Origin of the sequence: Arthrobacter sp. NPDC092385 (assembly GCF_044755105.1) — a bacterium.
Classification (GTDB): Bacteria; Actinomycetota; Actinomycetes; order Actinomycetales; family Micrococcaceae; genus Arthrobacter_D.
Genome location: NZ_JBIVQL010000019.1, coordinates 1 through 50743, shown reverse-complemented (window position 1 = coordinate 50743; position 50743 = coordinate 1). Strand labels below are relative to the sequence as shown.

Below are 50743 nucleotides of genomic sequence, written 5' to 3'. Positions count from 1 at the left end.
TACCAGCGCTAACCCAGCCGACACCCCGAACCTAGGCTCACAACACTCTGAACCCGGTGGTACTCGCAGGCCTCAAATACACCGGCTCACCAGCAGCGGTCCGGAGAGGGGCTGATCCCTCCTCTTCGTACTCGCTGACGCGACCCGTTCGAACGCTGCCGCCAACCGACAGGACGCGTTGCTCTTCGGCGGCCGGGTTCTCCTACGTGTAGGTGGAGACGACGGATGAATCCATGGCGCAGTATTGAGCGAGATGCTAGCGAAAATCGTCGGGTAGTGCAGGTTCCGCAGCGAGAAGCCGGTCAGGCCGGGGAACGTACTTCGGAGATCGGATGCCAGCCGGACGATGAGCCTGCTCCCCCAATATCCTGCTCCTGGCGCCAGCATGTCGCGGAGGGATTCGATGACCTGAACTTCCCTGCCATGCCGCTGATCATCGTCCTGATGGCTCGTGACCGGGCCAGGGCTACTGCTTCGCCGGCACGGCGCCAGCCCGGAGATGTCGCTGTCATCCACCGAATCCTCCTACGCGGCCTTCCGCAGAGGCGGGCTGATAAGGACATGACGTCGCCTGGCGCGGCGACTCTTCGGCGTTCCGCAGCGTCCACCCCGGCAGACAGGGCATTCCGCCCGCGATTCCGTGAAGAAGGTCGAGAACGGACAGCTGCCGCCTCACCGGACGACGACGACGTTGCCTCGGGCGTGGTGCAGGACGGCATGGACAGTGGACCCGAGTCGTACCCCCAGGGTGTTCTTCCCCTTGGCGCCCATGACGACGACGGCGGCGTTCTGGGCCCGCTCGACGATGAGTCCCGGGATGGATGGGGCGACGACGAGGTCGTGGGTCACGGCAAGGCCGGGGTACTCGGACAGAAGTGCGGAGGCCCGTTGCAGGATCTCCTCCCCATCCTCGGCCACCGGGCCGGCAGGTGCGTGCGTGCTGTGCGGCCGGACGTGCAGGAGCCGCAGTGACTTCCGCAGCGTTGTCGCGAGGTCAGCCGCCACCCCTACGGCTCGATCGCTCTCCGGAGATCCATCGACGGCGACCAGGACGGTGTCGTGGACGGGGCGGGCATCACGAACGACGATGATGGGGCACGAAGCGCTGGAGGCGAGGTGGAAGCTCACCGACCCGATCAGCAAGCCCGCGAAGCCGCCGAGTCCCCGGGTCCCGGTGACCAGGAGGGAAGCTTCTTCGGACAGCGCGGTGAGGCTACCGGAGGGCAGGCCGACGACGAGTCGATCGCGTACGTCGAGGCCCTCTTCGGATCGGACGGCGATCTCGTGTCCCTCTGCCAGGATCTTCTGGGCTTGCCGGCGCAGTCCACTGTCCTCGATTCCCGTGACGCGGCCCAGCTTCTCCGTGAAGTAGGGCCATATCCAGCAGTGGACGACGACGAGCGGCAGTTCGGCTGCCGCGGCATAGCGGGCAGCCCATAGAACCGCCCGCTTCGAGTCGTCCGAGCCGTCGTATCCGACGAACACGGGTTTGCGCTGGACGGGGTTCGTAGTGCGCCCGGTGCCGGTGGTCATGCCGGAACGGTGAGGGGCTGCGTGGCGGAGGGCTCGCCCTCGGGCAGCTGGAGCGTGCCGTGCGCGATGAGCACCGGGCAGGCGGAGCGCTCAGCGACGGCGGAACTGACCGAACCGAGCAGCAGTCCGACGAAACCGCCGTGCCCCCGGGAACCGACCACGACCATCGACGCCTTCCTGCTCTCGTCGATGAGGACCTGGGCTGCCGTACCCTTCAGGACCAGGCGCTCGACCGGGCACGGCGGTTCGTCCTTGAACGCGGCGGACAACGCCCGGTCAAGGGCGGCCTCGGCCAACTCGTCGGGATTCCACTCAGTGGGTATGTAGGCACCGAAGCCGACGGAGTACTGCCACACGGTGACCGCCTCGATGACGTCACCGGCAAGGGGAACAAGGTGGGCCGCGAGCTTGAGTGCGGCGATGGATCGGTCCGAGCCGTCGACGCCGACGACGATGACGCGCGGCTTGCGGGGTGAAGGGGTCGTGTCCATGCTCGCGTCCTGCTCCTCGGGTCTCCGGTGAAATCGTGTCCATGCATCGTCCCGGGTACCTGCGTCTGCCGATAGGGCCGAAAGGCCCCGTCATGGGGTGGCCAGAACGCGAACTGTCCTAGCTGGCGCCGTAGCCCGGGGTCCGCCCGGCCAGAGACGGGCCCGGCCCGCCTTGGTCCGCCGGTCCTGGGCCGATCGCCCGCCAGGCTTTGAGGAAGCCGTCGACGACGTCCCAGGCGGCGATGAGAACGAGGGGCGCGATGACGCCCACCATCCAGCCCTCTCCCCCGGCAACATCCGAGCCCAGACCGACCGCCTCGAAGAATGCCCCGTTCAGCAGTCTTCCCTCGGACAACAGGAGTACTGCCGGCGCGGTGAAGGCGATGTTCAGGCAGAGGTTGACGATAGCGGCCGCCCACGACCACCCTCTCGCATAGAGCCACCCTGCGAAGACGCATTCCGCGATGATCAACCCGAGGAACCAGGGAATCCAGAACGACCACAGGGCAGGCTCCAGGAGAGGGATGGGATTCCCGCCCGCATCCCGGACGACCGACGACACCTGCTGCCAGATGATCACTCCCGCGAAGAGCGCGAGGAACACGAGGGACGCCACGAATTCGGCGAGCCGAGCGTGCCGGGACCTGCCGGGCACCTGTGGCAGGTGCTCCGGAGACCACGATGGCCATGTACCGGCAGCAGAGCTTCGCTCGAGGACGACGAACAGGAGCGTGATCCAGAAGGCGATCTGCAGTGCCACCTGGATCGCCGTCGAAAGTGCGCTGCCGATGGCACCTCCGACATCGCCCGTGGCCAGGAGCCCTGTGACGAGGACCACCGCTGCGACGACGGGAACCGCGATCGCGGTGACGGTCTTGAGCAACCGCAGCCAGTCCAGGTAGTACCGCGGACCGATCAGCGTGAGTTGCCGGCCCGTGTAGGCTGCCGCAATCCGCTCCGGGTCACCCAGTTCCATCAGGGCTGCCGATTCCGCGCTAGCCTCCTGGTCGCCGGAGTCCACACGGGCACGAATGTCTTGCTCGATCCGATGGCGGACCTCGCGATCGACGTCGCAGCGCTGGGACTCCGGAACGGTCCGTAGCGCTGCCCACACGTAGCGGTCGGTCAGCGTTGTCATGGCTTATACCCTTCAAGCAGGCAATGGGGCGAGGCGGTAGTACTCCTTGGGCGTGATGCTTCATCGTCGCCCGGGCCGAGTGCCGTGGGGAGGGTCGTTCGGCACTAAATGGTGGGAATTGCTGCGGCCGCACCAGGATCCAAGCCATCTCCACCGCCAGGAACGTGTTGAATAATCAGGTCGTGGACCGGTCATGGAAGCAGGATGTCCTCGGTGAGGGATTCGAACAGCTCGAACTACCCCTGCCCGACAACGCGGTGGCAACCCTCGTCCGGTACACCGCAGCGACGCAACCCGACCCAGACCCCGTGGCCCTGGATGCGGATGTGCTCTATGTCCACGGCTGGTCCGACTACTTCTTCCAGCAGAAACTAGCGCGCTTCTGGCACCGTAACGGCGCGCGGTTCTACGCTCTGGACCTGCACAACTACGGCCGAAGCCTTCGTCCCGGGAACACCCCCGGCTTCGTCACCGACCTTCGGCACTACGACGCGGACCTCGCCGCTGCCCTGACTGCCATGGAACGCGGCCCGGAACGGCCCCTGATCCTGCTGGGACACTCCACCGGCGGCCTGATCCTGAGCTGGTGGGTACACCGCCATCCCGGCGTGGCGAGCGTGCTGATCCTGAACAGCCCCTGGCTCGAATTCCAGGGCGCCGAGCTGGGTCGACGCGCCATTTCACCGCTGGTTCAACTCCGGGCCCGACGCCACCCGCTGGCTCCCCTGCCACTTCAGGATCCGGGCATCTACTCGCGGTCGTTGTCCTCGGAGTTCGGCGGGCAGTGGACCTACAACAAGAGTTGGCGCCCGTACCGCGGGTTCCCTGTCACCAGTGCCTTCCTGAACGCCGTCTTTCAGGCACAGGACGCGGTCGATGCCGGTTTCAGCATCGACGTCCCGGTGCTGACCATGCTCTCGACCCGGGACTATCTCCAGCCCCGCTGGACAGAGACAGCCACCGAAGCGGATGTGGCCCTGAACGTGGACGTCGTGGCGCACCGTGCACTTTCCCTCGGACAGAACGTCACAGTCCTGCGGATATCCAAGGCCGTTCACGACATCTTCCTCTCCCCCGCGCCGGTGAGGAAAAGCGCTTACCGCCAGATGGAACGCTGGCTCGGCGGGTACCTCAGCCACCGGGACTAGCCCGGCAGCCACACCGCGGCCGGGAGGTCGGCCTCGAGACGTTCGACGTCGTCACGGTGGCACAGTTCGGTGGCGGGCGTCATCACGGCCGCGCTTCCGGCGGCGACGGCGGTGCGGAAGGCCGCCTCGGCAGGACGCCCCTGCGCGAGTCGGAGCACGAATCCAGCGAGGAAGCTGTCGCCGGCCCCGACGGTGCTGAGCACCTGCACCGGCGGTACCGGCAATCGGATCACGCCTGACTTCGAGGCAAGCACGGCTCCTGCTCCACCGAGGGTCAGTGCGACGTATTCCGCGGCCCCGGTTGCGACCAGCGCAGAAGCCGCATCCACCTGGCTCTGCGTGCTGTCGAGTACCGTGTCGAAATGCTCCCCCAGTTCCCGCCTGCTGGGTTTGACCAGGAAGACCCCCTCAGCCAGGGCCTGGGTCAGTGCCACTCCGGATGTGTCCACGATGCAGTGGGCGCCTCCCTCATGCACCATGCGGGCGACCCGCGCATAGAAGTCCTCCGGCACCCCCGGTGGGAGGCTACCGCTGGCCACCACGAATCCCCCTGGTGGGACCGACGAGGCAAGAGCGGACAGGCAGGCGCGCCACTCCGCCTCACTGAGCCGTGGACCCTCGAGCACGAAACGGAACTGCTTCCGGGTCGTCGCCTCATCGACGGTGAAGTTCTGGCGGGTACTGCCCTCGATCGGCACAACCAGGCTGGGAACGCGTTCGGCTACGATGAGCCGCCGATAGGCCTCCCCCGTGGCACCGCCTGCAGTGTGCACCGCAAGGGTCTGTCCCCCGAGACGCCGGACGACCCTGGACACATTCACGCCGCCACCTCCCGGGTCGAGGCGACTTGCGCTACAACGCAGCTTATGGACGCTGACGACCTGCTCCGTCGAGGTGCTGACGTCCAACGCCGGGTTCACGGTGAGAGTGAGAATCGGTTTCGAGCGGATCGGCTGAGAGGCTCCCATACGCCCCAGCATAGGAGCGGCGTTCGCTTCACCATCAGGGGCTTCCGGCCCACCCTGGTTGTCTCCGGGATCGCGGCGTTCCCGCGTTCAATGCCTGAAGTGCAAGTACCCGTTCGGTGCTCGGCACTTCTCCCGAGGACACCCGTACGGGATGAGAAGTTGAACCGTTCGCTCGAACCATTGCGGGATGGACCAGTATCTGCTTCACTATTCTGCACGGAGGGGAGTATCCCCTATCCAGCCCATCGTCACTACGGCAGCCCCAGTGCTACCCGGTGGGCAGGCTCCGAGGCGGGCCGGGAGAGACCTCCAGTTGGTTGAGCAACTGACTGGAAGCAGGTACTCCATGAACGTCCCCCTCTGGGTCTGGTTCGCTGTCATCGGGTTCATCGTTCTCATGTTGATCGTGGATCTTGTCGCGCATCGCACAGCCCACGTGATCAGCGTCCGCGAGGCAGCTGCGTGGTCGGCTGTGTGGGTCTTCTTCGGGGTCCTCTTCGGTGTGATCGTGTGGCGGTTCTGGGGTGCCGAGTTCGGGCAGCAGTACTTCGCCGGCTATCTCATCGAGAAGTCCCTCGCCGTGGACAACGTCTTCGTGTGGGCCATCATCTTCACCTTCTTCGCAGTACCCCGCGAGTACCAGCACCGTGTGCTGTTCTTCGGGGTCCTCGGAGCGCTCGTGTTTCGGGGGATCTTCATCGCGGCCGGTGCCGCGATCATCGCCAGCGCCGGCTGGGTCCTCTACCTCTTCGCGGCCTTCCTCCTGTTCACCGGAATCCGGATGCTGCTGCAGCGCGACGAGCACATCGACCCGGCGAAGTCCCGTGCCCTGAAGCTCTTTCGTCGGTACGTACCCATGACGGACGCATTCCACGGCCAGCGGTTCCTCATCCGGAAGAACGGGGTCCTGCTCGCCACTCCCCTGCTCGCCGTCGTCGTCCTGGTGGAAGTCACCGACATCGTCTTCGCCGTCGACTCCATCCCGGCGATCTTCGCCGTCACCGACGAGGTGTTCCTCGTCTTCACCGCCAACGCCTTCGCCATCCTCGGCCTGCGAGCCATGTACTTCCTCCTGGCCGACCTCATCCACCGGTTCGTGTACCTGAAGCTCGGGCTGGCGATCGTCCTGATCTGGGTAGGTATCAAGATGGCCCTGAAGATCGACGTCTACTACATCCCGACCACGGTCTCCCTCGCCATCATCACCACCATCCTCACCGTGTCCGTCGTCGCGAGCCTGAGGGCGACCCGCGGTCAGCAACGCCAGGCGCCGTCCCCGGCAGTGCCGCCCTTCCGCATCGCGGACACGGAGGAGATGGAAGCGCTCGAGCCGGTATGGGGCCGGAAGCGCGTCAGCGCCCGCGGCCGTCCGGATCGCCCGGATCGCCCGGATCGCCCGGGCGACCGGTAGCGGGAGAGCCATGCAACGCGTCGATCCGCCCCGACGAACGGGAGCCTCGAGCAATTTCGAGCTGGCGGCCTGGCTGTTCATGCGGTGGTCCGGGGCACTGCTCCTGGTCCTGATCCTCATCCACCTGTTCGTGAACCTCGTGCTGGGGGACGGTATCCAGGGCATCGACTTCGCCTTTGTCGCAGGCAAGTGGGCGAATCCCTTCTGGCAGTGGTTCGACCTGATCATGCTGTGGTTGGCGATGCTCCACGGAACCAACGGGCTGCGGGTCATCATCAACGACTATGCCGGGACCGCCTCGGCGCGGTTGTGGCTTAAGAGCATCCTGGTGACCTGTTCCGCGGTGATCGTCATGCTGGGCTCGCTCGTGATCTTCACGTTCGACCCCTGCCCCGCAACCACGGGCACGGAGTCGCTCCCGCAGTTCTGTGCGGAACGATGACCAGGAATCCGGATCAGAAGGGCCCGGGTCTCCGCCCGTCTCAGCCGCGGGTGATCGGAAGCTTCTTCGGCGCCTCGGGCTTCGCTGTGCCATCCGGCAGGGGTGTCCGGACCTCCAGCACTCCATCGGTGTACGTCGCCTTGATCTCTTCCTCCTTCACTCCCTCGGGGAGCTGGATGTCGCGCTGGAAGGATCCATAGCGGAACTCGGACCGGAATCGGCCCTTGTCCTTGCGCTCTTCCTTCTCCTGGCGTTCGGCGCGGATCCGCAGGAATGCATTTTCGATGCTCACCTCGATGTCCTTGTCAGGATCGACGCCGGGCATCTCTGCACGAACCACCAACTCCTTCCCATCCACGAATTCCTCGACGCGGATGGCAGCCGGCCCGGGCGAGGAATCGAAGAGGCGCTCCACAGAATCCAGCAGGTCCAGCGGGGACCTCATGGTGGTGTTGAATGGCGAGTTCCTCCGGCTCGACGCGAACGGGGACCATCGCAGCACATCGGACATGACAGGTTCTCCAATCAATAGGTGGCGAAGACCCAGCGCGGGCCGGTGTCCTTCGAGTAGATACCCGTGAAATCAGGACGAACAGGGACGAAAGACCCTGATCCTGCCATGCGGGTTGTTGCCGGCCGCACGAGTAACCGACGCTGTCCGCATCAGGAAAAGCAGGCCTTAAGTCCCTAAACGAGGCCGGCGGCGAGGACTACCCTCGGGTGGACAACACGATCAGGGGCTTGGAATCGGCAAGGCGTCCTGCCGCTCGGGCAGGACTCGGGAACTCGACAACGACACATATCTTCGATCGGCAGTGGAGCTGAAATGGGCAGTGTGGGTTTGCTCTACGTAGGTGCGGTGCTCTTCATCAACGGGCTGATGCTCGTGGGAATCATCCCCGGGAAGTCTGCCGCGATCCTGAACTTCTTCGTGGGAGTCATGCAGGTGGTGTTCCCCACGCTCATCATCCTGCAGGCCGATGGCGACGCTTCGGTCATCTTCGCAGCGGCCGGACTGTACCTCTTCGGTTTCACCTACCTCTACGTCGGCATCCTGCAGGTGACGGGTATCAGCGGTGAGGGACTCGGCTGGTTCTCCCTCTTCGTCGCCGCCTGCGCGGTAGTGATCGGAGTGCTGCAGTTCACCCTCGTGGGCGACCCGGTCTTCGGCGTCATCTGGTTCGTGTGGGCTGTGCTCTGGTTCCTGTTCTTCCTCCTGCTGGGCCTCAACCGGACGTCACTGACGACCATGACGGGATGGTTCACGGTCTTCATCAGCCACCTGACGGGCACCATCCCTGCGTTCCTCCTCCTCCTGGGCCGATTCGAGACCAACACGGCCAACGCGGCCCTTGTCGCAGCCCTGGCAGCCGTCGCACTGGCCGCCGCGTTCTTCCTCGGCCGGAAGGCGATGCGCAGCAGTGCCCAACCCGGGACGGCCGCGCACGTCTCCCCGGCCACCTGACCTCGCCGTCCTGACCAGAGAGCGAACATCCCATGGCCATATACGAGTACAGGTGCCCCGATGATCCCCCGTTCGAGGCAGCCCACCCCATCGGGGAGGCACCGGATACGTCGCCCTGCCCTGCCTGCGGAAGATCTTCCCGCAGGATCATCAGTGCGCCGCATCTGTCCATCGCGAACACCGCGGCCTTCCGACTGATCGATTCCACTCGCCGCAGTGCGTCCGAACCCGACGTCGTGGATACACGCATCCCGGGCTCTCCGCGCCGGGTCCCGCCACATTCGTCAAACCCGTTACATCGGAAACTGCCGCGACCCTGACCACGTGGAAGCGGCACCCTTCTAAGGAGAGAACATGCCCGCAAAGATATTCGCCCTGGACTCCAGCAAGAAGTTCGAGGATCAGGAGAAGATCGGCCACAACCGCTGGCACCCTGACATTCCGCCGGTCGCAACCGTGAAACCCGGCGATTCCTTTCGGGTGGACTGCCGCGAATGGTTCGACGGTGCAATCGTCAACGACGATTCCGCCGAGGACATCCTCAACGCACCACTGCTGACCGTCCACAAGCTCAGCGGACCCTTCGCGGTCGAAGGAGCGAAGCCCGGCGACCTGCTGATCGTCGACATCCTGGACGTCGGACCGATCCCGCAGGAGGACTCGGGCCCCCTGGCCGGGCAGGGCTGGGGCTACACCGGCATCTTCGCACGCAACAACGGCGGTGGCTTCCTCACCGACCAGTTCCCGGATGCCTACAAAGCGATCTGGGACTTCACCGGCCAGGTCGCAACCTCCCGGCACGTCCCCGGCGTCTCCTTCACGGGCCTGATCCATCCCGGCCTGATGGGAACAGCCCCATCCGCCCAGCTGCTGGCGAAGTGGAACAAGCGCGAAGGCGACCTGATAGCCACCAACCCCGACCGGGTTCCCCCTCTTGCGCTTCCGCCGGAGGCGGGACACGCGGTTCTCGGACACCTTCCGCAGTCGGAGTTCGACCGGGTAGCCGGAGAGGCGGCCCGGACTGCGCCACCGCGGGAGAACGGCGGAAATCAGGACATCAAGAACCTGTCCAAGGGCACCCGAATCTTCTACCCCGTGTTCGTGGATGGAGCCAACCTCTCCCTGGGTGACCTGCACTTCTCACAGGGGGACGGAGAGATCACGTTCTGCGGCGCCATCGAGATGGGCGGCTTCATAGACCTGAGGGTAGAGCTGATCAAGGGCGGCATGGACACCTACGGCGTGAGCGAGAATGCCATCTTCATGCCCGGTACCGTAGATCCGCAGTTCAGCCAGTGGCTTGCATTCTCCGGCACCTCCGTGACGCTGGACGGTGAACAGCGCTACCTCGACTCTCACCTGTCCTACCAGCGTGCCTGCCTGCACGCCATCGACTACCTGACCAAATTCGGCTACAGCCCCGAGCAGGCATACGTCATTCTCGGAGCCGTTCCCATCGAAGGCCGTCTCTCCGGCGTGGTGGACATCCCGAACTCCTGTTCCACGGTCTACCTCCCCACGGCTGTCTTCGATGTCGATGTGCGACCGTCCGCTGCCGGGCCACAGAAGGTCGACGCCGGGATCGGGGTGCCGCGCGCCAGCAACCGATAAGACATCTCCGGATCCTCCGGATCAGGAAGCAGCCCCACTGTCCGCGGACGCTTGCTGGTGAACAGTCGCAGACCGCGCTCCAGGAGACCCCCTTCACAACGATGTCGGACGCAGTCGCCCGGTCGCTGTCGGCGAAGTATCTCCATGGAGCCGGCCTCGGCAACGGCCGACCCGCGCCCTGATACGACGCCGAACCGGGTTGCGATTCCTCGTCACCGGTTCCTCGTCAGGGTCGCCGGTTCCTCGTCAGGGAAGGACGAAAGGCCCTACCGTGGAGCGCCGCTGGGAGTCAGCCTTCAGGGAGCAAGACCGTCATCCTGGTCCCGCACAGCACAAAGGAGAAACCTCATGAGCGCCCCCTCCACGTCACGGATTGTTGTAGGAGTCGACGGCTCCGGCCAATCCGTCGAGGCACTGCTGTACGCCCGGAAGCTGGCGCCCGTGTTCGACGCGACAATTCTCGCGGTTGCAGCATGGGACTATCCAGCCGACTATCCCGACTACGTGCCTCTTGGCACGAGCGAATTCGCCGATGCCGCGAGGATCCATCTCGACAAGGCCCTCGCTGCTGCATATGGAGACGACACTCCGGCAGCCCTCGAGAGCACAGTGGTTTTCGCCCACCCCGCCAAAGCCCTCGTCAAGGCGTCGCAGGATTCAGTCCTGCTCATCGTCGGGAGGCGAGGGCACGGGACCTTTCGCGGACTGCTCCTGGGTTCTGTCAGCGCCGGCTGCGTCGCCCACGCTCACTGCCCGGTCCTTGTCGTCCCTCAGGCCGCGGAGGACACAGGCGACTGATCCTCGTGCGATCCGCCCGCCACCCGGTGTCAGCTCCAGACCGCGTCCCTCGGGCATCCAGGGCAGTCTCGTTGCTGCGGTGCCGCAGTTGCGGCGCAGTGGTGACAAAAGACCCTGGAAGGACGGCTGCGTCGGGAAGGACTCCGAGGTGGCACATCTCGAGGAAGGACCGCTGATCGAGCGGTGGATAGCGCACTCGAAGCCGGCCTGCAATCACCCAGCACCTCGGAAATGATCGGAGACAGTCCAGTGAACACAGAGCGACCAGAAACGACACAAGAGCCCGGTGTTCCCCCGAGCAGCATCAGCTCCTCGGCGTCGAAGGAACACCAGCAGCACACTGCTCTCCGGCCGACCGCGGCCGAGCTCAGGCGGCAAGGCGAGCGTCGGCGGGAGGCAGAGCGCAAGCTCGCCCTTCACATCCAGGAGTACCGCAAGACGCATCCCCTCACTTCTACAGGAGATCCCGGGTAGTGCCACCCACAGGAATCCCCGTACGACGGCCGTACCTCTTCGTCGCGGGCATCGTGGCCCTGATCGCCGCGGTCACCCTCCTCTCCGCGGGTTCTGCGGTGGCCCTGCCACAGCTTCCACCGAGAGTGCCGGAGTTCCTCGCAGAACTGATTCTGGCCCTTTCGGCGATCACCCTCCTGGCTGCCCTGCGAGCGTGGAGGAACGTCGGGTTTCGCGCACTGCCCAGGGTGATCGACCTGCGACTGTACTGGATTCCCCTCCTTCCCGTGCTGCCGGGTGTCGCGGCCGCGGTCGTCAGCCTGTCCAGCTCGCGCTTCCAGGATCTGGTCGTCTTTTCGGTTCTAGCCCTCTTCATCGGCTTCGTCGAGGAAGTCTTCTTCCGTGGCCTGATATTGCAGGCTCTCGTTCCTCAAGGGCTCTGGAGGGCAGCCATCGTTTCGTCAGTCCTGTTCGGATTGATGCATTCACTGAACCTGCTGTTCGATGCGGACCCTGCGGCAACCCTGCTCCAGGTCGTCTATGCGACGGCGATGGGTTTCGGGTTCGCTGCCGTAACGCTGCGGACGGGCGTCCTGTGGCCCCTGATCGTGGTCCACACGGTGATCGACTTCACGGGCTTCGCCACCTCCGAGCGGACGGTCAGGACAGACGTGACCCCGACGGACATCGTCATCGGCGTCCTTTACACCGTTGTCTTCGTGGCCTACGGGATCCTCATGATGCGCTCCGTCACCCGTCGGCGGGCGGTCCTGCGAACGCACCCCGTCGAAGCTGATCTTCGGTCGTGAGCGAGCTGATTTCCCCTGCCGATCCGGCCTGGCGCATCTTCCGTCCTTCCTGGCCGGGTCCTTCGAATCGGGACGAAAGGCCCTAGGAGCGAAGCGCCGGTGAGATGCACTGTTCAGGGAGCAAGGTCCCCGTTTCGTGCAACCTCAGAAGGAGAAACGCCGTGAGCACAGCACCCTCGTCGACGATCGTCGTCGGAGTCGATGGATCCGAGCAGTCCGTCGAAGCACTGCGGTACGCCCAGAAGCTCGCTCCCACCTTCGACGCGACGATCTTCGCCGTCACGGCGTGGGACTATCCCGCGGCGGACCCGGGGTTCATGCCGCTCGGCAGCAGCGAGTTCTCGGAAGCCGCCCGCGACCACCTGGACAAGGCTCTCGCTGCCGCGTACGGGGAGGACAGACCTGCCGGCCTCAAGGACACCGTGGTGTTCAACCATCCGGCAAAAGCTCTCGTCAAGGCTTCTGAGGATGCCACCCTGCTCATCGTCGGCCGGCGAGGCCGCGGGACCTTCCGCGGGCTTCTCCTCGGTTCCGTCAGCAGCGCCTGCGTATCCCACGCGCACTGCCCCGTCCTCGTGGTTCGCGAGGCCGCCCACCAGGAGCACAGGGACGCCTGACCTCTCCGACAAGCCCGGACCCGTAACGCCCCGACGGCAGGCGTTCCCATTGTGCTCGACGAAACCGATGAGGCATCGACTGTGGAAAAGCGTAGCGACCAGTGATTCAACCAGTGGTGGAGTTCGACGTCATTATCGCAGGGGGCGGCCTTGCCGGGCGGAGCCTGGCGTATTTCCTGAGCAGAGAGGCCGCTTCGGCCGGACTGAGGATCCTGATCGTGGATGACGCTGCCAGGTATCAGCATCGGTCGATCATCTACTGGCATACCGGTGAGCTGCCGTTGTCCCTGACGCCGGCAGCCACCTACAGGAAACTCGCGGTCGATACAGAAGCGGGTCAGCGCGTCCTGCCGCTCGAACGCCACACCTTGTGCCTCACCTCGTCCCGGCGGATCTTCGCGACCCTCGACGAGGTTCTTGACGCCAATCCTCGTATCACCCGCCTTGACGCCCATATCGCGCTCATCCGGACAGAAGAGGACAAGGTGGTGGTGACGCTTTCCGACGGCCGGCGATTCGACGCAGCGTACTGTTTCGACAGCACCTCCCCACCACCTGGCGTGCATGCGCCACTGCTCATGTCAGGCGAGATACGACGGGTGCGCACTTCACACGAGACCTTCGACCCCTCGGTTGCCACCTTCATCGACTTCCGGAACGGCGACCACGAGCCGGTCCACTTCCACTGCGTCCTTCCCCTCTCGACGCGGGAAGCCTTCGTCGAGGTCACCCGGATCACGCAGGGCCAGGATCCGACGTCGGACTGGTCCTTCGAAGAAGCAACACAGGAGTATCTCCGCAGCATCTGGGAGGTGGCGGATTTTTCCACCGTGGCTGTTCAGAGGGGCACCATCCCCCTGGGCCTGCCGCGCCAGGCCTCCCGCGGCCGCCACCTCTACATCGGCACTGCATCAGGGGCGGTCAAGGCCACCACCGGGTATGGTTTCACCCGCATCCTCCAGCAGTCCGAGCGTATTGCTTCGTCACTGGCCACGGCCGGGGTGCCGACAGTCCCCCGCCCGCCGCTCCGATTCGGCTGGTACGACAAGCCTGTGCTCAACATGTGGAAGCATCACCCGGAATCGGCCGTGCAGTTCATGCAGGCCGCCTTCAGGTCACACGACGCGGACCTCATTCTTGATTTCCTCGACGAAGGCACCACACCCCTCCAGGAGCGGGGACTGCTCGGCTCCATGCCGGTCCGGATGCTCCTCGATCCCCGTCTCTGGCTGTAACGATCGACGCGGGCAGGTGGCCTGCGGCCAGGAGGACTCCCGCCCGTGCCGACCACGTCTCCGCCCCTCGGCGGTGCCGATGATCGCTGGAGGAGGGCCTTTCAGCCCTAGTCCAACTGCTGCCGCAAGGACAGGGTGGGGATACAACGACCGCCAGTCCTTCCACCGGGACTCCGGTGCCGCCTCCAGCGGCGCGTCTGCTTTCACCGTTTCCCCCTCGCGCTAGTCAACAGAAGGACGGCATGTCATGAGCTCGCGTTCTACCAGTACCTCGCTCGCACAGGGAACTGCCCGCATGCCGGCCAGTGCGCTCATCATGGTTCTCATCGGTGCCCTACTCGTTACGATAGCCGTCGGTGTGGGAATCGGCGGTGCCGCCGTGGCCGCCCTGGCCGGCCTGCAGCGTGATGGCAACTTCCTCAGCACCTCCACCGAGCGTTTCGAGTACGACACGTACGCGCTGACCTCTGCCCGGCTCGAAGACCTGCGCAGCGCGGAAGGACCCGTGGCTCTTCCTGCAGGGATCGCGACACTGCAGTTACGGGCGACGGGTGTCCCGGCAGGGCAGGCCGTCTTCATCGGTATCGCCCGTCAAGCTGACGTGGACACCTACCTGTCGTCCGTGGCTCATACGGAACTGATCGAAGTCCGAATCGACCCGTTCCGCGCAGGCTACCGCGAGGTGATGGGATCTGCTGCTCCAGCCCCGCCGGCCGAGCAGACCATCTGGACGGCGTCGGCCTCCGGAACGGGGACGCAGGAGATCACCGCGGACCTGCGCGCCGGAAGTTGGGCGGTGGTGGTGATGAACGCCGATGGGAGCCCGGGCGGGACCGTGGACCTGCAGGCCGGCTTCCGCTCGAGCCTGTTCGCCCCGATCGGAATGACTCTGCTCCTGGCGGGGGCACTCTTCCTGGTGGTCGGGGTTCCCCTCGTGCTCGCCGGGGCGGTCGGGCTCGGCAGAGGGTTGGACCCGTCCAGGTCCAGCATGCGGGACCCGGATCGGATGCTCGAGGGTCAACGGCACCGCACCGATTCCGGTGACCCTGCCCGGGATGTGCTGCCCTATCCCGCTCGACTGACGGGCTACCTGCAACCAGGACTGTCACGCTGGCTCTGGCTGGTGAAGTGGTTCCTTGCGATTCCCCACGCCGTGGTTCTAGGCCTGCTCTGGGTGGCCTGCTGGGTGTGCACGGTGGCCGCGGGATTCGTCATCCTGTTCACCGGCCGCTACCCGGCGCCTCTCTTCACTTTCGCAGTGGGCGTTTTTCGCTGGACCTGGCGGGTCCAGTTCTACACCTCGGCACTGGGGACGGACCGTTACCCTCCCTTCACCCTGGCTCCCGTCGGCGATTATCCGGCCGACTTCCACGTTCCGTACCGTCCGCGCCTGCACCGCGGCCTGGTCCTCGTCAAGTGGTGGCTGCTGGCCCTACCTCACCTGCTCATTCTTGCGGGCCTGACCGGCGCCTGGTCCTGGACCATAGCCACCGGGACCGGCGCCGGGCCAGGTGAGACCATTCGAGCATCCGGGCCATCGCTGCTGAGCCTGCTGGTCCTCGTCGCAGGGTTCGCGCTGCTGTTCGCGGCGCGGTATCCCATCCCACTGTTCGGGCTCGTGATGGGCGTCTACCGCTGGACCTATCGGGTGCTGACCTACGTGTTCCTGCTGCGCGACGAGTACCCGCCGTTCCGGCTGGACCAGGGACCGGACGAGCCAGAGCCCTGGACGCCGCAAGCGGAAGAAGAAGGGACAACGGACGCCAGGCCGCCGGCACCGACAGGTCACAGTTACTAGCGACCCCTGATCGGCCCCATCGGCTGACGCGGACGCGTCTTCCGACTCCAGCGGTGCCCGCTGGGCCGGGTGAGTCGGACCAGCAGATCGTATGCCCGCCCTGAGCGAGGAAGAAGGACCAGAATGCGCTGGATGAGTGTGGGAACGGGGAACACGATGCCGGTAGTGCCACGAGAATGGCGAGCGTTTGTGGCAGGAGACCGTCGATGAAGCACCAGAACTGGCACGCGGAACATCTCCAGAACCTGACGATCGGGCAGCGGGCCGCGGACATCATGCGCAACGGCATGGGTAGCTGGCCATTCATCGCCATCTTCATCTCGCTGATGGTGCTGTGGGCGCTGATCAACACGATCGTCCTGCACGACGACTCGTGGGACCCGTACCCCTACATCCTGCTCAACCTGGTCCTGTCCATGCTCGCGGGGCTTCAAGGAGCAATCCTGCTCATCGCCGCGAAACGGCAGGACGCGATCAGCGCAGCCATGGCACGACACGACTTTGAGACCGACACCGCCGCGAAACAGGAGATCGACCTGCTGATCCAGCTCAGCCAGCAGCACCTCACCATCATCCTCGACGTGCAGGCACTCCTACAGGACGTCCGCCACACCCCAGAAACACCGGCGCGCGGACAGGCAGGCCCTGACGAGTCCGATCCCGCGAGCGCACAGGACACCTCGACAGGAACCAGCAAGGGTACCTCGAGTAGCCGCGGATTGAGGAACCCGGAGGTTCTCAGCTCCCCGTCGGTCGCCCGCGATCAGCCCAGCTCGTGACTTAAGACCCATGTCCTGCAGACCCGTAGCTGGGAAGGTTGCTCCATGATCTCTTTGGTCCATCACGCGGGCGACGTCAGATCGACGACCCACGAGTTGCCCGTCCTGGCGCGGGACATCGGCGGGGCAATGATCGACAGCGCCGTGCTGTACAAGGTCGGCCTCGGCATTTTCGTGGTCACCGCGATCAGGAGAATCATCCGAATGATCAGCCGATCATCGTCGCACCCTCATTGACGCAGGAAGGCCCTCCCATGTCACTTATCGACTCGCACCACCTCTTGGATGTTTCTCTCCTGCTGCGTGGCACGGAGGGTACCGCAACCCTGGGCCACAGCACTCCCGTGAGCGTCGAGATCCGTGCGGCCCGCCGGGTGCGGGTGACAGCTGTGCAGTTCACGCTCGTACACTCATTGAGCCTCACCCAGACCCACGGGAACGTGTACGGCGGCACCTTCCGTGCCGCCGAGCGCACATCGCGGGACATCGGGAGCGCCCAGGTCGGAACTGATACCACCTTGCGCGAAGGTGAATCCTGCCACGAGACGAGCCAACTGATCGTGCCCGCTGACGCGATACCGACGATTCACGGGAAGCTCATCGTCTCCACCTGGTCCGTGCGTGTCCGGGTATCCACCGAGGGCAATGAGGACGTGGTACGCCACCACCCGCTGACCGTCCATCGCGGTGGTGCTGCCGGTGGCCTCGCAGGCGGTGTCGGGTCGAAGGCCGACACAGACCGAGGTGAGCACTTCGAGCCGTCCCTGCGACTGGCGCAGCTGTCGACGCACTCCGTGTATCCAGGGGTGGAACTCTCCGGCATCGCAGCGGTGAGCGAAGCCAAGGCGCGCGCCCTGACCCTGAGCATCGTCATGCAGGAGGAAGTGATGTTCTGGGCCGGTCAACGCCCGCAGCAGGAGCGCTACGCCGGAGAATTCCTCGTCGAGGACACGGTGGTGAGTGAGGTTCGCATACCCCTGACCGCATCCAGTGATCCGGACATACCCTTCACTCTCGCTGTACCCGCTGTTCCTGCCCCCACGGTGAAATCGCCCCTCCTGGAGGTTCGCTGGTTCCTCCGGGCCGCACTCGATGTGCCGTTCCGGCGCGACCCGGAAGCGGTCGTGCCCCTGGTTGCGAACACACTGGCTACCTTACGGGCATGACTGCCCAGGCCCGGCCGTCCGTACCCGATCGAGCTGCGGCAGCGATCAAAGTCCTGTCCCCGCCGACCTGTCGGGCGGAGAACGAACGGAGCACCACATCCGTGACGCCGGCCCCCGACTGCGCATTCACACCGAGACCGGCCGTGCACTGAGAGCGGTCGCGACCTCGGAACCCGCCTGGTTCTACGCCGTGGTGTGGCTCGCCTCCGTCCTTGTACTCGCCGTGGGTGGATACGGCGTGCCGGTAGCCGGCATCTCGGTCGGCGTCGTCCTGCTCCTGATCGGCTTGCTGGTCGTGGGAACCACGAGACCGGCACGAGCGGTGATCCTCGCTCCCGGCCCTGCACGCCGTCGTGCGTGGGTGCAACTCGGGCTGGTGTCTGTCTTCGTCGCCCTTACTGGGTGGAGCAACCTTGCCTTTCACGGTGTCATCGAGGGCCATTCGGGCATCCCGGGGTGGACGCCCCTGGTCGAGCGGCTGCGGGACCTGGGGGAACGATGGTTCGGCGAAGGTCTTGGCACGTTCGTGGTCAACCCCGTCACCTATGTGCTCATTCCTCTGATCGTGCTGTTACTGGCCGGCGCACGCCTGCCGGATCTGGGCTTCACCAGGGGTCACCGCGTGGGGCGGACGCTGGTCATCAGCTGCGCGCTGCCGGTGGTCCGGTTCGCGTTCACCGTGATCAGTGGGCAACAGTCGATCGTCAGGCTGTTCGGTGCCTTTGCATCCAATTCCATGCAGAACGGTTTCCTCGAGGAGTTCCTGTTCCGGGGCCTCCTGCAGACCCGGCTGCGACTGCTCGCCGGTCCGGGGTGGGCACTGGTCCTGCAGGCACTGGTGTTCGGCCTCTGGCACCTCGGGGCCGGCTACACCAATACCGGCCATGCGGGACTGTTGCCGGCCATTGCCGTCACCATCGTCCAGCAATCACTCCTGGGACTCGGGCTCGGGATCCTGTTCGAACGCACGCGCAACCTGCTCGCCCCCTCGGTCGTGCACATCGCCCTCAACAGCCTGTGACGGGGGCCGCGAAGGGACGCACCCTGTCCCGTGTCGCCCGCTCTCAGGCGATGCCCGTGGTGCCCAGGAGAGTTCCCACCAGGAAGGTGAAAGCCATCGCGAGCGCCCCGCCGATCACGAGGCGCGCCGTCGCCCGTCGTCGTGAACTGCCACCGACGTGGGCACTGATGGTTCCGGTGACGGCCAACGCGATGAGGACCGCCACGAAAGTGATAGGGATACGGATGCTTGCCGGCAGCAGGAGGATCGCCAGTAGGGGCAGGACGGCCCCGGCCGCGAAGGACGCCGCCGATGCGAACGCCGCGTGCCACGGATTCACCACCTCGAGTTCGTCGATGTTCAGTTCCGCCGACAGGTGCGCGGCAAGGGCGTCGTGTCCTGTCAGTTCGGCCGCGACCTGGCGGGCCGTCTCCGGAGCGAGGCCTTTCTGCTCGTACAGCCCGGCGAGCTCGATCAGTTCCCCCTCGGGGTCATCGCGCAGCTCCTGGCGCTCCTTCTCGATCAGTGCCTCCTGGCTGTCCTTCTGGCTGCTGACCGACACGTACTCACCGAGCGCCATGGACACCGAACCACCGACCACGGCGGCCGTGCCCGCGACCAGGATGGGCGCCAGTGCGTTCGTCACCCCGGCGACACCCACCACCGTGGCAGCGGTCGAGACGATGCCATCGTTCGCGCCGAGAACGGCAGCACGCAGCCAGTTCAATCGTGCCGCGACGCTGCCGTCATGCGGCTCACTGCCGTGACCTGGGATATCCGTCATGAGAGCAGTAAAGCATCCCCTTCTCGGGCAGCGGGCGAGCCGTGCCCAGGTCTCGCCCGAGCGCCGCTGGTCCGCCGTCTCACCGGACGACGACGACGTTGCCTCGGGCGTGGTGGAGCACGGCGTGGACGGTGGACCCCAGCCGAGCACCCAGGGTGTTGCTGCCCTTGGCCCCGAGGACGCCGCAGGCAGCGTTCTGCGCACGCTGCACGATCATGCCAGGAACAGAGGGGGCGATGACGAGGTCCTGGCTCACCTCGATGCCGGCGCGCTCCCCGAGCAGGGCGGAAGCCCGCTCCAGGACCGGTTCCCCCTCCCCGAGGAGGGGGTCGGGCAGCGGATGCCTGCGATAGGCGCGAACATGCAGGAGTTGGAGGGACGTGTGCAGGGTGCGGGCGAGATCGGCCGCCACGACTACCGCCCTCTCACTCTCTGGTGAACCGTCGACCGCGACCACCACGGAGTCGTGGTCCGGGTGCTCTTCACGAACGACCATGATCGGGCAGGAAGCACTGGACGCGAGGTGGAGGCTCACCGATCCGACCAGCAGCCCCGCGAACCCTCCGAGCCCGCGTGTTCCCGTGACCAGCAGGGAGGCTTCCGCTGAGAGCCTGGTGAGCACCTCAGCAGGGAATCCCGCGACCAGGCGCTTACTCACGTCCAGGTCGGGCTCCGCCTGTACGGCCAGGTCCTGGCCTTCAGCGGCGACCCTCTGAGCTTCCCGGCGGAGGCCGCTGTCCTGGATGCCCGCGACGGGCCCGAGGTCCTGGGTGAAGAACGGCCACACCCAGCAGTGCACGACGACGAGCGGCAGCTGTGCCGCTCCGGCATAGCCGGCAGCCCACAGAACCGCCCGCTTCGAGGCGTCCGAGCCGTCGTATCCGACGAACACCGGCTTGCGCTGGACGGGACCCGCAGGGGCTGCCGAGCCCTCGGCGCCGGAGGTCATGCCGAAGCGGTGATCGGCTCGGGCGCGGAGGGCTCGCCCTCGGGCAGCTGGAGCGTGCCGTGCGCGATGAGCACCGGGCATGCGGAGCGTTCGGCGACGGCGGAACTGACGGAGCCGAGCAGGAGACCCACGAAGCCGCCGTGCCCTCGGGAGCCGACCACGACCATCGACGCGTCCCGGCTCTCTTCAATGAGCACCTGGGCCGCCGGACCCTGCAGCACCCTACGCTCGACCGGGCAGGGCGGCGCGTCCTGGAAGGCCGCCGACAGGGCGGAATCCAGGCCGGACCCGGCGAGCTCGTCCGGGTTCCAGTCGAGGGGTGCGAAGGTGCCGAACCCGACCGGGTACTGCCATACGGCGACCGCCCGGATGACGTCGCCGGCAAGGGGAACGAGACGGCCGGCCAGTTCGAGCGCGGCGATCGACGGCTCCGAGCCGTCGACACCGACCACGATGACGCGGGGCTTGCGGGGTGAGGGGGTCATGTCCATGATCGTGTCCTGCTCCTGGGTCCGGTGAACTCGTACGTTTTCATCGTCGCCCGGGCCCTGAAGCACGGGTAGGGCCGAAAGGCCCGCGCGGACTTCGGGCCGTTCGGCCCTGACGGAGCAGCCCGTCGGCAGGTGATGATGGTGCTGATACAGGATGTGTTCGGCCGGTTCGAGTCCGGCCTTTCGGAGGAGTCGGAGATGGACAACGCCCAGAGCGACATGCAGGCCCAGATGATCACGGTGTTTCTCCTGGACGATCATGAGCTGGTCCGGCGCGGGTTGCGGGAGCTCCTCGAGGGAGAGGGTTTTTCCGTGATCGGAGAATCGGGATCTGCCGAGGAGGCTACCCGCAGGATCCCGGCCCTGTCGCCGGACGTCGCGATCCTCGACGCCAGGCTGCCCGACGGCACGGGGATCGAGGTGTGTCGGGATGTGCGCTCGATCGATCCTTCACTGTCCTGCGTGATCCTGACCAGCTATGACGATGATCAGGCGCTGCGAGGTGCCGTGTTGGCTGGGGCGTCCGGGTACATCCTGAAGGAGATCCTCGGGTCGGACCTGATCGATAAGGTTCGCCGCGCAGCGTCGGGAGAATCCCTGTTCGACGCCGGGGTCAAGGAACGGATCATCACCGGGCTTCGTGACGCTCCCGCCGAGGATCCACGATTGGCAGGGCTGACGAGCCAGGAGAAGAAGGTCCTGGCACTCATCGGTGCCGGACTGACCAACCGGGAGATCGGCACGGAGCTGTTCCTGGCGGAGAAGACGGTGAAGAACTATGTGTCGTCGCTGCTGTCGAAGCTGGGCTTCCAGCGCCGCACCCAGGCCGCGGTCTTCATCTCGAGACCGGTGGGCTCGTCCCCTCGTTAGCAGCCAGGGGAATCTCGAGGCGGACGTCGGTCCCTCCGCCCGACGTGCTGGTGATGGACAGTGAACCGTCGCACAGTTCCGCGCGGCGCTTCATGTTGGCCAGTCCGCTGCTGCGGCTGGGGTTCTCGAAGCCGCGGCCGTCGTCGGTGATCCTCAGTTCCAGGTGCTCCCCCCGTGCACGCAGTGTCACGGTGATGGCGTGCGCCTCGGCATGGCGCAGCGCGTTCGACAGCCCCTCGAGCAGCACGGCCCGCACGTGGTCGGCCCGCTCGTCATCGACTGCAGCATCCAGGGGGCCGGAGAGCTGGAGGACAGGGTCGAGGTCGTGTCCGTCGAAGGCATCAGCCACGAGGGAGAAGACCGTCGAGGTGAAGGTCGGGGTGACCTGCGGAACCGAACGCAGCGAGTAGATGGTGTCGCGCAGTTCCCTGATGGTCGCGTCCAGTTCCGTCGTCACCGCAGAGATCCGGTTCAAGGCCTCCACATCCGGGGTGTACTTGCGCAGGCTCTGGATGCTGAGTCCGGCGGCGAAGAGCCGCTGGATGACCAGGTCGTGCAGGTCCCGTGCAATCCGGTCGCGGTCGCCGAAGACTGCTTCCTGTTCCCGCTGGCGGTGGACCCGCAGCAGTTCAAGGGCCAGGGACACATGGGAGGCGAAGGAGCGCATCATCTCGTGGTCGACATCGATGAACGGGGCAGCGCCCGGTGCGCGGCCGATGATGAGGAAGCGCCTGTCGCCCTCGCCGGGAAGCCTGCAGCACAGCGCTGTCCCGATCGTGCCTGCCGGGGCGCCGGGAAGCACCTCCGCGATCTCGTCGGCGCTCAGCAGGACCGGTGACAGGCTGGTCGGCAGCTTGTTCACCAGCCCCATGTCATGGCTTCGTCGCCCGAGGAAGGCTTCGATCTCCACACCGTCCACCGCTTCACACATCAATTCCCCCTTGTTGCCGAATTCCCTGAGGACGGCGGCCAGGATACTGTGCGAGGCGTTCAGGGCATGGGTGGTGAGGATCTCCGGATCATTGCGGGCTCCATCGTGCTCGCCCAGCAGTTCCCTCACCGCGTTGAGCCCGCCTTCCAGCCAGCGTGTCCGCCGGCTCGCTTCATCGAAGAGGCGCGAGTTCTCGATCGCGACGCCCGCCGCGGAGGCGAGCGAGACGACGAGCTGTTCGTCCGCGTCGGAGAAGTCCGCCCCACCGTTCTTCTCCGTCAGGTACAGGTTGCCGAAGATCCGGTCATGGATGCGGAGTGGGACACCCAGGAAGGACGTCATCTGCGGGTGTCCGGCGGGAAAGCCGTAGGCGAGGGGATGCTCACGCAGGTCCGAAAGTCGCAGGGGGTGGGGCTCGGTGATCAGCAGGCCCAGGACGCCGTGCCCTGTCGGTAGCGGACCGATGCGCCGAATCTCCTCATCCGCGAGACCGACGGTGATGAAGTGGCTCAGCATACGATCCGGGCCGATGACGCCCAGGGCGCCGAAACGTGCGTCGACGAGGTGGCACGCAGCGGCGATGACGCGCTCCAGGACGGTGTCGAGCCCCAGGTCGTCCGCGATGGCGGCGAAGGCAGCCAGAAGGTTCTCCACGCCCGCCGGCGCCACCGATTCCGCGGATGCGTCCGTCGGCGGTTCTGCTGAATACGTGGTCATGTCCGCTCTCCGTCCTGCCACGTGCCGGCCCGCCCCCACGGGAGTCACGCGTCGTCGAATGGTGACGAGACCTGATCGTTGACGGTAACAGGGTCAGAGGGCCCTAGTCGGCGCGCCGGTCGCTTCGTACTGTCGATCCATGGAAGCCGAGACTACACCCACCAAAATCCTTGCAGCACACGAATGCTGGAAATTACTCCGGGAGGCCCCGTTCGGGCGCCTGGCCTTGTGCGTGCAGGGAAGCCCGGAGATCTTTCCCGTCAATTTCGTCGTGGATCACGGGTCGATCGTGTTCCGGACCTCCGAAGGGACGAAATCGCGCTTCTCCGAGAGGGCGGCCGTCGCGTTCGAGACCGACGGCCTCCTCGATGACGGCACCCTTGTGTGGAGCGTGGTCGTCAAGGGCCACGCGGCGACCATCAACCAGACACCGGAGTTGCTGGCCACGGTGCAGTTGCCCCTGCACCCGTGGGAGATGGGCCGGAAGGACCGGTTCATGCGCCTGGTCCCGGAGACGATCAGCGGACGCGCGTTTACGCCTGTCCCTGCGGCGTCGCACCGACACGCGGCTCCGGCTCACGACGAGTGACGACGAGGGTCGGGCACGGCGGCTCCAGCAGAAGCGTGTGGGTCACCGACCCGAGGGACATCGCTGATCGTGCACCCGATCCGTGACGGCCGATCACCAGCAGGTCCGAACCTGCACCGTACAGCGCGAGGGCCTGCGCAGGAGTACGCAGGTCATCGACGATCCAGCTCACCGACAGGTGCGGGTAACGCTCCCTCACCTCCAGGAGCATCGTCGACGCGCCGACCGCCATGCGCTCCGGTGATGCGCCCAGCGCGGTCACCACGGTCAGGCTCGTGGTGATCAGATGGGCTTCCTCAGCCGCTCTGGTGAGCGCCGCATGGGACACCTCGGAGCCGTCCACACCCACGACCACTCCTCCCGGGTTCTCGCCGGTCACCGGCAGATGAACCTGCCCCGGTGGCACGACGACAACCGGCGTGCTCGAGTTCAGCGCTACCTGCACCGCTACGGAACCTTTGAACTCACCGCTTGCGGGATCCTTCCGATCCGCGCCGACGACGATCATCGGCGCGGACGCGGAGAGGCCCAGAAGGGCCTCGACGACATCCCCGCAGTGCAGATAGGTGCCGACCCGCAGGCACGGGTAACGGTGGGTGACCCTCTCCGCCTCCCGATTGATCATCGCCCGGCCTGCGATCACCTCGTCCCCGTAGGAAATGCCAGGAGGCATCAGCGAGGGGTCAGCAATAGCGTGCAGGAGTGTCAGCGGGGCGTTGAGCGAGGCTGCCCGGTGAGCGGCCCAGTCAACGGCGAACCGGTCCGTTGCGGGATCACGCATCGCGACGAGCATCGGTTCTGCCTGCCGGATCGCGGGTGCCTCTGCCTTCACCTCGGGGAGGAGCGTTGTCATGAGGGGTCCTCGCTGTCCTGGTGGTCGGCGGGAACGATGACGGCCCGTCCCCTGATGGTCCCGGCCTGAAGCCGCTCGTAGGCGCGGGGTGCCTCCTCAAGGCTGAAGCGTTCGACCTCGACGGTGATCCTGCCCGAGCGCGCCAGCTCCAGGACCTCCATGAGTTCCGGTCGAGACCCCCAGTACGGTGCCCTGGCCGATGATTCCCAGGGCGTGGAGAAGAATCCGACGTTCACGGTTCCCGGACCCACACCGACGATGGCGATCTCGCCACCGACAGCGACCAGGCGGGCCGCGAGATCCGTGGTGGCCTGGATACCCACGAAGTCGAAGACGGCCGTGGCGCCCCGCCCCCCGGACAGGGCGCGGATCTCCTCCTCGACGGTGGACATAGCGTCGTCTCCCCCGCCTGTGATGAACCCGAAGTGGGCACCTACAGACCGAGCAAGCTCAACCTTGTCCTCGGCCGTGTCGAGGGCGATCACCAGGCTCGGGGTGATCGCGCGGAGGATCTGGACGGCAACATGCCCGAGGCCGCCGACCCCGATCACGATCACCACCGATCCGGGGACCAGCAGCGGCTGGCTCTTCTTGATCGCGTGGTACGGGGTCAGCCCCGCGTCGGTGAGTGGGACGCTCGCCACCGGATCGAGATCCCCCAGCGGCACGAGGTGCCGGGCATCATCGACCAGGAGGTACTCGGCCATCGCCCCCGGCGCCCCGAGGCCTGGCGGGCGAATCCCCTCGGAGGCGGCGTTCTCGCAGTAGTTCTCCTCGCCGCGAGAGCACGGGTAACAGCGCCCGCAGCCCCACGGCCCGTACACGAGGACCGATTCGCCCACGCTGACCCCCTTCACGCCCTCGCCCAGGGCGGCGACGGTGCCCGCACCTTCATGACCGAGTGTCAGCGGAAGCCCGTAGACGTACTGGTCCTCGGGAAGACCCATGATGAACTCATCCGAATGGCAGACCCCTGCGGCGGTCACGCGCAGCAGCACCTCCCCCGGGCCCGGAACGGGGGTGGGGACGTCCACGACCTCCGGGGCCGAGCCGATGGTCCTGTACTGGAGAGCTCTCACGAGTGTCCTTCCTTGATGCGATCAGAACCGGCAAGGCGCCGCACTGAGCGCTGCGGGATCTTCTGGGGTGCCGCGAATGGGGGTGTCGGGATGCGGGGAGACGGCGCCACCAGCACGTGCGCCCGGCGCCCTGCCAGTCCTTCGGACAGCCGGCTGCCTCTCCACCACATCTCCACCACAGCTCCACCTTCACAGAGTCACCGACGGCTGATCAGGGCCTTTCGGCCCTGATGTGGATGCAGAACTCTTCGTAACGTCGACACCAAGCACCCCTCTCCGGGATCACCGGTGTTCGGGGCCAGATGAAGGACGGCATCATGACAACACCCCCGAGCCAGGACAACTACTGGGAGACCCCCGGCGCCTTGCATGCCTCAGAGGCACTCACACCGTCGCAGTGCTGGGCGCTGGCGACCACACAGTCGATGGGGCGGCTCGGATTCTTCCGCGAGGGACTGTTGGAGATCTTTCCCGTCAACTACTTCGTGCTCGATGAGCACGTGTACTTCAGGACCAGGGCCGACGGCATCATCGCGACGAGCTATCTCGAGCACGCAGCATTCCAGACCGACTTCGCGGACACCACCACGCAGAGCGGTTGGACCATCCTGGCCAACGGGCCGGCGATCCGCGTCGAGGACCCCGATCTCCTGACCACGCTGTGGGGGAAGGTCGCCGAGGAGCCGTGGGCCCCCGGCCTACGGGACCTCTTCTTCGCCCTGAAGCCCACCCACCTGCGCGGGCGTCGACTCCACACCACGCACTAGTCGCTGATCGGTACGCAGATGAACCAGCCGCTGCACCTCAGATACGAGCACACAGCCAGGAGGATGTGATGGTCACGCCCCAGCCCCTGATCGATCCCGGGAGGACCTTTCTCGACCGGAAAGCCATTCGGGCGCGGGCCGCTCAGGTCAGGAGCCCGCGCGCCCTCGCGCCGGTCTGCCTGACGTGCGGCTCGGACGACGCACTCGTCTATTCCGAGTACTCCGAACCTGTTGTCCTACCCAATGGCAGCCTCAAACCGGCACGTACACGATACTGCTGCACCCGCTGCGGACGCAGCCGGGACCACACGGTTCCAGCTGGTTGGCGCCCGCCCGGCTGGTTCTGGTGCTCCTGAGACCTGCCCTGGAGGAGGCCGACGCATGCGCCTTACCGTCACCCAGAGCGGCGGTTTTGCGGGTCTGACCCGCCGCTGGTCCGTGGACCTGCCACAGTCCCGCTGTGACCACTGGGAAGCAGCACTTCGCAGCGCCCAGCAGGACGAGCACAACCGCCCGGACGAACGGATCTACGACATCACCCTGGGAGATCTCAGGGCACGCGTGCGCGAACACGAAGTGCGGCAGGGAGACCTCGCCGACCTCCTGCACGAGCTGCAGCGCAGCACGCGTGGCGCCCTGGTCGCAGCCCCGGACCCATCACCCGTCTCACCCGTCGACAGCACAGGGACGGTCCGGTGAGCGGCTTTCCCCGAGTGCCGGCACTGCCCGGCGCGCTCTGCCGCCGTCGTACAGTCCCGGTGATCGCAGCCACAGTACTGGCGGTCGACCTGTCGTAGCCGATGGATCTACTCGGTGAGTGGAGGTATGACGCGCAGGCGCGACCTTACGAAGGGGGCCAAGGTCGAGAGCAGCGTGGCACCGATCGAGCCGTCGTGCAGTTCCGCACGCAGCGAGTCCGATACCTGTGCTCCGCTGAGATCCAGGACCACGTTCACATCCGGTGACAGGGCGGCAGCCCGGCGCACCACCAGCTCGAGGCCGTGGAGATTCGCCTGCGACAGGCGACCATGGACGACGACGCGAACCCTGTTCAGGTCGGTGTCGGCGCTGACGAGGACGTCCAGCTTTCGGCCCGAAGCCGACGGATGCATCGCCATGGCACGCTGACGAGGCGTCTTGTCCCATAGCGCTTCGACGCGGCCCATTCCTGCGTCGCTGGTGGTGTTCGGGGTTGTCCCCACGGATGCCTTCGATCGTAGCTTCACCGGTCCAGTGCCTCCGCGTACTCATCCGATGGGACGAGGCCGGAGTCGGGTGCGGGAAGGCCCTCCAGTGCTGCTGCTCGACGGCGGGCTTTGAGGAACACCAGTTCTTCCTCCGAGAACCAGTACTCTCCGTGCTGATCGATGCGCAGTGCCTCACCGGTCGTCGCTTCGACCCGGTTGACCAGCGTGCGCGGCAGCACGATGCTGCCGGGGTTGTCGAGGATCCACTGCTGCACCGTTGGGTCGATCCTTGTCCAGATCGTACTGATAGCGGTCATGATGGAAACCTCCAGGATCGGTGGCCGCCGGCGAGTCGATCACAGCGGCAAATTTTTGCCTGACGCCTATCGAACCCGAGTCGACCGCCAGCTACTAGGGCCTAAAGTCCCGTCAGTCGTCGCCCTGGAAAAGCATCCCTCGCTCAGCACGGATGAAAGGACTTTGGGCCCTGCTGGCCGCCCCGTATCACGGCACACAGTGGACGGGTGGATATTCCAATCGGCGGCGACCCGACGACGGGCGGTGTAAGGGCACGTGGCTCACAGGACCCCGCATCTCTTGAAGAAGTGCTGCGGTGCGCTGTTCGCAGGGCTGCGCCATACGCTGCCCTGGACCTCGCCGTGAACGAAGGCACCGTGGTGCTGTCCGGAATGGTTCCGACCCCTGAGGAGAGGTCACGAGCCGGCCTCGCCTGCTGGTGCGAGCCGACCGTCCGCGCTGTCTACAACAACCTCGAGGTCACATCGGAACAAGGGTGAGTACCGCTGGACGGATCGGTGCTGCCCCGCCGTGTCCGAAACCGAAGACCCCTCCATGTTCGGGACCAATGGCCCCTCCACTGCACTGGTGCTGCCGCCTAGGCTGGCGCGCATGTTGCATCGGTGGATTCTCGCCGCACTACCGGGCGGCCTTCTGGAAAGGCAGATTGACATGAGCACTGTAACGATCATCGGAAGCGGGCGGATGGCCCGTGGCATCGCCATCAGGATGCTTCACGCCCGATGCCAGGTGAAGATCCTGGGCCGGAACGGACTCCAGACACGCGCCCTGGTCGAAGAGCTCGGTCCGGGCGTCCAGGGCGGTTTTCCGGGGGAGCCCATCGAGGGTCATGTCGTGGTCCTCGCCGTTCCCTATGCCGACGTCAAGGAGGTCATCCTCGAATACGGGTCGGGCCTGGACGGCAAGATCGTGGTCGACATCAGCAACCCCGTCGACGTCGCCGGCTTCGATCGCCTCCTCACGCCCCCGGGCATCTCCTCCGGCGAGCAGACCGCCGAGCTGCTGGGAGGAGGAGCGGACGTCGTCAAAGCCTTCAACACCGTGTTCGCCGCCACCCTCCACGAGGGCAGGGTGGCCGGTGAGCCGCTGGATGTGTTCCTCGCGGGAGACTCCGAGGACGCCAAGGCGGCGGTCGGCAGGCTTGTCGCCGCCTCCGGCATGCGCCCCGTCGACGTGGGTCCCCTGCGCCGCGCACGTGAACTCGAGGCAACGATGCTCCTGGTCATGGGACTGCAGGTCGGCGACGCACACCCCCACTTCAACTGGAACACCGCCCTGAAGATCCTTCCGTGACCACTCCTGCAGGAAAGGGGCCTCCGTCGAGGACCGTTGGAGCGGTGCTGCCTGACGCGCCCACCGACGCGAGCCACACGCCGACGCCGCACCGGGCGTCCGCCTTCTCCCGATCCCGTGCACCGCACGAGCAGCCGCGCGGGGCACTGCCTGCGGTGGATGGGGCACGCAGGAAGGGGTGGCCCGGAGGGCTCCCCTGGCTGGTCCTCGTCACCTGCATGGTCGGCGGACTGACACTTCTCCTGGATCTGACCGGGTCCGACGTCCCCGCGCGGATCCTCGCGACGTCCTACTCCCTGACCGTCGCCGTCGTCCAGGCCTACGCGATGCTCAAGGACGTGCGGCAGGGGCACTGGGGTGTGGACCTCCTCGCGCTGATGGCCATCATCGCCACAGCCGCCACGGGGGAACACTACGCCAGCCTCGTCGTGGTCCTGATGATCGCCGGCGGACAGGCACTGGACGAGTTCGCCTCCACCCGCGCCCAGACCGAGTTGCGGGTGCTGCTCGAGCGGGCACCCCACACGGCTCATCGAATAGCCGCCGCCCCACCGGGGAGCAAGAGCGACGACGGAGCCGGCGACGACACCGTGATCGAGGACGTGCCCATCGGTGAGCTCTAGGTGGGCGACCTCCTACTGGTACGACCGGCGGAAACCGTCCCCGCGGACGGGACCCTGATGACGGCGTCGGCGTCGCTCGACGAGTCCATGCTCACCGGCGAAAGCCTGCCGACCGACTATGCCCGGGGCGCACACATCCTCAGTGGATCCCTGAACGGTGCCGACGCACTGACCATGCGGGCCACAGCGACACCTGCGCAGTCCCAGTACAGCCAGATCGTCGCACTCGTCGCCGACGCCTCGGCCAGCCGATCACCGACGGTCAGACTCGCCGACCGGTTCGCGCTACCCTTCACCGGATTCGCCCTGGTCCTCGCCGCATTGTCCTGGGCGGCGAGTGCGGACCCGACCCGGGCCGCCGCCGTCCTGGTCGCCGCGACCCCCTGCCCCCTACTGATCGCTGCCCCCGTCGCGTTCCTCGGGGGAATCAGCAGAGCTGCCGGCGCCGGCATCATCATCAGGAGCACGCAAGCGCTCGAGCAGCTCGCCCGCGCCCGCAGTATCGCCTTCGACAAGACCGGCACCCTGACCTCCGGCGCGCCGCTGGTGGGATCGATCGTGCTCGCCCCCACAGCATCCCCGCTGACAGAAGGTGATGTGCTCGAGCTTGCCGCGTCCGCCGAGCAGTACTCCACCCACGTCCTGGCCACAGCCATCACCGCCGAAGCCGCACACCGCGGACGGACGCTCCACCCCGCCGTGTCCGCCCAGGAACACGCCACCAACGGGGTGCACGCCCGGCTTGCCGGCACCACGGTCGTCGTCGGCAAACGACGGTTCGTGGAAGAGGCGGTCGGACCGGTACCGGACGCGCCCCTGCCGCCAGGAGAAACGGCCGTATACGTGGGCGTGGGAGACCGGTACGCGGGATACATCTGCCTCCGTGACGCCCTGCGCAGTACCGCGACGACGACGATCACCTCCCTCAGGGCGCTCGGCGTGCACCAGGTCCTCATGCTCACAGGAGACATCGGGACGACCGCCCGGCACATCGCACGACAGGCCGGCGTGAGCACGGTCCACGCCGGTTGCCTGCCCAAGGACAAGGTCGACATCGTCCGGAACCTCCCTGATCGTCCCGTGATCATGGTCGGCGACGGGGTGAATGACGCCCCGGTCCTGGCAGCAGCAGACATCGGGATAGCAATGGGGGCAAAAGGATCGACGGCAGCCAGCGAATCAGCGGACGTCGTCATCACCGTCGACGACCTCTCCAAAGTCACCGAGGCCGTGCTCATCGGAAAACGAACCCTACGAATCGCACTGCAGAGCATCGGAATCGGCATCGGCCTGAGCGTCCTGCTGATGGCGAGCGCAGCCGTAGGACTCGTCCCCCCGCTCGCGGGCGCGGTCGGCCAGGAAGGTATCGATCTGCTGACGATCCTGTACGCACTACGAGCAGCACGCACCCCACGAGCTTCCACCAGTGCGCGGCACACAGGGCGGCACACAGGGCGGCCCACGGGCGAGACCATGAACAGACCCGGTCCCGGTACGGGCGTCGAATAGGGACGTTATCCCCTACCGGCCTCGGCGCCGTCGCCGCATTCTTGAATGCATCACACATCTTCGACGGACCATCCGTGATTCCGCATCGCAGACAGTCAGATGGAGCCGCACAGGCTGAGCCGACTGAACGTCCCTCGCCGCACCGTACGGACGCCACCCCCGAGCGCTGCCAGATGCCCGGTCCTCCCGACGAGTGGTGATGCTTCCCCACATCGCAACAATCCACGAAAGGAAACGGTCATGTCCTCCTCCGCCCTTCATCCCAAGAGCGCACACACCCGCTCCCGGGCCTCGGCATCCACGCTCGCCCTTGTCGCGGGCGGGCTGCTGCTCCTGATCGGGGCACTCAGCCTCATCCCCGGGATCACCACGGACTACGGCACCCTGGCGTTCGCCGCCAACTCGTCCGCGCTGTTCCTCGGCATCTTCCAGACCAGCGTCCTCCTCAGCGTCATCTACGCCCTCGTAGGTGCAACGGGACTCCTCCTGTCCCGGCTGCCGATCGAAGCACGCGCCTACCTCGTCGGCGCAGGCGCGTTCTTCCTCGTCCTCTGGATCTACGGCCTCTTCGCGAACGCCGAGATGGTCGCCAACATCTTCTCCACCAATGCGGCCACCAGCTGGGCGCACCTGGTGCTCGGCGTCGCCCTCGCCGCAGCCGGCGCCGTCGCCACGGAGGACGCCGAGGAAGTGAGGAACACATAGGCCCTCCTCTCACCCGCCCCACGGCACGTTGCAGAAGTCCCCGCCGGGACCCGCCTCGGCCGGGACTTCTGTTCCGGGCTAGCGACACGGCGTGTTCCGAGGGCGGGTGCGCACTCCGACGACGAGCAGGGTTCCTGGAACTACGGCCTGGTCCTGCCGACGGCCGCCGCTGTCGAGTCACGCAGCATCAGCGCGATCCCGCTGAGCAGTGACACCGCGGCGGTCAGGACGAGCAGGGGTCCGAGGCCCAGGCCGGGGATCACGGCGCCGGCAAGGGCCGGCGCTGCGACCGAACTGATGGCTCCGACGACAAGGCAGGCCGTGAATGCTGCGCCTGCGCGGTCGGGCACCAGCTCGGCGGTCCAGACGGCGAGGACCGCCGATCCTGCCATGTATCCGACACCGAAGATGCACGCTGAGACTGCCGTCGCGGTCAGGGAGTCACTGGCCAGGCCGAGGAGTGCCAGTGCTGCAGCGACCGTGACGAGGCAGAGGGCGGCGACCCGCGAGGCGCCCATCCGCTGCACTGCGGCTTCGGTCGCCAGGCCCGCCGCGCCGGTGAGGCCGATAGCTGCGTAGAGTGCCGGGACGGCAAGAGCGGGGAGGTCGCCGCTGGCCAGGGTGTCCGCTGCGTAGGTGAAGTAGATGACGACGACGGCGAAGTAGACGACGGAGTAGGCGGCGGGTACCCGCAGCGCCTTCGCCAGTGAGGAGACACCGTGCGGTCCGTCCGGGCGCGGATCCGGACGGGTCGGCGACACGAGGCGGAGGTTCAGGATCGCGGCTGCCACCGCGGCAAGAGCGATACCGGCCCAGACCAGGCGCCATGAGCCCAGTGCTGCAAGGACGGCCAGGCCACCCAGGAGAACCAGTCCACCGCCGGTGCCGGTCGTGATGATCGCCAACGTCCGTGACCGGTGTTGCAGGGGCACCGCACGGGTCACGATGTCGGAGTAGGGCGCCCAGACCCAGCCCCCCGCGCTGCCGGCCAGGACGACACCGGCCGCGAGCAGCCACGGGGACTGCGCAAGTGTCACGAGCACCGCTCCCAGGGCGCCACATGCTCCACCCACAGTTGTCGGAGCGCGCGAACCGCGGCGAGCAGCCAGCGGCCCGGCGAGCAGCAGGCCGGCCAGGTAGCCTGCGAACGTCGCACTGGCGATGAGGCCGAGCACCAGCTCGGAGAGCCCCAGGTCCTGCCGGATGCCGGGCAGCGTCAGGCCGTAGGCGTAGCGGGCCATCCCGAAGGCGACCCCGACCACCGCCGCTCCGGCCAGGCCTGTCCGGCCGCCCGCCGAGAGCTCCATGGAAAACCACCTCATCCTGACTCGTTCGTCCGAGCGACTGCCCACCTGGCGGATCGATGACGACGGCGCCGTCGTCATCGGCTGATGCACAGGCCGGCGGCGGCAGCGACTCCCCTACCCGTGCAGCGCAGCGTCCGCTTCCCCCTGTGCCCAGCCGGTGAAGGTCACTGTCAGGCCCGCTCGCGTGGGCGAGCAGCAATACGGCCCCGCCGAGACCTCCAGGCCGGGTTCGAGTGGCACGACGCGGACGAGGCGGAACGCCTCCCCTGACCTGCGAGCGCGGATCGTGACGGCATCGCCGCTCCTGCTCATGCGCACCGTCACCTCCTGCCCACCCCACTCGGGCACCGGGGCGACCGACCAGTCGGATACACGATCAGTCACCACGGCACCCACCTGGGGAACGCCGTCGGACACCTCCACTCCGGCCTTGATCCAGTGCTCCGCACTGCTGTGCAGGTAGATGCCGGCCTGGTCGAACTGCTCCCGGTAGTCGAGCAGGAACGAGACGTCGAGAGCGGTGTCCTGGGGGAAGGGTGCCAGCAGGGCGTGAGCGCTGTCGTGGACGAAACCGTACGACGTCCGCCGCCAGGCGTCGCTTCCCTCCACGGCCGTCACGCGCAGGTGGCCGCCTTCCACCACGGCGTCCTCCGGCGGGTTACGCCAGGAGCCGGTGGTCCAGGGCGAAGCCGGGGTACGGGCAGCGATCATCGAATGCCTTTCTGAGCGGAAGGCGGGATCCCTGTTCGGCATCGGATCCGCTGCCTGATGGGGCGATATCGCAATACCCGGTCATATTACTTCTTATTGGCGCGACTGCCGGATTCTCTGCCTATAGTGAATTCAGCTTCAAGAGATGCGGCCGCCAAGCTCCGACTAGGCCGCGCACCAACCCCATGTTCCTGGGTGGTTCGGATGACGAAGCGGCCTCCGCCTTGGCACTTCGTGCTGGTCCGGCGCGGGCAAGAGCACTTCGAAAGGCACTCCCCGTGAGTTGTAGCGCCCTCCCCCTCCCCTAGCAGACCCTGCGCGTCCTGCGCATCCTGTTGCTCTTCATCCCCTTTTCCGGTGAATTCCGCTGTGCGCGGTGCCGGACCCCTTCCAAGGAATTCTCCATGAATGCATCCGTAATTCGTCCTGCCCGAGATCGCCGCCGATTCCGCAGCTTCACCGCATTGTCGGCCGTCGCCCTGGTGTCCCTTGTCAGCGGCTGCGCCGGTCCGGCCGGTCCCTCCTCGGTGGCCGGTGACGAGCCGGTGGACGGCGGCATCCTGAACGTGTCGATCTCGGCCGAACCCGGCTGCCTCGACGGCCACGGGATCTCTGCCACACAGCAGCAATTCCTCGGCCGGCTGATCTACGACAACATCGTGACGCTCGACGAGAACGGGGAGATCGCTCCCTACCTCGCTGAATCCTGGGACATCTCGGAGGACGGCAAGACCTACACGTTCCACCTCAAGGAGGGAGTGACCTTCAGTGACGGCTCGCCCTGGAACGCCGAGGTGCTGGGCCAGAACCTGGAGCACATGCGGGATCCGGCCACGAAGTCCCCCCTCGCGGCTGCGTACATCGCCCCGTACGTGGACGGCACCGTCATCGACGAGTACACCTTCGAAGCCCACCTCGAGTACCCCTACACGCCCTTCCTCTACACCCTGGCGCAGTCGTGGCTCGGCATGAACTCGGGCAAGGCGATCACCGAAGCCCCCGAGACGCTCTGCCAGAACCCGATCGGCACCGGGCCGTTCACGGTCGCGGACTACAAGCCCGGCCAGAGCATCAGCTACACCAAGCGCGCCGGCTACGACTGGGCGCCGGAGTGGCTCGAGGGCGACGGCGAGGCACACCTCGACGGCGTGGAGGTCACCCTGGTCAGCGAGCCGGTCATCCGGCACCAGTCGCTCGTCTCGGGCCAGTACGACCTCACCGAGAACCTCGCACCGCAGAACGCATCCGCGGTCCAGGCGGATTCGAACTTCACGTACGAGAACCTGCCACGGACGGGCAGCCCGTACGTCCTGAGCTTCAACCTCAACCGCGCACCCTTCAACGATCTCGCGGTCCGCCAGGCATTCGCCGCGTCCGTGGACACGAAGGCCGTCACCGACAGCCTCGGCTTCGACACCTACACCCCGATCGACAGCTTCCTGTCGAAGGAGAGCAAGTACTACGACCCTTCGGTCGAGGGAACGCTCACCTACGATCCCGAGCGGGCGAACAAGCTGCTGGACGACGCCGGCTGGTCCACGCGTGACAGCGAGGGGTTCCGTACCAAGGACGGTCAGCGCCTCGTGGTCGAGGTGCCGGCGGTGGAGAGTTCGACGCCGAGCCCCCTGCTGGTCCAGCTGCAGGGAGAAGCCAGGAAGGCCGGCTTCGACCTCCAGATCATCCAGCTCCCGCAGGCCCAGCTCACCGAGCGGCGCTACGCCGGGGACTACGACGCGCTGGCGGGCGTATGGCACACGAACACGACCGACGTCCTCTTCATCCGGTACCACTCCTCGGAGATCACCGGGGAGCGGATCGGGCAGAACTCGTCCTACGTCGACGATCCGGCCCTGGACGAACTGCTCCTGACGGCCCGTGAAGCCAGTGACGGCCCCGAGGCGGCCGAGGCCTACTCCAAGGCCCAGCACCGGCTGCTCGAGATCGTCCCGGGCGTCCCGCTCTACGAGAACCCGAGCCAGTTCGCCTACGCCAACACCGTCCAGGACGTCGCGGTGGACACCTCCCACCCCGTGCCCGTGCTGACCTACGCCTGGAAGGCGGAGTAGGTGGCCGTCCTCCGGCGCATCCTCACACGCCTGGCCGTCGGGATCGGGGTCCTCTGGGGCGCCGCCACGCTGACGTTCCTCGCGGTCTACCTGATCCCGGGTGACACCGCCCTGCTGATCCTCGGCGGTCCCGACGCACGGCCCACCGCCGAGACCCTGGCGCAGGTCCGCGCCGACTACCTGCTCGACCAGCCGTTCATCGTCCAGTACGGCAGCTATCTCGGGAACCTGCTGCAGGGGGACCTGGGGCAGTCCTACCGCCTGCGCCTGCCGGTGACGGAAGCCATCGGCCAGCAGATCGGTGCGACGGCGGCGCTCGCAGGCGCCGCCGTCGGAATCGCCCTGCCCCTGACCTTCGCGGTCGCCGTCCTCTCGGCGCAGCGTGCGAACTGGATCCGGTCGATCGTCTCCGGTATCGAGGTGGTGTTCGCGGCGACGCCGACCTTCATCATCGGCTTCGCCCTGCTGATCGTCTTCTCCTTCACGCTCCGATGGTTCCCCATCGGCGGCAACCAGGGGACGGCGGCCCTGGTCCTCCCGGCACTCACGCTCGCCCTCGCGATCTTCGGGACCCTGTCCCAGGTCCTGCGGAACGAACTCGAGGACGTCCTGGAGCAGCCGTTCATCCTGACGGCACGGTCCCGCGGCATGCGGGACCTCCCGGTGCGGATCCGCCATGCGCTGCGGCACGCCGCCATCCCCGTCATGACCATGTCGGGCTTCGTCGTCGCGGCGCTCCTCGGCGGGTCGGTCGTCGTCGAGACCCTCTTCAGCCGGCAGGGCATCGGTTCGCTCACGCTGGCCTCGGTCTACAACAAGGACCTGCCCGTCATCATCGGGATCGTGCTCCTCTCGGCCGCGGTCTACGTGGTCGTCAACCTGGTGATCGACCTCCTCTACACGCTCATCGATCCGAAAGTGGTGACAGCATGAGCATCGCCTCCCGCACCGCCCCACCCGCCGTCGCAACCCTCGCCACCCCCCTGGGCGGTCCCCCGGTGTCACCGGCGGGCACGCCAGGCCGGACACCGCGGGCACGACGCCGGCTCCGCATCCGCCCGGGCATCCTGCTGGCCTCCGCCTTCCTCCTGTGGCTGGCGGCCTCGGTCCTGGTGCCCGGCCTTCTCGCCCCGGGCGATCCCTACGCGGTGAATCCGGCCAGAAGCTTCGAGGCGCCGAGTGCCGCGGCCTGGTTCGGCACGGACGATTCCGGCGCCGACAACTACACGCGCATCGTCCACGGTGCCGCCACCTCCCTGTACATCGGCATCGGCGCGACGGCGATCGGGGTCCTCGGCGGCACGGCGATCGGCCTCCTCGCCGGCCTCAACGGACGCCTGGTCGAGGCCTCCGTGATGAGGTTCCTCGACGTCACCCTGGCCATCCCGGAGATCCTGCTCGCACTGGTGGTCATCGGCATCATCGGTGGCGGCACCGAGAACGCCATCCTCGCCATCGGCGCCGGGAGCATTGCCTACTACGCCCGCATCACGAGGGCGCAGACACACCTGGTCAGGCGGTCCGGCTACGTCGAGGCCGCGCGCACGCTGGGGCTGCCCGCCTGGCGGGTCCTCCTCACGCACATCGTGCCGAACGTCATCAAGCCCGTGCTGGTCCTGGCCACGATCGGCGTCGGATCGGCCATCGGCGCCGGCGCCTCCCTGAGCTTCCTGGGACTCGGCACCCCTCCCCCTGCACCCGAATGGGGGGCGATGCTCTCGGCCGGCCGCAACTTCATCTCGAACGCACCCTGGATGATCACCTTCCCCGCGGCGTTCCTCGTCGCCACCGTCCTGTCCATCACCGTCATCGGCCGCGAGCTCAGGCGCCGCGCCGAAGGGAGGATCGCATGAGCCCCGCGCCTGCCCTCACCCACCAGCCCGCGCCGTCGCCGGCCGCTGGGCCCGTCGTCGAACTCGAGGGCCTCACGGTCGAATTCGGCCGCGGCAGCCACCGGCGGGAAGTCGTCCGGGACGTGACCCTGTCCATCCGGCCGGGCGAGTGCCTGGCTCTCGTCGGCGAATCGGGGTCCGGCAAGTCGGTGACCGCCAGGACCCTGGTGGGACTGACGGGACCCGGAGCGCACGTACGGTCCCGATCCCAGCGCTTCAACGGCCAGGACGCGTCCGGCTGGGGCGAACGCCAGTGGACCCGCGTCCGGGGCACCGAGGCCGGATTCATCCTCCAGGACGCGCTCTCATCGCTGGACTCGCTGCGGACCGTCGGGAACGAGGTGGGTGAGGTGCTCCGCCTGCACACCGAGCTGGACCGTGCGGCACGCCGCGAGCGCGTCGTCGATCTCCTCGCCTCTGTCGGCGTTCCGGACCCGGAGGTCCGCGCGAGCCAGTACCCGCACCAGCTGTCCGGCGGCCTCCGCCAGCGGGCACTCATCGCGTCCGCGATCGCGGCGGACCCGGGGTTCCTCATCGCTGACGAGCCGACGACGGCGCTGGACGCCACGATCGCGGCGCAGGTCCTGCGCCTGCTCGGCGGCCTCAAGGACGCGAGGACAGGGATGCTCGTGGTCAGCCACGACCTCGCCGTCGTCGCGGACCTGGCCGACCGCGTCGCGGTGATGCGGAACGGCGTCATCGTCGAGGAGGGCAGCGTCCAGGCGATCCTGCAGGACCCCCGGCACCCCTACACGCAGGGGTTGCTGGCTGCCATCCCGTCGAGGGCGTCCCGCGGATCCCGGCTGACGGGCGGTCCGGCAGCAGTGCGCGCGGATTCGACGGCGTCAGGCCGCGTCTCGGGCCCAGCACCCGGCGCGACCACCGGTGCGACCACGGTTGCGACCACCGGTGCAGCCGGCGATGTGCCTCCGGCGGCACTGCTGACGGTCGAGGGGATCACCAAGAGCTACCCGACACCGGATGGCACCCGCCGCACGGCCGTCGACGGCGTCTCCTTCGCACTCCACACGGGCAGCACCCTGGGGATCGTCGGCGAGTCGGGGTCGGGCAAGAGCACCGTGGCCCGCATCACCCTCGGCGTCGAAGCGGCGGACGCCGGTTCCGTCCGTGTGCACGGTCGCTCCTGGGACGAGCACCGGGCATCGAGGGACCTGTCGGCCCGACGATCGGTGCAGATGATCTACCAGGACCCGCTGCACTCGTTCGACCCCCGGAAGACGGTGCGCCAGGTCATCGGACAGGCCGTCGCCGCCGCCGGTACTCCCCGGGCCGCGCGGGCGGGCCGGGTCCTCGAACTGCTGGACCTGGTGGGCCTGCCGGCGGACAGGGCGCGGAGCCGTCCACTCGACCTCTCCGGAGGCCAGCGACAGCGCGTCGCCATCGCGCGGGCGCTCGCCGCCGATCCGGAGATCATCATCTGCGACGAGCCCGTCTCCGCTCTGGACGTCTCCGTGCAGGCCCGCATCCTGGACCTCCTCACGGACCTGCAGCAGCGCTTCGGGCTCAGCTACCTCTTCATCTCCCACGACCTCGGCGTCATCCAGCACGTCAGCCGCGACGTGCTCGTTCTGAAGGACGGCGCGGTCCTCGACCACGGTCCGGTGGACGACGTCTTCGACGACCCCCGCCACGAGTACACGCGGCAGCTCATCAACGCCATCCCCGAACTCCCCGCCTTCCGGAAGGACCAGGTGCACCCATGACCCGCCAGATCGCCTTCAACCTCTTCGAGATGAACTGCGTGGGACACATCTCCCACGGCCTCTGGGTCCACCCGGAGAACAACCGGCACCGGTTCAACGACCTCGACTTCTGGGTCGAGACCGCGAAGCTGCTCGAGGCCGGGCTCTTCGACAGCGTCTTCCTCGCGGATGTGATCGGGACGTACGACGGCTACCGCAACGGCCCCGAGACAGCACTGCGGGAAGCCGTGCAGATCCCGAGCAACGACCCCCTGCTGATCATCCCGGCGATGGCTGCTGCGACGAAGCACCTGGGGTTCGCGGCCACCTTCTCCACGACCTACGAGCCGCCGTTCGCGTTCGCCCGCAGGGCCTCGACGCTCGACCACCTGACGAAGGGCCGTTTCGGGTGGAACATCGTCACCTCGTACCTGCCCAACGCCGCCCGGAACTTCGGGCTGGCCGACGAGGTGGAGCACGACCAGCGGTACGCCATCGCGGACGAGTACCTCGACGTGCTGTACAAGCTGTGGGAGGGATCCTGGGACGACGACGCCGTGGTCGAGGACCGCGAGCGTCGGGTCTACACCGATCCGTCCAAGGTCCGCTACATCAACCACCGCGGCCGGAACTTCTCGGTCGCCGGTCCGCACCTCAGCGCGCCGTCCCTCCAGCGCACGCCGGTCCTCTTCCAGGCCGGCAGCTCGACGGCGGGAAAGGCGTTCGCGGCGAAGCACGCCGAGGGAGTCTTCGTCGGCGGGCGCGACGCCGCGGCCTACCGTGAGAACGTCCAGGACCTCCGCCGCCTGGCGGTCGACAACGGGCGGAAGGCCGACCACATCAAGGCCTTCGCCGGGGCCGTCGTCATCGTCGGCAGGACGCACAAGGAAGCGCAGCGCAAGGCGGACGAGTACCGCCGCCTCTCTAGCGCAGAGGGCTATCTCGCGCATGCCGGCGGAGGCGGGATCGACCTCGCCGCCTACCGGCCGGACGAGGTGATCGACGACATCCTGGCGCGCGAGAACCGCCCCGGCCGGGACAGGCAGCCGAGCAACCGGCGGCACCCGGCGGGTACCACCGTCGGGCAGGCACTGGAGCGCATCACGAGGTTCGACCGTGGGCCGTTCGTCGCCATCGGTACGCCGACCGAGGTCGCGGACGAGATCGAGCGGTGGGTCGAGGGTACCGACCTCGACGGGTTCAACCTGCGGCAGTTCCTCACACCGGGGACGGCGGAGGACTTCGTCGAACTCGTGGTCCCCGAACTGCAGAAGCGCGGCCGGTACCGCACGTCATACGAGGAGTCGACGCTCCGCGAACGGCTGTTCGGCCCGGGCAACACCAGGCTCTTCGACGAGCACGTCGGCGCCCGGTACCGCAACGGTGCCCATCTCGGTCCGGATGCACGCACCCTCGACGCGCTCGGCGTCGAGACCGCCACCCCGTCCTTCGCCTAGGAGTCCCCGTGTCCACGACGACCACCCGGGAGATCCGGACCGGCAGTGCCGTGCCCGCCCTCCCCCACGATGTCCCCTCCGATCCGCCGCGCACGGCGGCGCTCCTCGAGAGGTTCCGCCCGATCTTCTCCGCCGTGGCCGACGGCGCCGCCCGGCGGGAGCAGGAGCGGGTGCTTCCCTTCGCCGAGGTGGAGGCGCTCAAGGAAGCAGGCTTCGGAGCCCTGCGCGTCCCCGCCGCGTACGGGGGATCCGGCGCCAGCCTCCGCCAGCTCTTCCTCCTCCTGACCGAGCTCGCCGCGGCGGACTCGAACCTGGCGCAGCTGTGGCGCGGCCATTTCGCCTACGTCGAGGGGACGCTCCTGCAGCCGCCGTCGGCCCACCGCGACCGCTGGCTCCTCGACATCGCGGCCGGGGCGATGATCGGCAACGCCTCGAGCGAACTGACGGGTACGTCCCTCCGGGACATCCGCACGTCGCTGGCGTCGCAGGCAGCGGACGGCACGCTGACGCTCACGGGGACGAAGTACTACAGCACGGGCAGCCTCTACGCGGACTGGATAGCCGGCAGCGCCGTGCACGACGGCGAGCGCGTCGGGTATGCCGTCCGGGCCACCGCGCCCGGTGTCGACAGGATCGACGACTGGGACGGGTTCGGCCAGCGGCTCACCGGCAGCGGCACGACCCACTTCACCGACGTGCGCGTCGACCCGCAGAACGTGCGTGCCTACTCGCCCGACGCCCCGAGCCACGTCCATGCGTTCTTCCAGCTCGTGCTCGTCGCATCCCTGGCGGGTATCGCGCGGGCGGCCGCTGCGGACGCCGCCGCCTTCGTCCGTCCGCGGACGAGGTCCTACGTCAACGCGACGACGCCGACTCCACGGGAGGACCCGCAGGTGCTCCAGGTCCTCGGTGAGCTGTCGGCGTCCGCGTTCGCCGCCGACGCCGTGGTGCTCGCCGCCGCCGACGCCCTGGATGCCGCGTACCACCGGCTCGAGGCAGCCCGGCTGGAGGATGGACGCGACGCGAAGGAGTCCGCCGGCAGGCAGCCCGACCTGGCGAAGGCGGCGGTCGATCTCGCGGAGGTGGCGGTGAGCCAGGCCCAGCTGGTCGCCGTCGAGCAGTCGCTGCGTGCAGCCACCCACCTCTTCGAGGTCGGCGGGGCATCAGCGACGTCGACGGCCAGGTCCCTCGACAGGCACTGGCGCAACGCGAGGACCATCTCCTCGCACAACCCGGCCATCTACAAGGCACGCTCCCTCGGGCACTGGGCGGTGTACGGCGAGCGCGAGCCGCTACCCGGGAACGGATAGCGGGACCGGGGCCGCGACGACGACCGATAGCGTGGGGGTATGACGCAAGAATTCCGGTACGACGTCGAGATCCTGCACCTGCTGGTGTCCGGTGCCCATGCCTACTTCGGGCGGGCGCGCGACGGTGCCGCCGACGTGGCGACCACCGACGCGGACAGCGTCGAGGTCGTGGCCGGCAAGGGGATCGTGGGTGACCGGTTCTTCGGGAAAGCGGCCCACATGGATGCCGCAGTGACGCTGTTCGCCATCGAATCCCTCGAGGCCATCGCGGCGGACCTCGGGTCCGGCCCCTTCGATCCGCTCCTGCCGCGCCGCAACGTGGTCCTCCGGGGAGCCGAACTCGTCCCGCTCATCGGGCACGACTTCGTCCTCGAGTCGGCGGGCGGGACGGTCGCGTTCCACGGGGGCCGGCATGCCCACCCCTGCGCCTGGATGGACCGGGTCCTGGCGCCCGGGGCGCACAGGGCGATGCGCGGCAGGGGTGGCCTGCGCTGCCGGCCGCTGGGCAGTGGCAGGCTGCACCGCGGACCCGCGGTCCTCGTGAGTCCGATCCCGCTGGACGCGGCCCGGGCGCATAATGCCACGGTGCTCCGGCCCGGCCGGCTCCCCTGACGGGATCGCCCGGAGCGGACCCTCGAGGGGCGGTGGCCCGCCCGGCAGGCGCGGCCGCGCCGACCCCGCGGGCGATCGTCCTGCGCCGACGGGGGCAGTCCGCGTCAGTCGCCGCGGTAGGCGGCCTCGAGGGCGGCGATGTCGAGCTTCTGCATGCCGAGCATGGCCGCCATGGCACGCTGTGCGCCCTCGGCGTCGTCGCCGCCGATCAGGCTGGGCAGTGCCGTTGGGATGATCTGCCACGACAGCCCGAACCGGTCCTTGAGCCAGCCGCACCTGCTCTCCTCGCCGCCGTCGGCGGTCAGCGCGGACCAGTAGCGGTCGACCTCCGCCTGGTCACCGCAGGAGATCTGGAAGGAGACGGCCTCCGTGAAGGAGAACTGGGGGCCGCCGTTGAGGGCCACGAACGACTGGCCGTCGAGGTCGAAGGACACCGTCAGGGCCGGAGCAGCCGCACCCTGCCCTGCACGCGAGACGTTCAGGATGCCGGAGTTCCTGACCACCGAGGTGTACAGCTCGGCCGCTTCCTCCGCGTCGCCGTCGAACCAGAGGCATGGAGTGATCGATCCCATCGAAAGTGCCCTTCGCTCAGGCCGCACCGCAGTGCGGACGGTTGCCCGAATCTAGTTCACGGCCGCCACGACGACAACCACTAGGCTGGTGCCATGGCCCACCGCACCGCTGACGACTCCTTGCTGGGGGGACCGTCCCGGGTCCGCGCGCCGCTCGTACCGGTCGCCTGGCTCGCGGCCGACGTCGTCCTCGTGCTCGCGTTCGCCGCCTCCGGCCGTCGGACCCACGAGCACGGGGTCACGGTTCCGGGTGTCCTCGAGACCGCCTGGCCCTTCCTCCTCGCCTATGCGGTCGCGGCGCTCGCCCTGCGTGCGTGGCGCTCCCCCGCGGCGCCCTGGCCCACCGGGACCGTCCTGTGGGTCGTCACCGTGGCGGGCGGCCTCGCGCTGCGCGCCCTGTCAGGGGCCGGCGTGGCCCTCAGCTTCCAGATCGTCACCCTGCTGGTCCTCGGCGCATTCCTCCTGCTACCCCGCGCGGCGGCACGCTTCGTCGGCCGGCGGCGGCGCCACCACCCCCGCCCCGAGCCGGTAGCGTAGGGGCCGAGGTCCCGTCCCACCCGAAAGGCACGCCATGATCACCGCATTCGTCCTCATCCAGACCGACGCGTCGCGCATCCCGGAGAGCGCGCAGGCCATCTCCGAGATCGAGGGCATCAGCGAGGTCTACTCGGTGACGGGCGAGTGGGACCTCATCGCCATCGCCCGCGTCAGCCGCCACGAGGACCTCGCGGACGTCATCGCCGACCGCCTGTCGAAGATCGAGGGCATCCGTTCGACGACGACGCAGATCGCCTTCCGCTCGTACTCGCAGCACGACCTCGACGCGGCGTTCTCCCTGGGATTCGACAGCTGACCGTGCCACGCCCTCCGGTGCGTGGCGCTGCCGGCCCGGCCCGGATGGTACGACGGTCGCGGCAGGCGCCGGCGATGCGGCTCAGCGGGACCGGCTGACCTCCACCCACCGCTCGAGCACCCCGGCCGCAGCGCCGGAATCGATCGACGCCCGGGCGCGTTCCATCGCGGACCTGACGCGCTCCACGAGCCCACCCTCCGAGCCTTCGTCGAGCGCCACCAGGCCCGCGGCCGCGTTCAGCACGACGGCGTCGCGCACGGGGCCGGTCCCGCCCGCCAGGACCGCGCGCACCACGCCGGCGTTACCCGCGGCATCGGTGCCCCGCAGGGCGTCGACCGGTACGACGTCGAGCCCGAAGTCGCCGGGGTGCACCTCATATGCCTGCACCTTGCCGCCGCGCACTTCCCAGACGGTCGAGGATCCGCTGGTGGTGAGCTTGTCCCGCCCGTCGTCACCGCGGAACACGAGGGCGCGGATGCCCCGCGCGGCGAGGACGCCCGCCATGAGGGGAGCCATCCTGGCGTCCGCGCACCCCAGCGCCTGCGCCGTGACGCCGGCCGGGTTGCTCAGGGGGCCGAGGAAGTTGAAGGCGGTCGGCACGCCGAGTTCCCGGCGCGGCACCGCCACGTGCTTCATCGACGGGTGGAAGACCTGCGCGAAGCAGAAGGTGATACCGACCTCCTCGGCCGTCCTCGCCACATCCGCCGGCGCGAGGTCCAGCCGGACACCGAGTTCCTCGATGACATCGGCGGCACCGGAGGCCGACGAGGCACCACGGTTGCCGTGCTTGACGACCTTCGCGCCAGCCCCGACGGCCACGAGGGAGGACATCGTCGAGATGTTGAGGGTGTTCAGGCCGTCACCACCCGTTCCGACGATGTCGAGAGTGGGTCCTGCGACCTGGATGCGGTGCGCCCGACCGAGCATCGCCTCCACGAGGCCGACCAGTTCATCCACCGACTCGCCCTTGCCGCGCAGCGCGATCAGGAAGCCCGCGATCTGCGCGTGGCTGGCCTCTCCGGCCATGATCGTGTCCATCGCCCATCGGCTCTGCGCGGTGGTCAGATCATCGCCGGCCAGGAGGGACGAGAAGATCGACGGCCAGGTGGGCTGCGCCGCGGCGGGGGTCGTTGTCAGGCTCACCGTCCAAGATTATCTACGAATTGTAGAAAGTCATCCCGGGGAACTTCCGCGTAATCACGGGCGTTGGGGCTCCCTACCGCTTCGCGAACCCCTCCGGGAGCCCGTTTCGCGTTGGTGATCGCCATGATCTTGGGGACATAATGAGTCTGTGACATCTGCGACCCAAGCCCCCAGCGCCGCCCCGCATCCCGCGCTCAACCGCCCGAACATGGTCTCCGTAGGAACCGTGGTGTGGCTGTCCAGCGAGCTGATGTTCTTCGCCGGCCTCTTTGCCATGTACTTCACCCTGCGGTCCACCTCCAGCGAGATGTGGGCCATGGAGACCGAGAAGCTGAACGTCCCGTTCGCGCTCGTGAACACCGTCATCCTGGTGTCGAGCTCCTTCAGCTGCCAGTTCGGCGTGTTCGCCGCCGAACGCCTGCAGCCGCGCAGGACGGGCGGACTCTTCTCCCTCGCCCGCTGGGGCATGGTCGAGTGGTTCCTGCTGACCTTCATCATGGGCGCGATCTTCGTCTCGGTGCAGGCCTACGAGTACGCGGAGCTGGTCTCCGAGGGCGTCGCACTGTCCTCCAATGCGTTCGGCTCCGCCTTCTACATCACCACCGGATTCCACGGGATCCACGTGATCGGCGGGCTCGTCGCGTTCCTCTTCATCATCGGCCGCGCATTCATCGCACGCCGCTTCGGCCACTTCGAAGCCACGTCGGCCATCGTCGTCTCGTACTACTGGCACTTCGTCGACGTCGTCTGGATCGGCCTGTTCATCATCATCTACTTCCTTCAGTAACTGCCTCCTGTAATCTCTTCTACTAGAGGTAGAATTCAATGAAGAACTCCAGCAGCTCTGGCACCACAAAAGGCAGGAACCACTCCGTGAAGGCACTCTCCCAGAGGCGGCGTCACCCACTAGCAGCGTTCGCACTGCTCCTGATGGCGCTCCTTGTCACCGGCGGGATCTACGCCGCAGCCAGCACCGCGAACGAGGCGCAGGCACAGACCACCACGTTCACCGCCGACGACGTCGAAGAGGGCAGCAAGCTCTTCTCGGCCAACTGTGCCTCCTGCCACGGCATGGGAGCCACCGGGTCCCAGGCGGCGCCGTCGCTCGTCGGAGTCGGCGCCGCGTCCGTCGACTTCCAGGTCGGCACGGGCCGCATGCCCATGCAGATGGACGGGCCCCAGGCGCAGGCCAAGCCCGTGCAGTTCACGGACGAGCAGATCAGCCAGATGGCGGCCTACGTGGCGTCCCTCGGTGCCGGTCCCGCCATCCCCTCCGAGGAGATCCTCGATGCATCGGAAGGCGACCCCTCCCACGGTGGCGAGCTGTTCCGCGTGAACTGCGCCATGTGCCACAACGCTGCGGCGGCCGGCGGCGCCCTGACGCAGGGCAAGTTCGCTCCGTCCATCGACGGCACGAGTGAGAAGCACATCTACGAGGCCATGGTCACGGGACCGCAGAACATGCCCGTGTTCAACGACGCGAACATCGCGCCGGAGGACAAGCAGGACATCATCGCGTTCCTGAAGACCATCGAGGAACAGGGCTCCCCTGGTGGAGCGGAACTGGGTTCGCTCGGTCCGGTGTCCGAAGGGCTCTTCATCTGGGTCGCCGGCCTGGGCGTCGTCATCGCCTTCACCGTGTGGCTCACGTCAAGGTCCTCCTGACCATCCGCGCCCGCCTCGAGAACGAATCAATGACAAACCTGCGTACGCAGTACCCACAGAAGGATGAGAGGGATCATGGCCGACTCTAGTAACGGTGCTCCGGGAACCTCGGTGACCGTCGCTACGCCTGGCCGGGAGCTGGACGAGTTCGAGAACCCGGGCCTCCCGCCGCACCGGCCGCGCCTCGCGGACCGGGACCGCCGCGCCGAGAAGCGCGCCGAACGCCAGGTCGCCCTGCTGTTCATCATCTCCGTCCTCGGTACCCTGCTCTTCTTCGCAGGCTACTTCTTCGTCCCCCTCGACCAGACGGTTGAGCGCCTGCGCCTCCAGAACCTGATGCTCGGGCTCGGCACCGCTTTCGCGATGCTCGGTATCGGCGTGGGTATCGTCCACTGGGCCAAGACGCTCATGCCGGACCACGAGGTCACGGAGAGCCGCCACGAGATCCGGCCCGAGCGCGATCGCCAGGACGCGGAGAAGATCGTCAACGACATCCTCGACGAGTCCGGCATCAAGCGCCGCCCGCTGATCCGCAACACGCTCCTGGGCGCCGCGCTGCTGGCTCCCCTGCCGGCGATCGCGATCTTCCGCGACCTCGGTCCCCTGCCTGGTGACTCGCTGAAGCACACCATGTGGGACGCGGGCGTCCGCCTGACGCGTGATCCGAGCGGCACGCCGATCCGGGCCTCGGACGTGACGATCGGCTCGGCGTTCCACGTCATCCCCGAAGGCCTCAACGAGGTCGAGAACAAGCTCGAGGAGAAGGCGAAGGCGGTCGTGCTGCTGATGCGCCTCGACCCCGAGGAACTGAATCCCTCTCCCGGGCGGGAGAACTGGGGCCACGACGGCATCGTCGCGTACTCGAAGATCTGCACGCACGTCGGCTGCCCGGTAGCGCTCTACGAACAGTTGACCCACCACCTGCTGTGCCCCTGCCACCAGTCCACCTTCGACCTCGAGCAAGAGTGCAAGGTCATCTTCGGACCGGCTGCGCGGCCGCTGCCACAGCTTCCCATCGAAGTCGACGACGAGGGCTACCTCGTCGCGTCGAGCGATTTCCAAGAACCCGTAGGACCTAGTTTCTGGGAGCGAGGCTGACATGAGCAGCTCAACTGCGACGCAAACCTACGTGCCGAAGACGCGCGTGGGCAAGGTCACCGACTATGTCGACTCGCGAGTCGGCGGCTCGGGGATCGTCAAGGAGTTCGGCCGCAAGATTTTCCCCGACCACTGGACCTTCATGTTCGGTGAGGTGGCACTGTACACCTTCGTCATCCTGCTGATCTCCGGTACCTTCCTCACCTTCTTCTACGATCCGTCCATGGCCGAGACGCACTACGAGGGCAGCTACCTGCCCCTGCGCGGCGTCGAGATGTCCGTGGCCTACGCATCCTCGCTGGACATCTCCTTCGACATCCGCGGCGGGCTGTTCATGCGGCAGATCCACCACTGGGCGGCACTCCTCTTCGCCGCGTCGGTGGCCGTGCACATGCTCCGCGTGTTCTTCACCGGCGCGTTCCGTCGCCCCCGCGAATTCAACTGGGTGGTCGGATGTGTCCTGCTCATCCTGAGCCTCGCTGCCGGCTTCACCGGCTACTCGCTCCCCGATGACCTGCTCTCCGGAAACGGACTGCGCATCATCGACGGCGTCATGAAAGCCATCCCCGTGGTCGGCACCTACCTGAGCTTCTTCCTCTTCGGCGGAGAGTTCCCCGGCACCATGATCATCGGCCGCCTGTACGTGCTGCATATCCTCCTGATCCCGGCAGTGATCCTGCTGCTGATCGGCATCCACCTGTTCATGGTCGTGCTGCACAAGCACTCGCAGTTCCCTGGCCCCGGCCGCACCAACACGAACGTCGTCGGCTACCCCGTCGGTCCGGTCTACGCTGCCAAGGCAGGCGGATTCTTCTTCATCGTGTTCGGCGTCCTCGCCGCGATCGCCGCTGCATTCACCATCAACCCGATCTGGAACTACGGTCCGTACGACCCCTCCCCGGTGTCGGCCGGCACGCAGCCCGACTGGTACATCGGCTGGGTGGACGGTGCCCTGCGCCTGATGCCGGGTACCCTCGGCCCCAACTTCGACTTCGAATTCCAGATCCCCTTCCCCTGGGGCGTCAACACCCTGTCCCTGAACGTCCTGATCCCCGCACTGGTCCCCGCGATCATCGTCTTCACCCTGATGTTCGCGTGGCCCTGGATCGAGGCGTGGGTGACGAAGGACAAGCGCGAACATCACCTGCTCGACCGCCCTCGGAACGCCCCGAGCCGGACTGCCATCGGCGTCGCAGGCGTCGTGTTCTACTGCGTGCTGTGGGCTGCTGCAAGCTCGGACCTCATCGCCACGCACTTCCTGGTGTCCCTGAACGACGTCACGTACTGGCTCCGCTTCCTGGTGTTCTTCGGGCCAATTATCGCCTTCATGGTGACGCGACGCATCGCCCTTGCCCTGCAGCGCAAGGACCGTGAGATCGCCCTGCACGGTCGCGAGACCGGACGCATCGTGCGGCTTCCGCACGGCGAGTTCATCGAGGTCCACGAGCCCGTCGACGACTACAAGCGCTACAAGCTGGTCAGCTTCAACTCGCCCGAGGTCATGGTCCCGAAGCCGGACGAGAACGGCAAGATCAGCCGCCTCGACAAGGTCCACGGACGCGTCTCGCGTTTCTTCTTCGAGGACCGCGTCGCACCCGTGACCCCGAAGGAACTGGCCGCTTCCCACGGCGACCACCATGGCGAGGTCGCAGGAGCGAAGGACCGCGAGTCCATCGCCAGCCACTAAGGGGCCCCCGGCCCTGACCGCCTGACAGAAGGGCCCGGACGGATTCTGAACTGCTCCCCGGAAGTTGGACTGAGAAATTCAGTTTCGACTCCCGGGGAGCATTTTTATGCATGCACGTAGTTCGTTGTCGGTGGAGCAGC

At 67.2% G+C, this 50743-nt stretch carries 54 protein-coding genes and 1 riboswitch; of the genes, 37 read left to right on the top strand and 17 right to left on the bottom strand.

Annotated features, from left to right (window positions below):
* Window positions 1-672: 672 nt before the first annotated feature.
* The 3 genes from ACIQCY_RS16925 to ACIQCY_RS16915 all read right to left on the bottom strand — a co-directional run bounded on the left by ACIQCY_RS16925 (window position 673) and on the right by ACIQCY_RS16915 (window position 3162).
* Complete coding sequence (locus ACIQCY_RS16925) at window positions 673-1533, bottom strand: universal stress protein (protein ID WP_400485024.1); 861 nt, start codon at window positions 1531-1533, stop codon at window positions 673-675.
* Window positions 1530-2024, bottom strand: a complete 495-nt coding sequence (locus ACIQCY_RS16920; protein ID WP_400485023.1) for a universal stress protein — start codon at window positions 2022-2024, stop codon at window positions 1530-1532. Before ACIQCY_RS16920 ends, ACIQCY_RS16925 begins: the two co-directional genes overlap by 4 nt.
* 118 nt (window positions 2025-2142) lie before the next feature.
* Complete coding sequence (locus ACIQCY_RS16915) at window positions 2143-3162, bottom strand: hypothetical protein (protein WP_400485022.1); 1020 nt, start codon at window positions 3160-3162, stop codon at window positions 2143-2145.
* 167 nt (window positions 3163-3329) lie between these two features.
* On the opposite strand from ACIQCY_RS16915, the gene ACIQCY_RS16910 reads away from it, so the two are divergent.
* A complete protein-coding gene (locus tag ACIQCY_RS16910; RefSeq protein WP_400485021.1) occupies window positions 3330-4310 on the top strand; it encodes an alpha/beta hydrolase in 981 nt (326 codons plus the stop codon).
* On the opposite strand, the gene ACIQCY_RS16905 is transcribed toward ACIQCY_RS16910, so the two are convergent.
* Window positions 4307-5278 (bottom strand): 1-phosphofructokinase family hexose kinase, encoded by a 972-nt coding sequence (locus tag ACIQCY_RS16905; RefSeq protein WP_400485020.1) that lies wholly within the window; start codon window positions 5276-5278, stop codon window positions 4307-4309. The genes ACIQCY_RS16910 and ACIQCY_RS16905 overlap by 4 nt on opposite strands.
* Window positions 5279-5624: 346 nt before the next feature.
* Between ACIQCY_RS16905 and ACIQCY_RS16900 the strand changes: the two genes are divergently transcribed.
* Together ACIQCY_RS16900 and ACIQCY_RS16895 are read left to right on the top strand one after the other, a co-directional pair.
* Window positions 5625-6689 (top strand): TerC family protein, encoded by a 1065-nt coding sequence (locus ACIQCY_RS16900; protein WP_400485019.1) that lies wholly within the window; start codon window positions 5625-5627, stop codon window positions 6687-6689.
* Between the two features lie 10 nt (window positions 6690-6699).
* Window positions 6700-7131, top strand: a complete 432-nt coding sequence (locus ACIQCY_RS16895) for a succinate dehydrogenase hydrophobic membrane anchor subunit (RefSeq protein WP_400485018.1) — start codon at window positions 6700-6702, stop codon at window positions 7129-7131.
* Window positions 7132-7171: 40 nt separating this feature from the next.
* Here ACIQCY_RS16895 and ACIQCY_RS16890 read toward each other — a convergent pair whose 3' ends face one another.
* The gene (locus ACIQCY_RS16890) at window positions 7172-7642 is read right to left on the bottom strand and encodes an Hsp20/alpha crystallin family protein (protein ID WP_400485017.1); all 471 of its coding nucleotides are present in this window, start codon (window positions 7640-7642) and stop codon (window positions 7172-7174) included.
* Window positions 7643-7957: 315 nt separating this feature from the next.
* On the opposite strand from ACIQCY_RS16890, the gene ACIQCY_RS16885 reads away from it, so the two are divergent.
* The 12 genes from ACIQCY_RS16885 (at window position 7958) to ACIQCY_RS16830 (ending at window position 18883) form a co-directional block, all read left to right on the top strand.
* Window positions 7958-8596 carry an AmiS/UreI family transporter gene (locus ACIQCY_RS16885; RefSeq protein ID WP_400485016.1) on the top strand — a complete coding sequence of 213 codons (639 nt, stop codon included), beginning with the start codon at window positions 7958-7960 and terminating at the stop codon, window positions 8594-8596.
* 32 nt (window positions 8597-8628) lie between these two features.
* Window positions 8629-8916, top strand: coding sequence for an FmdB family zinc ribbon protein (locus tag ACIQCY_RS16880; protein ID WP_400485015.1), 288 nt, complete (start codon window positions 8629-8631; stop codon window positions 8914-8916).
* Between the two features lie 34 nt (window positions 8917-8950).
* Complete coding sequence (gene fmdA / locus ACIQCY_RS16875) at window positions 8951-10207, top strand: formamidase (protein ID WP_400485014.1); 1257 nt, start codon at window positions 8951-8953, stop codon at window positions 10205-10207.
* Between the two features lie 348 nt (window positions 10208-10555).
* Window positions 10556-11005 (top strand): universal stress protein, encoded by a 450-nt coding sequence (locus ACIQCY_RS16870; RefSeq protein ID WP_400485013.1) that lies wholly within the window; start codon window positions 10556-10558, stop codon window positions 11003-11005.
* A gap of 473 nt (window positions 11006-11478) precedes the next feature.
* A complete protein-coding gene (locus ACIQCY_RS16865; RefSeq protein ID WP_400485012.1) occupies window positions 11479-12267 on the top strand; it encodes a lysostaphin resistance A-like protein in 789 nt (262 codons plus the stop codon).
* Between the two features lie 161 nt (window positions 12268-12428).
* Complete coding sequence (locus ACIQCY_RS16860) at window positions 12429-12884, top strand: universal stress protein (protein WP_400485011.1); 456 nt, start codon at window positions 12429-12431, stop codon at window positions 12882-12884.
* Window positions 12885-12985: 101 nt separating this feature from the next.
* Window positions 12986-14119: a lycopene cyclase family protein gene (locus ACIQCY_RS16855; protein WP_400485010.1), complete on the top strand. Its 1134-nt coding sequence runs from the start codon at window positions 12986-12988 to the stop codon at window positions 14117-14119.
* Between the two features lie 247 nt (window positions 14120-14366).
* Entirely contained in the window at window positions 14367-15917 is a 1551-nt protein-coding gene (locus ACIQCY_RS16850) for a DUF4389 domain-containing protein (protein WP_400485009.1), read from the top strand.
* Between the two features lie 206 nt (window positions 15918-16123).
* Window positions 16124-16696: a DUF1003 domain-containing protein gene (locus tag ACIQCY_RS16845; RefSeq protein ID WP_400485008.1), complete on the top strand. Its 573-nt coding sequence runs from the start codon at window positions 16124-16126 to the stop codon at window positions 16694-16696.
* Window positions 16697-16741: 45 nt separating this feature from the next.
* Window positions 16742-16933 (top strand): hypothetical protein, encoded by a 192-nt coding sequence (locus ACIQCY_RS16840; protein WP_400485007.1) that lies wholly within the window; start codon window positions 16742-16744, stop codon window positions 16931-16933.
* Window positions 16934-16950: 17 nt separating this feature from the next.
* Window positions 16951-17862 (top strand): hypothetical protein, encoded by a 912-nt coding sequence (locus ACIQCY_RS16835; protein ID WP_400485006.1) that lies wholly within the window; start codon window positions 16951-16953, stop codon window positions 17860-17862.
* Window positions 17863-18052: 190 nt separating this feature from the next.
* Window positions 18053-18883 (top strand): lysostaphin resistance A-like protein, encoded by an 831-nt coding sequence (locus tag ACIQCY_RS16830; protein WP_400485005.1) that lies wholly within the window; start codon window positions 18053-18055, stop codon window positions 18881-18883.
* A 43-nt stretch (window positions 18884-18926) separates the two neighbouring features.
* On the opposite strand, the gene ACIQCY_RS16825 is transcribed toward ACIQCY_RS16830, so the two are convergent.
* The 3 genes from ACIQCY_RS16825 to ACIQCY_RS16815 form a co-directional block, all read right to left on the bottom strand.
* Window positions 18927-19646 carry a VIT family protein gene (locus ACIQCY_RS16825; protein ID WP_400485004.1) on the bottom strand — a complete coding sequence of 240 codons (720 nt, stop codon included), beginning with the start codon at window positions 19644-19646 and terminating at the stop codon, window positions 18927-18929.
* Between the two features lie 79 nt (window positions 19647-19725).
* Window positions 19726-20595 carry a universal stress protein gene (locus ACIQCY_RS16820; protein WP_400485003.1) on the bottom strand — a complete coding sequence of 290 codons (870 nt, stop codon included), beginning with the start codon at window positions 20593-20595 and terminating at the stop codon, window positions 19726-19728.
* A complete protein-coding gene (locus ACIQCY_RS16815) occupies window positions 20592-21080 on the bottom strand; it encodes a universal stress protein (RefSeq protein ID WP_400485002.1) in 489 nt (162 codons plus the stop codon). The genes ACIQCY_RS16820 and ACIQCY_RS16815 overlap by 4 nt, the downstream gene beginning before the upstream one ends.
* A 204-nt stretch (window positions 21081-21284) precedes the next feature.
* Here ACIQCY_RS16815 and ACIQCY_RS16810 point away from each other — a divergent pair, with 204 nt between their 5' ends.
* On the top strand, window positions 21285-21956 hold the full coding sequence (locus ACIQCY_RS16810; RefSeq protein ID WP_400485001.1) for a response regulator: 672 nt from the start codon (window positions 21285-21287) through the stop codon (window positions 21954-21956).
* On the opposite strand, the gene ACIQCY_RS16805 is transcribed toward ACIQCY_RS16810, so the two are convergent.
* On the bottom strand, window positions 21922-23604 hold the full coding sequence (locus tag ACIQCY_RS16805; RefSeq protein ID WP_400485000.1) for a GAF domain-containing protein: 1683 nt from the start codon (window positions 23602-23604) through the stop codon (window positions 21922-21924). The genes ACIQCY_RS16810 and ACIQCY_RS16805 overlap by 35 nt on opposite strands.
* Window positions 23605-23743: 139 nt before the next feature.
* Between ACIQCY_RS16805 and ACIQCY_RS16800 the strand changes: the two genes are divergently transcribed.
* A complete protein-coding gene (locus ACIQCY_RS16800; protein ID WP_400484999.1) occupies window positions 23744-24193 on the top strand; it encodes a pyridoxamine 5'-phosphate oxidase family protein in 450 nt (149 codons plus the stop codon).
* Here ACIQCY_RS16800 and ACIQCY_RS16795 read toward each other — a convergent pair.
* Window positions 24138-25046 carry a universal stress protein gene (locus ACIQCY_RS16795; RefSeq protein WP_400484998.1) on the bottom strand — a complete coding sequence of 303 codons (909 nt, stop codon included), beginning with the start codon at window positions 25044-25046 and terminating at the stop codon, window positions 24138-24140. The genes ACIQCY_RS16800 and ACIQCY_RS16795 overlap by 56 nt on opposite strands.
* Entirely contained in the window at window positions 25043-26125 is a 1083-nt protein-coding gene (locus ACIQCY_RS16790) for an NAD(P)-dependent alcohol dehydrogenase (protein ID WP_400484997.1), read from the bottom strand. The genes ACIQCY_RS16795 and ACIQCY_RS16790 overlap by 4 nt, the downstream gene beginning before the upstream one ends.
* A 317-nt stretch (window positions 26126-26442) precedes the next feature.
* On the opposite strand from ACIQCY_RS16790, the gene ACIQCY_RS16785 reads away from it, so the two are divergent.
* Window positions 26443-26892, top strand: coding sequence for a pyridoxamine 5'-phosphate oxidase family protein (locus tag ACIQCY_RS16785; RefSeq protein WP_400484996.1), 450 nt, complete (start codon window positions 26443-26445; stop codon window positions 26890-26892).
* A 381-nt stretch (window positions 26893-27273) separates the two neighbouring features.
* Complete coding sequence (locus ACIQCY_RS16780) at window positions 27274-27591, top strand: protealysin inhibitor emfourin (RefSeq protein WP_400484995.1); 318 nt, start codon at window positions 27274-27276, stop codon at window positions 27589-27591.
* 107 nt (window positions 27592-27698) lie between these two features.
* Here the strand turns inward: ACIQCY_RS16780 and ACIQCY_RS16775 are convergent, their stop codons facing one another.
* Both ACIQCY_RS16775 and ACIQCY_RS16770 read right to left on the bottom strand, forming a co-directional pair.
* Window positions 27699-28094, bottom strand: coding sequence for a hypothetical protein (locus ACIQCY_RS16775; RefSeq protein ID WP_400484994.1), 396 nt, complete (start codon window positions 28092-28094; stop codon window positions 27699-27701).
* Between the two features lie 20 nt (window positions 28095-28114).
* Window positions 28115-28396 (bottom strand): hypothetical protein, encoded by a 282-nt coding sequence (locus ACIQCY_RS16770; protein ID WP_400484993.1) that lies wholly within the window; start codon window positions 28394-28396, stop codon window positions 28115-28117.
* Between the two features lie 207 nt (window positions 28397-28603).
* Between ACIQCY_RS16770 and ACIQCY_RS16765 the strand changes: the two genes are divergently transcribed.
* The 5 genes from ACIQCY_RS16765 (at window position 28604) to ACIQCY_RS16745 (ending at window position 32527) form a co-directional block, all read left to right on the top strand.
* Window positions 28604-28876, top strand: coding sequence for a BON domain-containing protein (locus ACIQCY_RS16765; RefSeq protein ID WP_400484992.1), 273 nt, complete (start codon window positions 28604-28606; stop codon window positions 28874-28876).
* 172 nt (window positions 28877-29048) lie between these two features.
* The gene (locus tag ACIQCY_RS16760; protein ID WP_400484991.1) at window positions 29049-29690 is read left to right on the top strand and encodes an NADPH-dependent F420 reductase; all 642 of its coding nucleotides are present in this window, start codon (window positions 29049-29051) and stop codon (window positions 29688-29690) included.
* Between the two features lie 44 nt (window positions 29691-29734).
* Window positions 29735-30313, top strand: a complete 579-nt coding sequence (locus tag ACIQCY_RS16755) for a hypothetical protein (RefSeq protein WP_400484990.1) — start codon at window positions 29735-29737, stop codon at window positions 30311-30313.
* The gene (locus tag ACIQCY_RS16750; protein WP_400484989.1) at window positions 30314-31822 is read left to right on the top strand and encodes a heavy metal translocating P-type ATPase; all 1509 of its coding nucleotides are present in this window, start codon (window positions 30314-30316) and stop codon (window positions 31820-31822) included.
* A 240-nt stretch (window positions 31823-32062) separates the two neighbouring features.
* Window positions 32063-32527, top strand: a complete 465-nt coding sequence (locus ACIQCY_RS16745; RefSeq protein WP_400484988.1) for a DUF4383 domain-containing protein — start codon at window positions 32063-32065, stop codon at window positions 32525-32527.
* A 140-nt stretch (window positions 32528-32667) separates the two neighbouring features.
* On the opposite strand, the gene ACIQCY_RS16740 is transcribed toward ACIQCY_RS16745, so the two are convergent.
* Both ACIQCY_RS16740 and ACIQCY_RS16735 read right to left on the bottom strand, forming a co-directional pair.
* Window positions 32668-33849 carry an MFS transporter gene (locus ACIQCY_RS16740; RefSeq protein WP_400484987.1) on the bottom strand — a complete coding sequence of 394 codons (1182 nt, stop codon included), beginning with the start codon at window positions 33847-33849 and terminating at the stop codon, window positions 32668-32670.
* A 99-nt stretch (window positions 33850-33948) separates the two neighbouring features.
* On the bottom strand, window positions 33949-34545 hold the full coding sequence (locus ACIQCY_RS16735; RefSeq protein WP_400484986.1) for a DUF1349 domain-containing protein: 597 nt from the start codon (window positions 34543-34545) through the stop codon (window positions 33949-33951).
* A gap of 136 nt (window positions 34546-34681) precedes the next feature.
* A riboswitch (SAM riboswitch) is annotated at window positions 34682-34809 on the top strand.
* A 140-nt stretch (window positions 34810-34949) separates the two neighbouring features.
* On the opposite strand from ACIQCY_RS16735, the gene ACIQCY_RS16730 reads away from it, so the two are divergent.
* The 7 genes from ACIQCY_RS16730 to ACIQCY_RS16700 are packed head-to-tail and all read left to right on the top strand — an operon-like array spanning window position 34950 to window position 43585.
* Entirely contained in the window at window positions 34950-36611 is a 1662-nt protein-coding gene (locus tag ACIQCY_RS16730; RefSeq protein ID WP_400484985.1) for an ABC transporter substrate-binding protein, read from the top strand.
* Window positions 36612-37544 carry an ABC transporter permease gene (locus ACIQCY_RS16725; protein ID WP_400484984.1) on the top strand — a complete coding sequence of 311 codons (933 nt, stop codon included), beginning with the start codon at window positions 36612-36614 and terminating at the stop codon, window positions 37542-37544.
* A complete protein-coding gene (locus ACIQCY_RS16720) occupies window positions 37541-38464 on the top strand; it encodes an ABC transporter permease (RefSeq protein ID WP_400484983.1) in 924 nt (307 codons plus the stop codon). Before ACIQCY_RS16725 ends, ACIQCY_RS16720 begins: the two co-directional genes overlap by 4 nt.
* The gene (locus ACIQCY_RS16715) at window positions 38461-40227 is read left to right on the top strand and encodes a dipeptide ABC transporter ATP-binding protein (RefSeq protein WP_400484982.1); all 1767 of its coding nucleotides are present in this window, start codon (window positions 38461-38463) and stop codon (window positions 40225-40227) included. The genes ACIQCY_RS16720 and ACIQCY_RS16715 overlap by 4 nt, the downstream gene beginning before the upstream one ends.
* Window positions 40224-41663, top strand: coding sequence for an LLM class flavin-dependent oxidoreductase (locus tag ACIQCY_RS16710; protein WP_400484981.1), 1440 nt, complete (start codon window positions 40224-40226; stop codon window positions 41661-41663). Before ACIQCY_RS16715 ends, ACIQCY_RS16710 begins: the two co-directional genes overlap by 4 nt.
* Window positions 41664-41671: 8 nt before the next feature.
* A complete protein-coding gene (locus tag ACIQCY_RS16705; RefSeq protein ID WP_400484980.1) occupies window positions 41672-42973 on the top strand; it encodes an acyl-CoA dehydrogenase family protein in 1302 nt (433 codons plus the stop codon).
* 39 nt (window positions 42974-43012) lie between these two features.
* Complete coding sequence (locus tag ACIQCY_RS16700; RefSeq protein ID WP_400484979.1) at window positions 43013-43585, top strand: MOSC domain-containing protein; 573 nt, start codon at window positions 43013-43015, stop codon at window positions 43583-43585.
* A gap of 104 nt (window positions 43586-43689) precedes the next feature.
* Here the strand turns inward: ACIQCY_RS16700 and ACIQCY_RS16695 are convergent, their stop codons facing one another.
* Window positions 43690-44157: a VOC family protein gene (locus tag ACIQCY_RS16695; RefSeq protein ID WP_400484978.1), complete on the bottom strand. Its 468-nt coding sequence runs from the start codon at window positions 44155-44157 to the stop codon at window positions 43690-43692.
* 93 nt (window positions 44158-44250) lie between these two features.
* Here ACIQCY_RS16695 and ACIQCY_RS16690 point away from each other — a divergent pair, with 93 nt between their 5' ends.
* Entirely contained in the window at window positions 44251-44694 is a 444-nt protein-coding gene (locus ACIQCY_RS16690; RefSeq protein WP_400484977.1) for a DUF3054 domain-containing protein, read from the top strand.
* 34 nt (window positions 44695-44728) lie between these two features.
* Window positions 44729-45010 carry an Lrp/AsnC family transcriptional regulator gene (locus tag ACIQCY_RS16685; RefSeq protein ID WP_055771154.1) on the top strand — a complete coding sequence of 94 codons (282 nt, stop codon included), beginning with the start codon at window positions 44729-44731 and terminating at the stop codon, window positions 45008-45010.
* An 81-nt stretch (window positions 45011-45091) separates the two neighbouring features.
* On the opposite strand, the gene trpD is transcribed toward ACIQCY_RS16685, so the two are convergent.
* Complete coding sequence (trpD, locus tag ACIQCY_RS16680; RefSeq protein ID WP_400484976.1) at window positions 45092-46153, bottom strand: anthranilate phosphoribosyltransferase; 1062 nt, start codon at window positions 46151-46153, stop codon at window positions 45092-45094.
* A 148-nt stretch (window positions 46154-46301) separates the two neighbouring features.
* On the opposite strand from trpD, the gene ACIQCY_RS16675 reads away from it, so the two are divergent.
* The 4 genes from ACIQCY_RS16675 (at window position 46302) to ACIQCY_RS16660 (ending at window position 50603) form a co-directional block, all read left to right on the top strand.
* Complete coding sequence (locus ACIQCY_RS16675; protein ID WP_400484975.1) at window positions 46302-46940, top strand: heme-copper oxidase subunit III; 639 nt, start codon at window positions 46302-46304, stop codon at window positions 46938-46940.
* Between the two features lie 86 nt (window positions 46941-47026).
* Complete coding sequence (locus ACIQCY_RS16670) at window positions 47027-47818, top strand: c-type cytochrome (protein ID WP_400485025.1); 792 nt, start codon at window positions 47027-47029, stop codon at window positions 47816-47818.
* A 75-nt stretch (window positions 47819-47893) separates the two neighbouring features.
* Complete coding sequence (locus ACIQCY_RS16665) at window positions 47894-48916, top strand: Rieske 2Fe-2S domain-containing protein (protein ID WP_400484974.1); 1023 nt, start codon at window positions 47894-47896, stop codon at window positions 48914-48916.
* Between the two features lies 1 nt (window position 48917).
* Entirely contained in the window at window positions 48918-50603 is a 1686-nt protein-coding gene (locus ACIQCY_RS16660; RefSeq protein WP_400484973.1) for a cytochrome bc complex cytochrome b subunit, read from the top strand.
* Window positions 50604-50743: the final 140 nt, after the last annotated feature.

Bases quoted from the DNA above. Each gene is read 5' to 3' on its own strand.
- ACIQCY_RS16840 (WP_400485007.1), top strand. From the start codon at position 16,742: ATGATCTCTTTGGTCCATCACGCGGGCGACGTCAGATCGACGACCCAC.
- ACIQCY_RS16925 (WP_400485024.1), bottom strand. From the start codon at position 1,533: ATGACCACCGGCACCGGGCGCACTACGAACCCCGTCCAGCGCAAACCC.
- ACIQCY_RS16760 (WP_400484991.1), top strand. From the start codon at position 29,049: ATGAGCACTGTAACGATCATCGGAAGCGGGCGGATGGCCCGTGGCATC.
- ACIQCY_RS16820 (WP_400485003.1), bottom strand. From the start codon at position 20,595: ATGACCTCCGGCGCCGAGGGCTCGGCAGCCCCTGCGGGTCCCGTCCAG.
- ACIQCY_RS16880 (WP_400485015.1), top strand. From the start codon at position 8,629: ATGGCCATATACGAGTACAGGTGCCCCGATGATCCCCCGTTCGAGGCA.
- ACIQCY_RS16720 (WP_400484983.1), top strand. From the start codon at position 37,541: ATGAGCATCGCCTCCCGCACCGCCCCACCCGCCGTCGCAACCCTCGCC.
- ACIQCY_RS16850 (WP_400485009.1), top strand. From the start codon at position 14,367: ATGAGCTCGCGTTCTACCAGTACCTCGCTCGCACAGGGAACTGCCCGC.
- fmdA (WP_400485014.1), top strand. From the start codon at position 8,951: ATGCCCGCAAAGATATTCGCCCTGGACTCCAGCAAGAAGTTCGAGGAT.
- ACIQCY_RS16800 (WP_400484999.1), top strand. From the start codon at position 23,744: ATGGAAGCCGAGACTACACCCACCAAAATCCTTGCAGCACACGAATGC.
- ACIQCY_RS16895 (WP_400485018.1), top strand. From the start codon at position 6,700: ATGCAACGCGTCGATCCGCCCCGACGAACGGGAGCCTCGAGCAATTTC.
- ACIQCY_RS16740 (WP_400484987.1), bottom strand. From the start codon at position 33,849: ATGAGGTGGTTTTCCATGGAGCTCTCGGCGGGCGGCCGGACAGGCCTG.
- ACIQCY_RS16835 (WP_400485006.1), top strand. From the start codon at position 16,951: ATGTCACTTATCGACTCGCACCACCTCTTGGATGTTTCTCTCCTGCTG.
- ACIQCY_RS16745 (WP_400484988.1), top strand. From the start codon at position 32,063: ATGTCCTCCTCCGCCCTTCATCCCAAGAGCGCACACACCCGCTCCCGG.
- ACIQCY_RS16805 (WP_400485000.1), bottom strand. From the start codon at position 23,604: ATGACCACGTATTCAGCAGAACCGCCGACGGACGCATCCGCGGAATCG.
- ACIQCY_RS16665 (WP_400484974.1), top strand. From the start codon at position 47,894: ATGGCCGACTCTAGTAACGGTGCTCCGGGAACCTCGGTGACCGTCGCT.
- ACIQCY_RS16770 (WP_400484993.1), bottom strand. From the start codon at position 28,396: ATGACCGCTATCAGTACGATCTGGACAAGGATCGACCCAACGGTGCAG.
- ACIQCY_RS16905 (WP_400485020.1), bottom strand. From the start codon at position 5,278: ATGGGAGCCTCTCAGCCGATCCGCTCGAAACCGATTCTCACTCTCACC.
- ACIQCY_RS16915 (WP_400485022.1), bottom strand. From the start codon at position 3,162: ATGACAACGCTGACCGACCGCTACGTGTGGGCAGCGCTACGGACCGTT.
- ACIQCY_RS16920 (WP_400485023.1), bottom strand. From the start codon at position 2,024: ATGGACACGACCCCTTCACCCCGCAAGCCGCGCGTCATCGTCGTCGGC.
- ACIQCY_RS16730 (WP_400484985.1), top strand. From the start codon at position 34,950: ATGAATGCATCCGTAATTCGTCCTGCCCGAGATCGCCGCCGATTCCGC.
- ACIQCY_RS16845 (WP_400485008.1), top strand. From the start codon at position 16,124: ATGAAGCACCAGAACTGGCACGCGGAACATCTCCAGAACCTGACGATC.
- ACIQCY_RS16870 (WP_400485013.1), top strand. From the start codon at position 10,556: ATGAGCGCCCCCTCCACGTCACGGATTGTTGTAGGAGTCGACGGCTCC.
- ACIQCY_RS16815 (WP_400485002.1), bottom strand. From the start codon at position 21,080: ATGACCCCCTCACCCCGCAAGCCCCGCGTCATCGTGGTCGGTGTCGAC.
- ACIQCY_RS16715 (WP_400484982.1), top strand. From the start codon at position 38,461: ATGAGCCCCGCGCCTGCCCTCACCCACCAGCCCGCGCCGTCGCCGGCC.
- ACIQCY_RS16885 (WP_400485016.1), top strand. From the start codon at position 7,958: ATGGGCAGTGTGGGTTTGCTCTACGTAGGTGCGGTGCTCTTCATCAAC.
- ACIQCY_RS16710 (WP_400484981.1), top strand. From the start codon at position 40,224: ATGACCCGCCAGATCGCCTTCAACCTCTTCGAGATGAACTGCGTGGGA.
- ACIQCY_RS16690 (WP_400484977.1), top strand. From the start codon at position 44,251: ATGGCCCACCGCACCGCTGACGACTCCTTGCTGGGGGGACCGTCCCGG.
- ACIQCY_RS16695 (WP_400484978.1), bottom strand. From the start codon at position 44,157: ATGGGATCGATCACTCCATGCCTCTGGTTCGACGGCGACGCGGAGGAA.
- ACIQCY_RS16685 (WP_055771154.1), top strand. From the start codon at position 44,729: ATGATCACCGCATTCGTCCTCATCCAGACCGACGCGTCGCGCATCCCG.
- ACIQCY_RS16900 (WP_400485019.1), top strand. From the start codon at position 5,625: ATGAACGTCCCCCTCTGGGTCTGGTTCGCTGTCATCGGGTTCATCGTT.
- ACIQCY_RS16810 (WP_400485001.1), top strand. From the start codon at position 21,285: ATGGACAACGCCCAGAGCGACATGCAGGCCCAGATGATCACGGTGTTT.
- ACIQCY_RS16660 (WP_400484973.1), top strand. From the start codon at position 48,918: ATGAGCAGCTCAACTGCGACGCAAACCTACGTGCCGAAGACGCGCGTG.
- ACIQCY_RS16735 (WP_400484986.1), bottom strand. From the start codon at position 34,545: ATGATCGCTGCCCGTACCCCGGCTTCGCCCTGGACCACCGGCTCCTGG.
- ACIQCY_RS16795 (WP_400484998.1), bottom strand. From the start codon at position 25,046: ATGACAACGCTCCTCCCCGAGGTGAAGGCAGAGGCACCCGCGATCCGG.
- ACIQCY_RS16785 (WP_400484996.1), top strand. From the start codon at position 26,443: ATGACAACACCCCCGAGCCAGGACAACTACTGGGAGACCCCCGGCGCC.
- ACIQCY_RS16780 (WP_400484995.1), top strand. From the start codon at position 27,274: ATGCGCCTTACCGTCACCCAGAGCGGCGGTTTTGCGGGTCTGACCCGC.
- ACIQCY_RS16700 (WP_400484979.1), top strand. From the start codon at position 43,013: ATGACGCAAGAATTCCGGTACGACGTCGAGATCCTGCACCTGCTGGTG.
- ACIQCY_RS16825 (WP_400485004.1), bottom strand. From the start codon at position 19,646: ATGACGGATATCCCAGGTCACGGCAGTGAGCCGCATGACGGCAGCGTC.
- ACIQCY_RS16890 (WP_400485017.1), bottom strand. From the start codon at position 7,642: ATGTCCGATGTGCTGCGATGGTCCCCGTTCGCGTCGAGCCGGAGGAAC.